Genomic DNA, 57038 nt, shown 5'->3' on the forward strand with positions numbered 1-57038 from the left:
GCATACCGGCAGAGCCACTAAAGCATAAGGCAAATATTGAGTATCCTGCGAAGTTGCCGAGTTAAGCAGTACATCGGCATTAGCGGATGAAATCAATCCCGATACGGAAAGGAAGAAAGAAATAACCATACCGCCAATGAGTATCGTACTAAAGCGATCCACGGCTTTTGTGGAAAACCATACAAAAACGGCAAGCACAAAGGTAAAAATTAATGATCCGGAAGATCTGCCGATTTCTACCGCACTTTGTTCGGAACTCAATAACTGATTAAGGAAACCCTCTGTAATCCCACCGCCGGAAGTAATGTAAGCATAGGTTAAAATATACAGCACAAACGCCAGCGACAGGCCGTTTAAGATATTCCATCCCTTCCCGAGCAGATCTTTTACGATGGTGTCAAAACTTGAGCCCGTGGGATAATGCAAATTGGCTTCTAACAACATCAAGCCCGATGACATCATGCAAAACCAGGTATAGATTAGAATTAATAATGATCCTAAAAACCATACGCCGGCGGTTGAAATCGGGTTGGCTAACATTCCCGCACCGATTGTTCCGCCGGCAATAATCATTGCGCCGCCAAGCAAAGAAGGTTGTTTTTTGTTTTTCATAGATTTTTCCATAAAGGTTTTCCATGTTAAATAACTTTTTGAACTATTATAGTAGTACATTTAAGAAAGACAAGTATAAAACAAAGAAAATTATCGGCGGATAACAAGGATTCGATAGCGGTCTGCCAAGTACTAAAAAGTGCGGTCAAAAAAGCGATTTTTTCTAACTTATTAAAAATATTAAGTATTATCTAACAAACAAGGCGAACGGTTAATCACCATCAACGAAAGTTGCACGACCCAACCGATTGATAAGGCAAAAACTACAGTACCAATCCCCACCGTGCCGCCTAACAGAAAACCTAACAGGCAAACCGTTACTTCAATACTGGTACGCACAATGCCGATTCGCCAGTGAAAACGCTGGCAAAGCCCCACCATTAAGCCGTCTCTGGGACCGGCTCCTTGGTGGCAGGTTAAATAAAATGCGGTGCCGACACCAAAACAAAACACGCCGATAAAAACAAAAACCAAACGTCCGAGCAAGCTTGTAGGCGCGGGAACATAAGCGGTGGTAATGCCGAGAAATAAAGCGATCACGAGAATATTCAGCAAAGTGCCGAGACCCAGTTTTAATTTTAGCGGAAACCAGGCGAGCATAACCATGATACTGATCAACAGCGAAGCCCAGCCCACACCGAATCCGCCCTGCAAAGCCACGCCTTGCGAAAGAATGGTCCAGGGCGCCGACCCCAAATTGGATAACAGCAGCAATCCGTCCCCGATTCCCACAATCACAAAAGAGAGCAGCAAAACGCTAAGAGATCTGAATTCCAGAGACCAAAACGAGGTTGCCGTCCAGCGGGTTTGAGGAAGAATTTGATGTTTTTTTGACATATAAATAAGCGCTTATCCAATTCGATTGGGATTATCATAATTTAAGGAAATCGAAAATAAAATGAAATTAAACGCATAATATATACTAAAAGAGGATAAAAATTCTTAGAAAAAATGATTTAACTCGCATTTTTACGCTTTTCCACAAGATTTTTTAACTAAAAATCAGTATAGTAGCGGGGATTTTCTAATCTCTATAATTTTAATTCATTCTGAGGTTCTATATGAGCATGTTAACCAGCCTTCTGGGTATTTTTGTGTTATTAGCCATTGCTTATTCTCTTTCGAGCAATCGCAAAGCAATTAATTTCCGCACTGTAGGGGGAGCGTTATTAATTCAAATCTTAATCGGCGCATTTATTTTATACGTGCCGGCAGGTCGGGATATTTTACTTTCGATGGCAAACGGCGTAGCAAAAGTAATTTCTTACGGTAACGAAGGGATTAAATTCGTGTTCGGCGGTTTAGCCGGCGATAAAATCTTTGAGGTATTCGGCGGCGACGGTTTTATTTTCGCCGTGCGTGTGTTACCGAGTATCGTCTTCTTCTCCGCATTGATTTCCCTGCTTTACTATATCGGCGTTATGCAATGGGTGATTAAAATCATCGGCGGCGCATTGCAGAAATTGCTCGGTACATCAAAATCTGAATCTATGTCGGCGGCTGCTAACATTTTCGTGGGTCAAACCGAAGCGCCTTTAATCGTTAAACCTTATATCAGCCGCATGACCGAATCCGAATTATTCGCGGTAATGTGCGGCGGTTTAGCCTCTATCGCCGGTTCCGTTATGGCGGGTTATGCCGGTATGGGCGTGCCGTTGACTTATTTAATCGCCGCTTCATTTATGGCGGCGCCTGCGGGTTTATTGTTTGCGAAAATTCTAGTGCCGCAAACAGAAAAATTTGACGATGCCATCGAACATGTCGAACTTGAAAAACCGGCAAATATTTTAGATGCGGCGGCAGGCGGCGCCTCATCGGGTTTACAATTAGCCCTCAACGTAGGTGCGATGTTAATTGCTTTTGTGGCGTTAATTGCTTTAATCAACGGTATTTTAGGTGGTGTCGGCGCTTGGTTCGGCATGCCCGAATTATCATTAGGTGAAATTTTCGGTTGGATTTTCCGTCCGCTAGCCTGGTTAATCGGCGTACCTTGGGAAGAGGCCGGCGTTGCAGGTCAAATGATTGGTACAAAACTTGCCATTAACGAATTTGTCGGTTATTTGGAATTCACCAAATACTTAACGCCTGAAACCCCAATGGTATTAGGCGATAAAACAAAAGCCGTTATCACTTTCGCTTTATGCGGTTTTGCCAACTTCAGTTCGATCGCTATTTTAATCGGCGGCTTGGGCGCCATGGCGCCGAATCGTCGCGGCGATATCGCACGCCTTGGTATAAAAGCGGTTATTGCCGGTTCTCTTGCCAACTTAATGAGTGCAACCTTAGCGGGCTTATTTATCGAATTAAGCGGTGTTGCGTTAGGCTAATATTAAATTTGCGTTAAAAGTGCGGTATAATTTACCGGATTTTTAAATTGCCCGTAATTCTCAACACCACGAGTAAGTCGTGGTGTTGTTGTTTTAATCAAAAGAAAACGTTTGCTTAAAAAATAAACGCTGACCAAAAGAGGAAACTTCTATGACTCCACATATTAATGCGCCTGAAGGTGCTTTCGCTGATGTTGTTTTAATGCCGGGCGATCCACTGCGAGCAAAATATATCGCCGAAACTTTCTTGGAAAACGCAAAAGAAGTCACCAATGTACGTAATATGCTTGGTTACACCGGAACTTACAAAGGTCGCCCCGTTTCCGTAATGGGGCACGGTATGGGCATTCCGTCTTGTTCTATTTATACAAAAGAGTTAATTACCGAATACGGCGTGAAAAAAATTATCCGCGTAGGCTCATGCGGTGCAGTTCGTAATGACGTTAAAGTGCGCGACGTAATCATCGGTTTAGGCGCCTGTACGGATTCCAAAGTAAACCGCATTCGTTTTAAAGATAACGATTTTGCCGCAATTGCGGATTTCGATATGACTCAAGCGGCAGTGCAAGCGGCAAAAGCCAAGGGCATCAATTATCGCGTGGGCAATCTGTTCTCTGCGGATTTATTTTATACGCCGGATGTGGAAATGTTCGACGTCATGGAAAAATACGGCATTTTAGGGGTGGAAATGGAAGCCGCCGGCATTTACGGCGTTGCCGCCGAATTTGGTGCGAAAGCATTAAGCATCTGTACCGTATCCGACCATATACGCACCGGCGAACAAACTTCTTCGGAAGAACGCCAATTAACCTTCAACGATATGATCGAAATCGCTTTAGAAAGCGTATTGTTAGGCGATCAGGCTTAATTGTTCAAAAGTGCGGTAAAAATTTCCGGATTTTTTACCGCACTTTTTTCTTGTCCCCGCATTTTGCAGATATTTCATTCACTAAGCCCTATTAATCGGGTAAACTAAGCCCATTATTTTTTACTCATGGAGCGCACAATGAATTTTATTGGGAAAATCCTAGGTTTTATTATCGGTTACCGTTTCGGCGGACTGTTCGGTGGTATCGCCGGGCTTATTTTAGGCCATATCGCGGATAAAAAATTATATGAATTAGGTAGCGTAAATTCGTCATTTTTTAGCAAAAAAATTACCCGCCAGTCACTATTCATGCAAACTACCTTCGCCGTATTGGGGCACTTAAGCAAAGCCAAAGGGCGCGTTACCGAAGAAGATATTCAGCTAGCGAACAATCTAATGAGCCAAATGCAATTGGATGTCGCCAACCGCCAACTTGCGCAAAATGCTTTTAACCGCGGTAAAGAAGCGGATTTCCCGGTACGCGAAGTAATTCGTGAATTCCGTATAGGCTGCGGTCAGCGCGCCGATTTACTACGTATGTTTTTACATATTCAGGTACAGGCCGCGTTTGCCGATTCCAACTTGCATAATAATGAAAAAGAATTGCTTTTTGTGATTGCCGAAGAACTTGGTCTTTCCCGATTCCAATTTGATCAAATGTTAGCCATGGAAATGGCCGCCCGCCAATTTACCCAAGGCGGATTCTACCGTCAACAGCAATATCAGCAACAAAGTCACCAACAATATAATCAAGAAAATTATCAAAATTCCTACCGCACTTCGTCAGGCCCTACGGTAGAAGACGCCTACAAAGTGCTGGGCGTTAACGCCGGTGATAACCAACAAACGGTAAAACGCGCTTATCGTCGTTTAATGAACGAACATCACCCGGACAAACTTGTAGCGAAAGGACTACCGAAAGAAATGATGGAAATGGCAAAAGAAAAAGCGCAACAAATCCAGGCGGCTTACGATTTAATCTGCAAAGTGAAAGGTTGGAAATAATGGCATTTCCTCTGCGCCCTTTTCCGTTGTTGTTAGCCGTATTTATCAGCCTGCTCGCAATTTGGTCTGCGGTTGAGCCGGTCTCCCGCGCAGTGTGGTATGCGGAGGTAGTGCCGGTTTTCGCGGTATTTATGCTGTTGATTGTCACTTATCCTTGGTTTCAATTCAGCAATCCGGCTTATTTTTGTATGTCTCTTTGGTTGATTCTGCATTTAATCGGCGCCCATTACACTTTTGAACTGGTGCCTTTTAAATGGGGAAGCGATTTACTTGCCGGCTGGTTAGGCGAAGGGCGTAACCATTTTGACCGTGTCGCCCATTACATCATCGGTTTTTATAGCTTCCCTATGGCGGAATTTTTATTACGCCGTAAACTGACCGGCCCTATTGTCGCCGGATTTTTCAGCCTGTTTTTTATCATGTCGGTTGCCGCCGGTTATGAGTTGATTGAATGGCAATACGCGGTTATCGCAGGCGGTCAGGAAGGCATTGCCTTCTTGGGCTCGCAAGGCGATGTGTGGGATGCGCAAAAAGATATTCTTGCCGATACCCTGGGCGCATTAACCGCCCTGCTCTTGTTTTATTTTATTCGCCCGGATAAAAAGTATTCATAATGCGTGTTATTTTAGCTCCTATGCAAGGCGTGCTGGACGCTTTTGTGCGCCAATTGCTTACTGAAGTCAATGATTACGATCTCTGTATTTCCGAATTCGTGCGAGTAGTTGACCAGCTGCTACCGGAAAAAGTGTTTTATCGCCTTTGCCCCGAACTGAAAAATGCCGGCAAAACAACCGCCGGTACGCCTATACGAGTCCAACTTCTCGGTCAATTTCCCGAATGGCTGGCGGAAAATGCGGTGCGCGCCGTTGAATTAGGGTCTTTCGGCGTCGATCTTAACTGCGGTTGTCCGTCAAAAACGGTAAACGGCAGTCATGGCGGCGCCTCTTTATTAAAACAACCGGAATTAATTTATCAGGCGACCCGAGCCATTCGAACCGCCGTACCTAAACATTTGCCGGTCAGCGTAAAAGTGCGCCTGGGCAGGGATTCCGCCGACTTCGCCTTTGATATTGCCGATGCCGTTCAACAAGGCGGGGCGAATGAAATCACTATTCACGGACGAACAAAAGCCGACGGTTACAAAGCGGAACGAATCAACTGGGAAAAAATCGGTGAATTGCGCCGAAAACTCGCTATTCCGGTAATTGCCAACGGTGAAATCTGGAACTGGCAAGACGGACAAAATTGCCTTGCGGTAACGGGATGCGAAGATTTAATGATTGGGCGCGGTGCGTTAAATATTCCTAATTTAAGCCGGGTGGTCAAACGTAACGAAGAAAAATTGCCGTGGCATAAAGTGATACGGATTTTGCAAAAATACGCTCATTTAGAAAATATTCATGACACAGGTTTTTATCATGTGGCTCGCATTAAACAATGGCTGCAATATTTAAAAAAAGAATATCCGCAAGCTACTATGCTGTTTGACTATATTAAAACCTGTCATAATGCGGACGAATTACGAATAAAAATGGAACACTTACAATGAAATACCAATGGATCTTTTTTGATGCCGACGAAACCCTTTTTTCCTTCAATGCTTTTGCCGGGCTACAAAAGTTGTTCGCCGATAACGGGTTAAAATTTAACGAGCAGGATTTTACTCAATACGAGAAAGTCAATAAACCTCTTTGGGTAAAATATCAAAATGCGGAAATCAGTGCGGAACAGATTCAAACTATCCGGTTTGAGCCTTGGGAGCAAAAGTTAGGCAAAAGTGCGGTCGAAATTAATCAAGATTATATGCTTGCGCTCGCGGATCTGTGTAAGCCTCTGGACGGTGTAATAGAAACCATTCACACCCTGGAAAAACAGGCAAAACTGGCAATTATTACAAACGGCTTTACCGCCTTGCAACATCTTCGTCTGCAAAGAACCGGTTTAGCACAATATTTCCAGTTTATTACTATTTCACAAGAACTCGGCATAGCCAAACCGGACGCCCGAATCTTCGAGCATAGTTTACAACAGGCGGACATTGAAGATAAAAGCCAGGTGTTAATGGTAGGCGATAACTTACATTCGGATATTTTAGGCGGAAAGAACGCCGGCTTGGATACTTGTTGGTTAAGTTATGACAAAGCCAACGATAGTGATATTGCACCGACTTACAGCATTAAGAAATTTAATGAATTACTGGATGTGGTGGCGGCTTAATTAAAATTTCTCACTTTTTTAACCGCACTTTTAACAAAAATAACAAAAACGGCACTTTAAACTGAAGTGCCGTTTTGCTTATTATTTAGTCGGTTTGTTACATTGGGTAACGGCGCCGATTTTTGTGCAATAAGAGCCGTCACTGGCATAAGTATGTTTTCCGGTGTTGTAATATACCGTGCCTTTGTTACTGTATGTGGTATTACCTACCCGATTATAAATCGAACCGTCCTGCCCATGCACCGAATTACCTTGCTGGCTGAAAACCGCACTGTTATTATTGCCCATATTTCCTACTTGATTACCCATTTTATTTAACGTGGGGGAAACGGCTAATACTAAAACCGGCGCGGCAATAATTAATGCCAACAGCCAGATGACCATTTTATCCATCGCAAAACCTCCAATAAAAAAGTACGCCCGACACGTACTTTTTGACAATAAACACCGGCGAATGTTCAGCCGAATTTTGAAAGTCTAGCGATCCAATCCTAAAACTTTACGTCCGTTAATGCTGGCGATATTCACCATTTCATCCAAATTAGGGAAACGGCAACCTGCCGCAAGCAAGCTCAGTTCCTGCCACATATCGCCTTCGCACAACGGCACCATATAATCGCAGATATTATCCGTACCTAAGGCGACCGTAATACCTTCCGGAATCATTTCATCGGCAGGCGTTAAAGCATTATGGAACGGCATTAATTCTTCTTTACGGTTACTATCAATCCATGCCATCGGGCAGGCGATTATCATCATTTGAGCTTCACGCATTTTTTTGTAAAGTTCATAGCGATATTCTCTTGAATGTGCACCGATAGAAATACCGTGAATCGCCACCACGCGCCCCTGCATGCCGTGTTCAATGGTTTTATCACAGAGTTGCTCGGTTTCTTTTTCTTTCGGCGTGTTGAATTGGTCAACGTGAACATGGCACATAATACCCAACGATTTCGCTTTATCCAATAAAATATCCATTGCTTCCAGACCCCGACCATAGTCTAATTCGTCACGATAAGGAAGCCCGCCAATCATATCCACCATTTCCGAACCGATATCAAACCATTTGCGAGCCGTAGGTTCAATCACGCCTTTTAAAGTTTGATTCGCAAATTTAAGAATAATATCGTTTTTATACACGTCACGGGCTTTATGCGCCGCAATAATTGCCCGATCTTCGCAAATCGGATCGATATCTACAAAGGTACCGAATGCCGTTACGCCTTGAGAAATCATTAATTCGATAGACTGACAAAAACGAGCGTAATAATCTTCCACACTTGAAGTGCGTTTTACCTCGTCCACCAAATCCCATTTTTGCTGTAAATTACTATTATGATAAATATGAATTTTTTCCGGGGTCATGGTGAACGCGCGGTCGGCATGGGCATGTGCGTTAACCCAACCGCCTTTTTTGATAATCTCATCTCTTATGTAAGTTTTAAAACTGCGAACATGATTCTTCATGATTACTCCGTAATGCTATTTGAATTGATTGAAAATGGATAGGATTAAACAAAACAAATGAATTATTAATTGAAAAAAGAAGAGCAATCAATGGGCAAGAACGCACACCGACTGTTTTGAAAAGAATGTTATGAAAAATTCTCTGATTTTTGATTAATAACATTGTTATCTAGTCCTTAGTTGGTACTAGCTGGATAGTATAAATTGTTATATTACAAAAATATAATCGGTTTTGGCTATCGGTTTAAAACTTATATGTTGACCATAATTACTTCGCCATAAACGAACGGCTTTGAGTAAAGACTTCCAGGAATAAACCCAGCGGCGGACGTAATGAGGATTCTTTTTCATAATCCACATTATATTTCTGGTATTGTCCTTTACGATCAATATGATATTGGTTGCCATTAGGGCTAATGATGACATTCCAGCGGTAATTGCCGACCAATATCCAATCCGCCTTGCGCGAAATATTTATCAGGCTTTCTCCTTGGGCGTAATCGGTCATCGGATTTTCCACTTTAAAGACATTCTGCATTAGAGTCGGCACCAGATCCACATGGCTGGTTAATTTGCTTTGCTGTTCGTTCAGCAATGCATTCCAACGGATAATCATCGGCACTTGGATTTCATCCAAACCGAAATAATCGATATGTTCTTTATCGGATAATTGGAAAGCATGACCATGATCTGCGGTAATAATCACGATGGTTTTATCCAATAAACCGCGCTCCTGCAATTGCTCGAACACAATTTGCAGCTGAACATCCACATTGCCCAATTGGTTATCGTAAATTTCCGTTTCTTCCTCTTTGGATTTCGGATCCGCATTCTGCACTGCGGTTAGCACATCCAAGTCTAAATAACTAAACCAAGCCTGATCTAAATGCGCTTTATTTAACCAAATTAACCAATTTTTTACCGCACTTTGATTGCCCGCTTTAATTCTCGGCAAATTCACTTTTTGGAATAGCGCCTGTCTGAATAAACTGTCTTTAAAATTGTTGGCGGAAAACAAACCCATTTGATAATGTTCCGCCTGCAATTTCTTAAACAGCTCGGATTCCGTTTTATTGTGCAAAATACTGTCGGTATAACTTGCATTCAACCCGTAGAACAAGCCGGTTAAGCCTAAATTGCTATTGTTACCCGTACTGTAATGATTCATAAATTGAGCGGATTGTTTAGCGAACTCGGTTAAATTCGGCATTTTGCTTTCAATAACGGAATCGTAGCGCATACCTGAAATATTAATCAGCAATATATTCAGTTTCCGCTCGATCGGCATATAAGCCAATTTATGCTTAGGATAATCTATATTAAAGGCTTCGGGGCGACCTTCCTGTTCTAATGTCTGCGCGTATTCGGTTTTATCCAGTAGGCCGTTTTTTTCCAAAAAGGTTCGGGCGGTCATCGGGTAGGATAACGGGAAGTTTGATTTCTGCATGGTAATCGGGCGATAAATATAGGCGTCCGCCCAAGCATAAATTAAGTGGGTCGCCACAAACATGGTGACAAAGAAAATCCCCACTTTGCGCATCCATTTCTGCCGTTCCAGGCTGCGTAACTTATTCCAGGACCAGCGGGAATACAGCATTTGAACCAGCAAAATTAACGGCATTGGCGCAAAGAAAATCTGCCAATCGCGAGAAAGCTCGCCGTCTTCGGGGTTGACCAGCAAATTCCACACCACGGACGATAAATGCAGATTGAAACGAGAAAACACTTCCGTATCAATCAACAGTAATGTCAGACAAATTGTAGTAACGATAACCGATAAACCGCGGAAAGTACGTTCGTTTTTGATAATAAAACTGAGCGGGAAGATAATCAGCAAATAACCGGCGAACACAATGAAACTGAAATGTCCGAGAATACTGATAAAGAAATAAAGTTTTCCCCAAAGGGTGGACGGCCAATCGATAATAAAAGCATAACGGGAACCAAATAAAATCGCCCAAATAATATTAAAAAGAGCAAACCAATGCCCCCACGAGATTTTCTGTGAGGTTGCTTCACGATATTGTCTGCCGTTTTTAATAAATTGCATTCTTCACTAGCCCTATCGATTATAGTTAGTGGTGTTTTGTTTTAACGGAATTCAATAAGGCGTCGGAGAAGGCTTGAGCCAATACCGTGCGCTGATTCGCCCCGACACTGCTGGTTAATAAATTCGTCACCATATTGCCTAAAACAACTAATGAAAGATCTACCGGCGCCTTGTGTTTTTCCAGGACTTCAATTATATCTTTTAAGATTTCATCAACTTGTTTGTCTTGATATTTTGAATTAATAGCCATGTTCAACCAAATTTATTTCTAATTCTATTCATCACAAAGGATGAATAGTTTACCTGATAATTTTTTAGATCCTAGCATATTTTATGCTTTATCGTTAAAAAAGTGCGGTTATAATTAGGCAAGATTTTTATTAAATATTTTAAATTTACCTATTTGGATTAAAAAATGAGTATTACCGTCAATCAAATTGTTCTGCATCAAATTATCAAACCTGCGTCGGCGAACATTCCGACTAATAACAATAATGAAACGGAAAACGGAGAAACGGCGACACAAAACACACAATTAGAAACCGTTCTACGTCAGGAATTATTGCCTATTACCGCCGAAGCGGAACAATTTATGCTGGAACTCCATCAGGCTTATCAGAATAAAACCAAAGGTTACGGCGTATTTCAAGAACAATCCCGTTTTGCACAAAGTTTGAACCGGCTGTTAGAGCGGGAAACCGATTTTCTGCCCTTTAGTTATGAAGCGGCAAAATTATTGAGTTCAGAATTAGCCAAATATGCCTTTGCGGAAAGCGGAACCTTTGTGCTTTGCCGGTACAATTTTTTAGCTACCGATTACCTGTTTATTGCTTTATTGGATAGTAAAGCCAGCGTGCTGGTTGATGAAAAATTAGAAATTCACCGCACCCAATATCTTAATATTAACCAATTCGACATCGCCGCCCGTATTAATTTAACGGATTTGCGAGTCAACGCTAATTCAAACCGTTATTTAACCTTTATCAAGGGACGAGTCGGTCGTAAAATCGGCGATTTCTTTATGGATTTTCTTGGTGCGGACGAAGGACTCAACCCGCAAGTACAAAATCAATGCTTATTGCAAGCGGTCAGCGATTATTGCCAAAAGGGCGAATTAAGCGCCGAACAATCCCAAGCGGTAAAAAAACAAGTTTTCGACTATTGCAAAGGACAAATTAATGCCGGCGATGAGATAGAATTGACTGAACTTTCCGAAACAATTCCCACTCTAAACCAGCAGCCTTTTGCCGATTTCGCCGCAGAACAGGATTACGGTTTAGAAAACAATATTCCGCCGGTGCGTTCCGCACTAAAATCCCTGACCAAATTTTCAGGTTCGGGGAAAGGGGTAACAATCAGTTTTGATGCCGAATTATTAGACAAAAGAATTTATTGGGATGATATGCAGGATACCTTAACAATCCACGGTTTGCCGGCAAATTTAAAAGATCAATTACAACGGCTTTTGAAGAATCATAATTAATTTGGCAATTCCGCTAAGTTTAGGTATCATCAGCAGATGTTTCGCCCACAAGACACAAAAGAAAGGTAAATACCATGCAAATTAAACCGATTATTACCGCACTTTTATTAGCGCTGAGTGTAACTTCCTGTTCCACCGTTAGTAAAGTTGTGTATCGTGTAGATGTGCCGCAAGGCAATTATTTGGAATCAGCGGCGGTATCTCAATTACAAGTGGGTATGACCCGCGAACAAGTGCAATACATACTTGGCACGCCGGTTCTAAACGATCCGTTTAGCACAAACACTTGGTATTACGTTTATCTACAGCAAAGAAGTTACGAAACACCCGAACAACACACCTTAACCGTGAACTTTAACCAACAAGGTACGGTTGAAAGTTTTGATTTAGACAAACCTTTGCCGGATCAAGAAAAACAAGTGGTAAACAATGCCAACATCACCATGCCAGAGTCCCAAAGCACCAGCTGGTGGCAATTTTGGAAATAACCTTAAAAAGGATTCACCATGGCTAAAATTTTATTAGTTGACGACGATACGGAACTTACGGAATTGCTTTCGGAATTATTGTCGTTAGAAGGTTTTGAAGTTCAAATCGCATGCAACGGCGAAGAAGCGTTAGCAAAAATTGACGAAAGCTACGACATAGTTCTTCTTGATATCATGATGCCGGTTTTAAACGGTATCGAAACATTAAAACGTTTAAGACAGAATTTTACTACGCCCGTTCTTATGTTAACGGCTCGCGGTGATGAAATCGATCGCGTTCTAGGTTTAGAACTGGGCGCCGACGATTATTTACCAAAACCTTTTAATGATCGCGAATTAGTCGCCAGAATCAAAGCGATTTTACGCCGTTCCGTATTAAACAAATCGGCATCTAGCGAAGAAGAAACCCCTTTCGAAGAGCGTAAGGCGATTGAATTTGCCGGTCTGACTCTCTATCCCGGTCGCCAGCAAGTCATGTATCAGGGCCAGGATCTCGAATTAACGGGAACGGAATTCGCTTTATTGTGCGTATTAATCAAACATCCGGGCGAAGTGCTTTCTCGCGAATTATTGAGTCTTGAAGCACTAGGTAAAAACCTGACATCTTTTGACCGTTCAATTGATATGCATATGTCAAATTTACGTAAAAAACTACCGACCAGACCCGATGATTTTCCTTGGTTTAAAACCTTGCGCGGACGTGGTTATATTTTATTAACTGACTAGGGGTTCCACCCCAAGTCCCATCGGGTTATGTCATGATAATAGAGAAACTTAGCAATCATTTACAGTCCGTTACAACGCAAATTTTTGCTATTTTCTGGTTTACCTTTACTCTATTATTATTGCTTGCCTTTTTTATTCCAAGCCTGGATAACCGGGTTTATTCCGCCTTAACAAGCGAACAACTGGAAACATATCAAAAGCAGATTGTTACCTCGATTCGCACTAATCAAATTTCACGATTACTTGTTGCCCCCGCTAAATTTGCCATTGATTCCACGGCACCAATCCGCCCTATTTTAATGGATAGCAACAAACGCATTATCGGTGCGCTTCCCGATGAATTGCCGACGGTACAGCAATTTGTGCTGCAATCCGCCAATGTTTCCGCACCAATGGTGAGAAATTTTAATAATATCCAGCTTGCCGGGCCTTTTATCGTTCATCTCAACACACCGGAAAACGAACCCTTTTTACTGTATTTTGTAAAAACGGTTAACCCACAAAAAGAAGGCGTTAACTTTATCTTTGACCACCCGGCGCTGATTGTCTTTCTTATTATGTTGTTTTCATCGCCGATATTATGGTGGCTGGCCTGGCGGATTGCCCACCCTTTACGTCGTTTGCAACATTTTGCCGGCCTTGTATCTAAAGGTGATTTCACCCTGCACAAAGAATTGGAAGAAAGCGGTGTTTATGAACTACGCCAATTAAGTAAAAGTCTCAACCAAATGACCGAGTCGCTGGATAATTTACTGTCAACCCGGCAAGCCCTACTCTATTCTATTTCTCATGAATTAAGAACGCCCTTAACCCGCTTGCAGTTAGCCGTTGCATTAATTCGCCGCCGGCAAGGAGAAAGCAGAGAGTTAACCCGTATTGAAACGGAAGCAGAACGTTTGGATCAAATGATCAATGATCTATTACAGCTATCCCGCAATCAATTAAAATCCGAGCTTGAACGGGAACGCTTTCCGATTACCGAAATTTGGCAAGACGTACTTGAAGATACCAAATTTGAAGCGAAACAAAGAAATATCCACTTTAAAGCAACCTGCAAGATTCCCGATGTTGCAAAATATGCAATTAACGGTAACCGTTCCGCATTAGCCAGTGCCCTGGAAAATATATTGCGTAACGCGCTGAAATATACCAATACATCTATTGAAGCGACGTTTACACTTGAAAATAATTATCTTCGCATTGATATTGACGATGACGGTATCGGTGTGCCGGAAAGCGAATATAGCAAAATTTTTACCCCGTTCTATCGAGTGGATACCGCACGCACCCGTAGTACGGGCGGAACAGGTTTAGGCTTAGCCATTGTACTGAATATTATCAAACAGCATCACGGGGAAATCGGTGCGAATAAAAGCCGTCTTAAAGGCTTATGTATTACGATGAAATTACCTTTAGACAAATAAACATCCGAAATAAAATTGGCGAGCGACAGTTTATAGTCAAACATATAAAAAGGCGGGCTAACTTAAGTAGCCCGCCTTTTTATCATCCGAGTACTGATATAAAAGTGCGGTCGGTTTTTATAAAGTTTTCTGCATTAACCGAACCAGAATAGATAACCTATGGTACCGATAACAAAGATACACAGAATATTCAGCACAACACCGGCACGAATCATATCACTTTGTTTAACCTCACCTGTACCAAACACAATGGCATTCGGCGGTGTGGCTACCGGCAACATGAACGCACAGGATGCACCTAAACCGATTAATAACGCTAAGCCCATCTCCGGCATCCCTAATGCTTGCGCAATAGAGATAAAAATCGGCACCAATAAGGCGGCACTTGCGGTGTTAGAGGTAAATTCCGTTAAGAAAACAATAAAGGCGGTAACAATCAAACCGATTACGTAAAAATGTCCGCCCTGGATAAGAAATACGATACCGTCAGCCATAACTTTACTCGCGCCGGAATCTTTTAATACCGCACTTAAAGTCAAGCCGCCGCCAAACAACAGCAACACGCCCCATTCGGTATTATCCTGAATCTGTTTCCATGAAGCGACGCCGGAAATACAAATCAAAGCCGCTGCTAATAATGCAACCACGCTATCAAAGCTGGCAATATCTTTCGGCAAACCTAACAAACCTGAAAGCATCGGATTTACGGAGGAACTGAACACCCATAAAACGGCGGTTAAAATAAAGATAAGCAAAGTAATAATTCTAGGGGTTGTCATCTCTATTTTTTCAAAATCCTGAGTAAAACGTATATTCAGTCTTGGTTTGAAAATAACATACATACAACCGATCATCAAAGGCATTAATATGATCATAACCGGCATACCGTACCATAACCAATCGGAGAAAGTCAGGTGCAACTGAGAGGCGACAATTGCATTAGGCGGACTGCCTACCAATGTCCCCATACCGCCGATACTCGCGCTATAAGCAATACCTAACAGAACAAAAGTATAGGTATTATGCTCTCGCTCACGATCCAATTGGCTTAAAATTCCCATTGCTAACGGTAACATCATTGCAGCCGTCGCCGTATTGCTAATCCACATTGACAAAAATGCGGTCACACTAAACAAATACAGCACAGCAATGAATAAATTCCCTTTTGCCAAAGCCATAATACGATTAGCAATTAAACGATCCAATTTTTGGATGTGTAATGCCGTTGCCAAAGCAAAACCGCCGAAAAACAGGAAAATAGTCGGATCCGCGAATGCAACTAAGGCATTTTTAGTGGTGACTAAGCCTAAACCAATGGCGAGTAACGGCACTAATACGGCGGTTACGGTAACGTTTAAAGCTTCGGTCAGCCATAACACACCCACAAATACAAGTAACGCCAAACCTTTATTCACATTTTGCTCAAAAGGAAGAAAGGCTAATAACAATGCAAAAATAATCACATCCGCCATAAAAATCAGCGAATTTCTAGAGAAGATGGACGGTGGAGAAACGGAAGTTTGCGTATTCATAAAGTTTACCCTCAAGTCAATGTACGGCTTTACTAAGTTAGCAATTGGTTAATTATACGCAATATAAATGTTATAAATTTGTGATTTACTTCAAAGAATATTTGCATCTTACACAGCAGAAACTGTAAATCAACGCTTTTTGTGAACATTTTTCACCGGATTTCGTTCAAATTTTATCATCATAAACAGGTTTTCCTATGATGTTTTGTAAAAATTGGAATCACTATCGCAAAAAGTGCGGTTAAAATTTCGCAAGTTTTGGAAAATTGATAGATTAATGAGAAATAAATCAGTAGAATGTCGCCCTTTATTAAGATCTGTCAACGAAAAACGGATCCCCTAAGTCACAAGGTGTAACAACGAGACAATAGAGGCAATATGACTGAAAAAATTAATTTAATGAACCTAACCCGCCAACAAATGCGCGAGTTTTTTAAAGAATTAGGCGAAAAACCTTTCCGAGCGGATCAACTCGTAAAATGGATCTATCACTTTGGCGAAGATAACTTCGACAATATGACCAATATTAATAAGAAATTACGCGAGAAATTAAAAGCGGTAGCGGAAATCAAAGCGCCGGAAATTGCCGTTGAACAACGTTCTGCAGACGGCACTATCAAATGGGCGATGCAGGTGGGCGACCAGCAAATCGAAACAGTTTATATCCCTGAAGCCGATCGCGCCACTCTTTGCGTTTCATCGCAAGTAGGCTGCGCTTTAGCCTGTACGTTCTGTTCGACCGCGCAACAAGGTTTTAACCGTAACCTAACGGTGTCTGAAATCATCGGGCAGGTATGGCGGGCATCAAAAGTGATAGGCGAATTCGGCGTGACCGGTATTCGCCCCATTACCAATGTAGTTATGATGGGGATGGGCGAACCTTTACTAAATGTAGCGAATGTAGTACCGGCAATGGAACTGATGTTAGATGATTTCGCTTATGGTTTGTCAAAACGCCGCGTTACATTATCGACTTCCGGTGTAGTTCCCGCATTGGATAACTTAAGCGGCATGATCGATGTAGCGTTGGCAATTTCTTTGCACGCGCCGAATGACGAGTTGCGCGATGAAATTGTGCCGATTAATAAAAAATATAATATTAAAATGTTAATTGATTCGGTAAACCGTTATTTAAGCGTGTCTAACGCCAATCACGGCAAAGTAACCATCGAATATGTTATGTTGGATCATGTAAACGACAGCATTGAACACGCTCATCAATTGGCTGAAGTACTAAAAAATACACCTTGTAAAATTAACCTGATTCCATGGAATCCATTCCCGCAAGCACCTTATGGCAAGAGTTCAAATACGCGGGTGGACAAATTCCAAAAAACCTTGATGGAATACGGTTTTACCGTTATCGTGCGTAAAACCCGCGGCGATGATATTGATGCCGCCTGCGGCCAGCTGGCGGGAGATGTTATTGATCGCACAAAACGTACGGCTGCAAAGCGCCAGTTCGGACAAAACATTGACGTTCAATTACAATAAATTCCAACTCTTGTAAACGTGCCATATAAATAAGGAAGAATGATGACTTTCAAATTTCAACAAAAATTGACCGCACTTTTTTCCTTATTTATTTCACTGTTACTTTCAGCCTGTAGCTCGTCTCCCCAGGTAAATGCGGAAAATTTAGCTAAACAACAGGCGGCTAAAGCCCGTATTGAATTAGGCTTAGCCTATTTACATCAACAAAATATCAATCAGGCTAAACAAAATTTCGATAAAGCGCTGGAACACGCGCCTCAATATTATTTAACCCATTCGGCACTAGCTTATTTTCATCAACAACTGGGTAACGTCAAACAAGCGCGCATCCATTATCAAAAAGCCATTGATTTAGATAATAATCAGGGTGACGTACATAACAATTACGGCACTTTTCTCTGTTCGCAAGGACAATTTGAACAAGCTTACGACGAATTCGAACAGGCGCTTCAATCACCCAATTATTATCGTCAAACCGATAGCTACGAAAACTTGGCGCTTTGTGCATTATCAGCTAAAAATAATGAGCGTTTTCAACGTTATTTAGCAAAATTAGAAAAATTGGATCCCAAGCGCGCCGCCAAATTAGAAAATATATCGAACTAAACCTTTTCGTTTAATATTTCGTCAGGATTCATCATGTCTCCGTACCGGGGCATTTTATTCGGGAATTCTATGTAATAAAGGTTGCAAAACTAAGGATACAACTTTAAACTTTACCAACTTCCGTCTTGCTTTAAAAAATAAACTATTTATCTATGGACAATCAAACAATATCAGACCAATCCCCCCTTTCTCTTGGTGAACAACTACGCCGGGCTCGCGAAAAATTAAACATCTCCATTGATGAGGTAGCCGCTAAACTCAATTTGCGTAGTGCAATTATTCAGGCTATTGAAAATGATGAATTTGTACAAAAATCGATTCCCTCGACCTTTATGAAAGGTTATGTGCGTAACTATGCAAAATTTCTAAAATTACCGGATGGTCTGTTGACTTCGTCCATGCCGAACTTTGCCGAAGAACCTAAAAACGATTTAAATAAGAATTCCCGTACTAAACATTCGGTTAACCCTCATGCGGCTCATAGTCGTTGGGTCGGCTATTTAACAACCTTAGTGGTTTTATTCGTTGCGGGAATGACTGCGCTTTGGTGGTGGGAAAACTATCAACAATCAAATAACGAACGTGATAATTTAGTTCAGAATTATGTCGCAACGGAAGACAGAACCGCTGAACGGAGCGACAACGTCGTTGAAATCCCGGCAATTCAAACCATACCGGAAGCATCAACGCCGGTACCAGAAGCGAATACCAATGAAAGTGTGGAAATCGCCCCTGTAGTGGCCAACACGCCGGTAGTAACTAATGAAACTCAACCGGTTCAGCAAACGGCGGAGCAAACCAATACGGCGCAAGCCATGTTGCAACAACACAGCACCGAGCCGGAACAGGCTCAGCCGACCGATAACGAAACTACGGAGCCGGCAACCGTAACTGCAGGAGACTTGCAGATTGAAGTCACCGGCGTAAATTGTTGGATCAGCGTAAAAGATGCTAAACGCAAAGTCTTAGCACAAAAAGAATATAAACAGGGCGAAATTTTAACCTTTAACGAAGGTTCGCCTTATTCAGTTATTATCGGAGCGCCGGGTAACGTTAAAATCACTTATAAAGGTGAAGCTTATCCGTTAAAAGTGGACGGTCGTGTCGCTAAATTTAAATTACAATAACGAACTTTAACAATGTCAGCATTTAAACCAACTATCAAACGTCGCGAATCGACTAAAATATATGTAGGAAATGTGCCTGTAGGCGGAGATGCGCCTATCGCCGTACAATCAATGACTAATACTCGTACAACCGACGTAGAGGCGACGGTTGCGCAAATTAAAGCGCTGGAACGTGTCGGTGCGGATATTATCCGCGTTTCGGTACCGACTATGGAAGCCGCCGAAGCTTTTAAATTAATTAAGCGACAATCTTCAGTGCCGTTAGTTGCCGATATTCACTTTGATTACCGTATCGCCCTGAAAGTAGCGGAATACGGTGTGGACTGTTTGCGTATAAATCCAGGCAATATCGGCCGTGAAGACCGCATTCGTGCGGTTGTTGACTGCGCCAAAGATAAGAATATCCCGATTCGAATCGGCATTAATGCGGGTTCTTTAGAAAAGGATATTCAGGAAAAATATGGCGAGCCGACACCGGAAGCCTTATTGGAATCGGCATTACGTCACGTAGAAATTTTAGACAGATTAAATTTTGATCAATTTAAGGTCAGTGTAAAAGCATCGGATGTTTTCTTAGCGGTAGAAGCCTATCGTTTACTGGCAAAAGCAATTAAACAACCATTGCACTTAGGTATTACCGAAGCCGGCGGTGCGCGGGCCGGTGCGGTAAAAAGTGCGGTGGGTTTGGGTATGCTTTTAGCGGAGGGGATCGGCGATACCTTGCGTGTCTCCCTGGCGGCTGATCCGGTGGAAGAAATCAAAGTAGGTTTTGATATTCTAAAATCTCTGCGTATTCGTTCCCGAGGAATTAATTTTATTGCCTGCCCTACCTGTTCCCGTCAGGAATTTGACGTAATCGGTACGGTTAACGCCCTTGAACAACGCCTTGAAGATATTATCACACCAATGGATGTGTCCATTATCGGCTGTGTGGTAAACGGCCCGGGCGAAGCTTTGGTTTCGGATCTCGGCGTGACCGGCGGTAACAAGAAAAGCGGCTTTTATCTTAACGGCGAACGTCAAAAAGAGCGTTTCGACAATGAATATATTGTAGATCAGTTAGAAGCAAAAATCCGTGCGAAAATCGCCGCTCAGGATCCGAAAAATCGTATTTTATAATTCATCGTCCGGTACTTTTAAACCGTACCGTTTTTTTAAACTATAGGAAAATTATTGTGGCAAAAACAATCCAAGCAATCCGAGGTATGAATGATTGCCTGCCCACAGAAACGCCGGTATGGCAATGGGTAGAATCAAAAGTTCGTTCGACTTTAGCGAGCTATGGCTATTCTGAAATTCGTATGCCAATCGTAGAAAACACACCGTTATTTGCGCGTGCAATCGGTGAGGTGACTGATGTGGTATCAAAAGAAATGTTTACGTTTAATGACCGCGATAACGAAAGTTTAACATTGCGCCCGGAAGGTACTGCAGGCTGCGTACGCGCGGGTATTGAACACGGTTTACTTTATAATCAGGAACAGCGCCTATGGTATATGGGACCGATGTTCCGTTACGAACGTCCGCAAAAAGGACGCTATCGCCAATTCCATCAAGCCGGGGTAGAAGTTTTTGGTATTGCCAACGCGGAAATCGATGCGGAACTTATCATCTTAACCGCTCGTCTTTGGAAAGAACTTGGCATTGAGCAACATGTCACTTTGCAACTTAATTCTATCGGTTCATTAGAAGCCCGTGCCAACTATCGCAGCGCATTAGTTGAATTTTTACAACAATATGTGGGTCTAATGAACGAAGAAGAAAAAGAGCGCTTGCTCAAAAACCCATTACGGATTTTAGATACGAAAAACGAAGCGCTGCAGCAAGCATTAAATAATGCGCCTAAATTATTAGATTATTTAGACGATGACAGCCGTGAGCATTTCGCCCGACTTTGCGCAATTTTAGATAATATAGGCATCTCATACGAAATAAATCCCAAATTAGTTCGCGGATTGGATTATTACAACAAAACGGTGTTTGAATGGGTGACCACCGCTCTTGGCGCACAAGGCACAGTATGCGGCGGCGGTCGTTACGACGGATTGGTTGAACAACTCGGCGGGCACGCTACCTGCGGTGTAGGTTTTGCTATGGGATTGGAGCGTCTTATTCTGTTAGTGCAGGAAGTTAATAAAGCGATTCCCCTACCTCAAAGTGCGGTGGATATTTATCTGATTTTTGCCGGAGAAAATACCGCATCCGCCGCATTCCGGTTAGCAGAAAAAGTGCGTTCCGAACTACCGCACTTACGCACGATGATGCATTGCAGTGGCGGCAATTTTAAGAAACAGTTTAAGCGCGCAGATAAAAGCGGCGCAAAAATTGCTCTTGTGATCGGCGAATCGGAAGTGCAAAACCAGCAAGTGGTTGTCAAAGACTTATTAGGTGGCGCAGAGCAACAAACCGTTGCTTTAGAAGCTGTTATTGATCATTTAAAAACATCTTTTAAGGAATAATATATGGCTTATACCAGTTTAGAAGAACAAGAAATTAATGAAATTAAAAATTTCTGGAAAGAAAACGGCAAAACTATTATTGTTTCGGTAATTATCGCAATCGCAGGCGTATTCGGCTGGCGTTATTGGCAAAGCTATCAATTAAGCCAGCATCACCAATTATCGGATCAGTATCAGCAGGTTATTTACGAATTCCGTCAAGATCCTGCGGCTCAAAAAGATAATCTGGCTGAATTTATTGCACAAAACGGCAAAAGCGGTTATGCGGCTTTAGCTTTATTTGAGCAGGCGAAAACTGCGGTCGAAAAACAGGATTTTTCGCAGGCGGAAACCGCATTAAAACAAGCATTAAACAGTGCGCCTGATGAAATTTTTGCTTCTATTGCGGCATTACGCTTGGCTAACGTGCAATTTCAACAAAAAGATTTTGACGGCGCGCTGGTAAGCTTAAATCTTGTGAAGGATACCAGCTGGGATAGCCGTAAACAAATTCTAAACGGCGATATTTTACTGGCTAAAGGTGATAAAGCCGGTGCTAAAGCCGCTTATCAACAAGCACAGAAAAATGCTTCCGCATTGGAGCAACAATGGCTGCAAGTGCGGTTAAATAATTTATAATTTTACGCTGATTTTCAGCGCAGTCAAAATTTAATAAAAAGGGTTAAGTCTTCCGCGAAGTTCTTAACCCTTTTTTATATAATGCTTAATAGACTTGCCGCATAACATATTGACATACAATAGAAATAAAAGGCTAAAGCACAGCCTTAACCTTTTTCTATTCTCGCGTTAACCGGTACAGAACAATAGATTATTAATAATAAAATATTCCGGAATGTTTAATCCGCTAATTTTTTCTCCAGGGCTTTTAACCGCTTATTCATCTTATCAATATCTAAGGTTAATGCCGCAGTTTTACGCCACTCCTTATTAGTTTGCGCAGGAATACCCGAAGAGTAAATACCTGGTTCGGTAATCGGACGCAGAATCATACTCATACCGGTAACAATTGCCTGATCGCAAATTTCCATATGGCCGTTAATCACGCTCGCACCACCAATCTGACAATAGCGACCGACCGTTAAACTGCCAGCCATAATAACACCGCCGGCGACAGCCGTTCCCGTACCTATATGTACGTTATGCGCAATTTGGCAAAGATTATCAATAATTACATTATCTTCAATCACCGTAGAATCCAGCGCGCCCCGGTCGATACAAGTACAAGCGCCGATTTCCACATGATTGCCGATAATAACGCTACCGGTTTGCGGAATCTTAATCCATTGCCCGCGTTCATTAGCATAGCCGAATCCGTCGCCGCCAATTACTGCACCCGACTGAATCAAACAATCCGAACCGATTTGTACTTCGTGATAAATACTCACATTCGCCCACAACTGGGTATTAGCGCCAATCTTAGTATTTTTACCAATAAAACAACCCGCGCCAATCACGACGTTATCGCCCAATTCAACGCCATCTTCAATAACGGCATTTGCTCCGATAGAAACATTCGTACCTAATTTTGCCGAACTGGCAATAACGGCGGTCGATGCAATATCTGAAGCGGCTTTTGGCGTCGTATCCATATATTGGGCTAATAAAGCATAGGCAACATAAGGACTTTTCGTGATTAAAAGATTGCTATTAGCACTGCAGAATTCGATATCGGCTTCAGAAACCACCAAAATCCCGGCTTGAGATTGTGCTAAAAAAGGGCGAAATTTCGCATTGGAAATGAAAGTTAATTGGTTAGCTTGCGCTTTATCAAGAGGGGCAATACTGTCAACAACAACATCGGTGTTACCCCTTGAGGTAGCACCGATATGTTCAGCTAATTCTTTAAGCGAATAAACACTCATTATTTAGTTGCTTCCGCCGGTTTTGTTTCAGCTTTACCACCGATTGCTTTTAACACATCTTCGGTAATATCTTTACCGTCTGCGGCAAATACAACTGAATTTGCATCTAATACGTAAGTATAACCTTTATCTTTTGCGATATTATTAGTCGCAACTTGAATGCCTTCTAATAATTTCGCACGTTCTTCATTTTGACGTTTATCGTTTTCTACTTGGAATTTACGAACTTCTTCATCGTGATCTTTCATTAATTTATTAATTTCATCTTCACGTTTTTTCAATTCTGAAGGACGGTTCTTAGGATTTTGCGCATCTTTTTGCAAAGAAGCGATTTTAGCATCAATTGATTTCTTATTTGCCGCTAATTTATCGGCTTGCGTTTTAAATTCGCTATCTAATTTCTTCGCTACCGCTTCACGATCCGGGTGATGTTGAAATAAATATCCGGCATTAATAAATGCGATATTTTCAGCAGCCATTGCCATAGATGAAGTTAGTGCTAATGCTAGAGAAAGTGCGGTTGCTTTTACGACTTTTTTCATTACGTTATATTTCCTTGTATTAAGATTAAAACTTTCGTATCAAATCTCATTTAGATTTAATACGAACATGGTTATTCGACTTACTAATTTAAGATAAGTTCCATCTCAAATTAAAATGTGCCGCCAATGCTGAATTGGAATTGTTCCACATCGTCACGATCATATTTTTTGATCGGTTTCGCATAAGAGAATACCAACGGCCCAATCGGTGACTGCCACTGGAAACCTACACCGGCAGAAACGCGAATTCGGGACGGATCACTATAATCCGGTAATGTCGGGAATCTTGCCTTATCTTCGGCTTTCCAATGTGTATTCCATAAACTACCGGCATCGACAAAGAATGAAGTGCGAACGGAATTTTGATTTTTTTCGGCAACGAACGGAGTAGGCACAATTAACTCTGCACTCGCCGTCGCCATTGCATTACCGCCCACCACATCGCTGTCAAGTTGCGTATAATTACCATTAGAATCAATATAAATCGCATTCGGACCTACACCGCCGTAAGAGAAACCGCGTAAACTACCAATGCCGCCGATATTATAGTTTTGGTAGAACGGTAATTTTTTACCGCCCATACCATCGGCAAATGCCACCGTCGCTTTACCCGAAAGTACCCAGGTTTGCGAACGTTCCAACGGATAATAACCCACTACATCAGCATTTAATTTATAATATTTGTTATCTGATCCAGGAATGGTCACGGTTCCGCCGAGTGTCGCTTTTACCCCTTTGGTCGGGAAGTATCCTCTATTTAAGTTATTAAATGTCCAACCTGTTGAGAAAGTAAAATCATGAGCCTTGAAACGCCAGTCGCCTGTTTCATCATAACCCATTGATTTCATATATTTTTCACGGTTATATTCCGGCGTAATATTTTTTAATTTATTATAGGCGTAACCTAATCCCATATAGTAAGAGTTATTTTCATTTACCGGAAAACTTAATGTCGTGTTCACACCATAAGTCGTACGCGCATATGAAGCTTCGGTATCACTGTCAGAGTTATCATATTTTTCATAGAAAATATTACCGCCAAGACTCACGCCGTCTTTTGTAAAATAAGGTTCCGTATAACCTAAACTCACGCTTGTACCATAGTCATTACGGGAACCGGATAAACTGACGGACGAACCCATACCTAAGAAGTTATCCTGTTTCACACTGGCTTGATAGCTAAACCCGCTTTCCGTACCGTAACCGATACCGAAATTGATACTACCCGTATTGCGTTCTTTGATTTTATAAATAACGTCTAATTCGTCATCGCTGCCGGGAACCTCTTCCGTACGATGTTCTACCGACTCATAAAAACCCGTACGATCCAACCGCACTTTACCCAGTTCAACCAATTGAGAAGATAACCAAGATCCTTCTTGCTGACGCATTTCCTGACGTAATGTGCTGTCTGCAGTCACCGTATTGCCTTCAAAACGAATCTGACGAACGGAATAACGACGACCGGCTTCAACAATAAAGGTTACCGCAATCGTTTTATTTTCTTCATCAAAATCAGGATGTACGTTTACCGTAGCATTAGCATAACCGCGTTCGCCCAATTTTGCTTTAATTTGTTCTTCAACACTTTGCAATTCGCCGCGACGATACATTTCGCCCACGTGAATGGTTTTTAAAATCGGTTGTAATTCATCCTGCATACCAGCTACATCACCGACAATACGGGCGTCTTTAATGGTATATAAATCGCCTTCATTAACACCGACTTTAACTCTTGCTTCGGTTTTTTCATCATTTAATTGAACATCGGTATCCGTTACGCGGAATTTGGCATAGCCATGATTATGGTAATAATCAGAGATTGTTTCTAAATCTTTACCGAATTGATTGTTCTCAAATTTATTACCGAAAAATTTCCACCAGGCATCAGGTTGAAGTTCCATTTGTTCCTGTAAAGTATCGCTGTCAAAAGCCTGATTACCTTCAAATGAAATTCCTTTTAATAGCGCTACATCGTTTTCTTTAATTTGCAATTTAACTTCAGCGGTATTATTCGGCAAATTATTCACGATTGTTTCAACTTTCGCGTTATAGCGCCCGGTACTTTCATAGTGTTCCTGAATACCTTGACGGAACGCTTCCAATTTTTCACGATTTAAAACTTCACCCGCTTTAAACCCGTTTGCATCCAGGTTTTGTTTTAACGCATCGGTCGGAATCGAGCTGTTGCCGTCGATGGTCACATCGGCAATCACAGGTTGTTGCTCAACGGAAATAACTAAAGTATTCCCGTCTCGGGCGGCTTTCACATTATCATAACCGCGGGCAAACAAAGTTTTTACCACATTGGCAATGTCGCCGTCTGTTGCTCGTTGACCGACGCGTACGGGTAAGCCGGCAAGCACTTTACCTTCCGAACCTGCCTGCACGCCGTCAACTCGAATATCCTGCACAACGAACGGCGCAGCTATAGCGCTGGTGGAACCCAGTAGTAAACTAGCAATTAAGAGTTTTTTCATCGTTACTATTATCCTAAATAAGATTAGTTTTTTAATTACAAACGTAAGAAATCATTGAATAAAGCGAAAGCCGTTAACATGAGTAACAGGATCGCACCAATTCGATAACCTATGTTTTGAATTCTTTCGGAAACCGGTTTCCGCATAATTCCTTCGGCCGCTAAAAAAATCAGATGACCACCGTCTAAAACAGGTAAAGGAAATAAATTCATTATTCCAAGGTTGACACTAATAAGAGCCATAAAGCTTAAATAATAAACCAAACCTATGCTGGAAGACATACCCGCCCCCTTAGCAATGGAAATTGGTCCGCTTAAATTATTTAAAGATAAATCGCCTGAAAATAATTTACCGATAACTTTAATCGTCAACCAGGAAAGTTGCGCCGTTTTTTCAACGCCCTTCTGCAAGGCTTCAAGCATATCATATTTTAATTCGCTACGATACTTATCATTAAGCGGTTCAAAGGTTGGCGAAATACCTACAAGCCAGCGTTTATCGGTAAATTCCGGCGTTAATATCACATCAAACAATACGCCTTCCCGTTCAATTTGTAACGGAATTGATTTACCTTGTTGAACCAGTTTGACAAAAGCCTGCCAATTTATTTCCTCACCATCGGATTGACGAATCATATCGCCGATTTGCAATCCGGCTTTCTGTGCAGGCGAGTGTTCCATAATTTTGGAAATCTTCATTTCGACTTTACCGGACACCGGCTCAATACCCAGGGAACCAAAAGCACTTTCTTTTTCCGGATCATATTTCCACCGGCTGAGATCCAGGGTTTTACGGAATTCCATGTTTTCACCGAATGGCGTTAAGGTCAATTGAACCTGCCGGTTGCCTAATTTAGAAGCCAAAACCATATTAACGGTTTCCCAATCGGGCGTTGCAGTGCCGTCAACCGCAACAATCTGACTATCAACAGGTAATTGAGCCTGCGCGGCAATAGATTGCGGCTGAACGGCGCTGATTACAGGTTTTACACTAGGAATACCAATCGTATAAATCGCCCAATAAGCCACAATTGCAAATAGAAAATTGGCTAAAGGACCCGCTATCACAACAAAAGCGCGTTGTAATACGGATTTATTATTAAAAGCCTGAGATTTTAACGCTTCCGGCACTTCCTCATTACGTTCATCAAGCATTTTCACGTACCCCCCGAGAGGCAACATAGATACGACAAACTCAGTACCATGCTTGTCAACTTTACGCCATAACACCTTGCCGAAGCCGATAGAAAAACGATGAACTTTTATACCGCACTTTCTTGCAGCCCAAAAGTGCCCGTATTCATGTACCGAAACCAGTACGCTAATAGCGATGATAAACGAAAGTAACGACCACAAAAATGACATTATGAAACGATATCCTTACAGCACAAAGAAATAAAAATAAGCAAAAAACGGTACGGCTGCGGTAAGACTGTCAATACGATCCAATATACCGCCGTGGCCGGGAATTAGTTGACTGCTGTCTTTGATTCCGCTCTCTCGTTTAAACATACTTTCCGTTAAATCGCCCAGCACGGAAATTGCCACCGTGGCAACCGATAACAGAGTTAAAGAGAAAGTCGAACCGCGATTAAATAAAGACTCGCCGGCAATAGTTTGAAAAATAAAAGCCAGCACGCAAGCGGTAATTAAACCGCCGATTACGCCTTGCCAGGTTTTTCCGGGCGATACTTTAGGTGCTAATTTATGTTTTCCGAATTTTCGACCGGCAAAATAAGCGCCGCTATCCGCCGCCCAGACCAAAATAAATACGTAAAGCAATAATACCACGCCGTGATGAGCATCTATGATATAACCGTCTAAACGTAATTTAAGTACACCGATAAAAAACGGTAACAGCGTGAAGAATGCAAAAATAATTTGCAAAATTAAAGACTTACTCCAGATTGAAGCGGATTTAGGATAATTTATTACTAAAAAGAATGCGGCAATCCACCAAATAACGGCGGCAAGTAACAACGGCTCGGCTAAACCGTCAAACACTCTGCCGGCATTAAGATAACTATGATGACTATAAATCCAAAGGAACAAAAACGTGCCTGCAATAGCACTGATAACATATCGCCAAACTTCGGTTTTAATTTTGGCAAACTGTGTCCATTCCCACACACCAAGCGTGACCACCGCGCCCAAACAAAGAGCAAAGTAAAAAGGAGAAAATAAAAATAAAGCGGCAAATACCACGGCAATTAACGCAATTGCCGATAAAATACGTTCTTTAAGCAAAGGTTTATCCTCTAATTATTTTAGCTAGTCCCGAAGCGGCGTTCGCGTTGTTGATAGACATAAATAGCGCGATTAAATTCCTGTTCGTTAAAATCGGGCCATAATACATGGGAAAAATACAATTCGGCATAGGCAATTTGCCACAATAAGAAATTACTAATGCGTTGTTCTCCGCTGGTACGAATCAACAAATCCACGGGAGGTTGCTCTTTTGTGACCAGATTCCGTTGAAAAAGTTCTTCCGTAATCTCCGATATTGTCAAACTTCCGTCTTTAACTTGCTGAGCAATCTGTCTGGTTGCCTGAACAATGTCCCAACACCCGCCATAATTGGCAGCTATATTCAGCGTTAAACTGTCATTATTTGCCGTTAAAGTTTCCGCTCTGGCGATTTTTTCCTGCAATTTAGGACTAAAGCCGGAAATATCACCAAGAACTTTGAGTTTAATATTATTTTTATGCAGCTTTTTCACTTCGAGATCCAAAGCTTGCATGAATAAAGTCATTAAAGCATTGACTTCCTGTTCCGGACGATTCCAGTTTTCACTGCTAAAAGCATATAAGGTGAGCGCCTGAACCCCGATTTGACAGGCGTAAGAAACCGAACGACGCACTGCTCGTACCCCACTTTTATGTCCGAAAATTCGCATTTTCCCTTGCTGTTTAGCCCAACGTCCATTGCCGTCCATAATGATCGCAATATGCTTAGGAATATTATTAAGATCTAGTTCTTTCATTATTTTATTAAATTTTTAACCGCACTTTTCGCGGTGAATATATCATAAGTTAGGCCTATGTGTTAGAGCCTGTACGGATTTCTTTATGCTTTCAAAGAAACGATCACCTCTTTGGCCGCCAAACGGGACTGCTTATCAACCGCCAATACATCATCAATACAATTAATCTGCTGCGGTTGAATTAATTCCACCACCTTGGCATTCACTCGCGCAATATCGGTGAATTTTATCATCCGATTTAAAAATGCTTCGACCGCAATTTCATTTGCCGCATTCATTGCCGTGGTTGCATACTGACCTGCGGCAAAAGCCTCTATCGCTAATTTTAAACAAGGATAGCGCTCATAATCGGGTTTTAAGAAAGTTAATCCGCTTAGCTGATAAAAATCTAACGGCGTAACGCCCGAAACAATTCGCCCCGGATAAGCCATGGTTTCCGCAATCGGCGTTCGCATATCGGGATTACCCATCTGTGCGATAACGGAACCGTCAATATAACGCACCATCGAATGAATAATAGATTGCGGATGAATAATCACTTCCATTTCTTCCGCGCCGGCATTAAACAACCAACGAGCTTCAATATATTCCAGCCCTTTATTCATCATGGTAGCGGAATCAACGGAAATTTTCTTGCCCATTGACCAGTTAGGATGCGCTACCGCCTGTTCGGGCGTAATATTGTCGAATTCCGTCAAATCCGTATAACGGAACGGACCGCCGGATCCGGTTAATACAATCTTATTGATCCCCAATTCTTTTAACGGACAAAAACCGATTTGTTGCTGCGCCTCGGGAGGAAGCGATTGGAAAATCGCATTATGTTCGCTATCTACCGGCAATAAGCGTGCTTTGGTGCGTTTAACTTCATCAATAAAGATCCGCCCGCAAGTAACCAGGGTTTCTTTATTAGCAAGCAATACCGTTTTACTCGCCTGCACAGCCGATAATGTCGGGAGCAACCCCGCCGCACCGACAATCGCCGCCATTACCTGATCCGCTTCAGGGTGCGCCGCCAATTCGCAAATAGCTTTTTGCCCCGCCAAAACTTTCGTTTTTTTGCCCGCACTTTTTAATTTTTCCGCTAACTGTTTGGCTGCGTTCTCATCATCAAGCGCGGCGAATTCCGGCTGAAATTTCACGCACTGCTCAACCATTAAATCCACGTTGCGACCGCCTACCAACGCGAAAGCGTGATATTTTTCAGGATTATGTTCGATAACGGAAAGCGTGCTTTTGCCGATTGAACCGGTCGAGCCTAAGATAACTAAGTTTTGTTTTTTCATAGCGTTAATAAGGAAGCCTGCCGGCATCCGCAATTTAGGTAATTATTTTTTGTACAGATAAAATTAAGGACGCCTACTGTGACGTCCTACAAGATGTTGATTTGATTAGAAATCCATTAATTCTTTTTCTTTTTCCGCCAACACTTCATCTACTTTTTTGATATAACTGTCGGTGATTTTCTGAATTTCTTCTTCCGCTTTACGTTGATCGTTTTCACTGATTTCTTTGTCTTTTAATAAGGCCTTGATTTTATCATTTGCATCACGACGCACATTACGGATTGCCACTTTACCTTGCTCGCCTTCGCCTTTAACGATTTTGATTAAATCACGACGGCGTTCTTCCGTTAACGGCGGAAGCGGCACACGAATAGTGGTGCCTGCAGATGACGGGTTTAAACCTAAATCTGAAGTTAAAATCGCTTTTTCTACCGCTTGAATTAAAGAACGGTCAAATACGGTAACGGCTAAGGTACGCGCGTCTTCCGCCACTACGTTTGCTAATTGGCGAAGCGGTGTCGCGGAACCATAGTAATCAACCTGAATAGCGTCAAGCAAACTCGGTTGAGCGCGACCCGTACGAATTTTTGCAATATGACCTTTTAATGCTTCAAGGCTTTTTTCCATACGGTCTTGGGTATCTTTTTTAATTTCGTTGATCATTGTTTTTCCTTGTTAATAAAATTCAAAGCCGGGGGATCGCATACGCCCGCCGATATTTTTGCTAATTATGAAATAATTGTGCCTTCGGTTTCGCCGGTAACCACTTCGCGCAATGCGCCCGGTTTACCCATATTAAATACGCGAATCGGCATACCGTGATCGCGGGCAAGGGTAAATGCAGCCAAATCCATTACTTGTAATTCTTTATCAATTACTTCCGCATAAGTTAATTTATTGAATAACTTCGCATCAGGATTTTTTGCCGGATCACAATTATATACGCCGTCTACTTTTGTTGCTTTCAGCACTACATCCGCTTCAATTTCAATACCGCGTAAACAAGCCGCCGAATCGGTAGTGAAGAACGGGCTGCCGGTACCGGCGGAAAAAATAACCACACGTTTTTCACGCAACATTTTGATCGCTTCAGACCAGTTATAAGTATCGCAAATGCCGTTTAATTGGAACGCCGACATTAATTTTGCGTTCACATCCGCGCGGTGAAGCGCATCGCGCATCGCTAAACCGTTCATAACTGTTGCAAGCATCCCCATATGGTCTCCTACAACCCGATTCATACCGGCTTTTGCCAATTTCGCACCGCGGAACAGATTACCGCCGCCGATAACGACGCCGACTTCAACGTCCATAGCAATCAATTCTTTGATTTCTAATGCCATACGATCTAGGATTGACGGATCAATACCAAAGCCTTCATCACCCTGTAATGCTTCGCCGCTTAATTTAAGCAAAATACGTTTATAAATCGGTTTATTCATTTTTACCCTCACAAGAACTGGACATAAAATTCCGCTTATTATAAAGCAACAAGGCTAAACTGGAAATAGCAATAGAAGCGCAACTTAAAATTTTGTAGAATACGATCCTTATTTATCATCGTCATAGGGAAAGATGATGTTATCGCCATCTGAAATTCTAAAAAAAACGACCGCACTTTTTGCGGCGACAATTTGCTTATATTTTGCCTGCAAACTTATTTTAATGGGTACGGGATTTTACCCCCAACCTAAATTAACGGATATTCTGTTGTTTGCGATTTTAATTGTTATTTTTAACTCATCAAAAAACTTATTCTATTTTTTGCTGTTGCCCTTTATTATAGCTCATGCACTGTACGCACCGGTAGGTATCACATTCGGTGCGCCGTCCTACCAATATATCGCTTCTGTTTTTGCTACGGATTTGATGGAAAGCCGGGAGTTTTTATCGCAACTGAGTATTAAAAACTATTTGATGCCTGTGGGCATTATCGGCTTAACTTTAGCTTTTCGCTGGATCACACAGAAATATGATTTAAAGCTCCATAAAAATAAAATGTTTTTGGCATCAATAACCGCTTTTATGTTGTTAGCCAATTCCCCGTTTAAATTTATTGATGAAATTTCCACATCCGGCACACAAGTAATTAGCGAATTACAGCGTTTAAACAACATGACCATCGAAAGCGAATGGGGTGATTCTCAATTAATTAATTCAAACTATGACGATTATGTCTTAATCGTCGGTGAAAGCGCGCGCAAAGATTATCACCATGCTTACGGTTATCCCGTCAAAAATACGCCGTTTATGAGCAAAGCGAACGGTGTATTAATCGATGGAATGACTGCCGGCGGAACGAATACCATCGCTTCTTTAAAATTAATGTTCACTCAACCGAATACACAAACTAAGGAAGGTAATTATTCGTTAAATTTTGTAGATTTAATCAAATCCGCCGGAATTAAGACTTATTGGATTTCCAACCAAGGTTATTTAGGCGAGTTCGATACGCCGATTTCCGCTATTGCTAATAAAAGTGATGAGAAAATCTTTTTAAAATCGGGAGATTCTTTAAACAGTAATACGAGCGATTTCGAATTATTACCGAAATTTACTCAGGTTCTTGAACGACCAAGTACCGGTAAACGGTTTATTGTGGTTCATTTGTACGGCTCTCACCCGATTACCTGTGACCGATTAAACGATTATCCGAAATTGTTTGATGACGATAAAATAGCTAAAAAATATTTTAATGTGAATTGTTATATTTCATCTATAAAGAAAACCGATGAGGTAATTAAAAGAATTTATGACGCTTTAGCAGAAAATAAAGCAAAAACCGACCGCACTTTTTCAATGATTTATTTCTCGGATCACGGTCTTGCCCATCAAATTACAGAAGATAATATTGTTATTCATAACAGCAGCGGGAAAAGTAAACGCCATTATGATATTCCGTTATTTAAAATTTCCAGCGACGACACGAAACGCCATGAATACAGGGTGTTTAAATCCGGCTTAAATTTTACCGCGGGGCTGGCTTATTGGGTCGGAATATCTAATGCCAAATTAGCCGTTCGGGAGGATTTATTCAGCAACGAACCGGATAAAGACGATTACGGATTAAAAGCGGAAATTGATAAAATTGACGTTCCGGAAGATAAGGCGGTTGTTATACCCGGCACACATTAGACACGGACAGGGTGTACGTTAAATTATTTTAAAATAAATATATTGCGGGACAATTATCCCCGATTCGACAGCTATAAAAAAAGCAGGCATCAGCCTGCTTTTGTGGAATCAGTTTAAAATTAAACTTTTTGCATTGCGGCAACTTCGGCAGCGAAGTCAGCTTCAACTTTTTCAATACCTTCGCCAACTTCTAAACGAATGAAGTTAGCCACTGAAGTATTTACTGATTTTAAGTAACTACCTACAGTTTGTGAAGGATCCATAACGAAAGCCTGACCGGTCAACGAAACTTCACCGGTGAATTTCTTCATACGGCCTTCAACCATTTTCTCTGCGATTTCTTTTGGTTTTCCGGAGTTGATTGCGATGTCGATTTGGATTTGACGTTCGTGTTCAACTACATCTGCAGAAACGTCTTCCGGATTAACGAATTCAGGTTTTGATGCGGCAACGTGCATTGCTACTTTTTTAAGTTCGTCGGCAGAACCTTCACCCGCAACTAATACGCCGATTTTTGCGCCGTGTAAGTATTGTGCGATTACTTTGCCTTCGATTTCGGCAACACGACGGATAGTCATGTTTTCACCGATTTTAGCCACTAATGCCGCACGTTGTTCTTCGAATTGAGCTTGTAACGCTTCGATAGTTACGCCTTTGTTTGCTACCGCATAATCCGCAACAGCGTTCGCTAAGCTTAAGAAACCTGCGTCTTTAGCAACGAAGTCCGTTTCGCAGTTCATTTCAACTAATACGCCGTGACCTTCTGCAATACGAGCAAGGATAACGCCTTCAGCCGCTACGCGACCTGCTTTTTTAGCCGCTTTAGCCTGACCTGATTTACGCATGTTGTCGATTGCTAATTCGATATCACCGTTTGCTTCAACTAACGCTTTTTTACATTCCATCATGCCTGCGCCAGTGCGTTCACGAAGTTCTTTAACTAATGATGCTGTGATTTCAGCCATTTTGTAGTCCTCTAGAAATTTGATTGAGAACGATGCTTAAAACTCAGAGAAAAAGCACCGCACTTTTAAGAAGTTGTTTGTAGGAGCGAATCGCATTCATCCTAATTATCCCCAACTCTCATTAGGGAAGGGCGTATGCGATACGCCCCTACATAGAATTAAAACGAAACAGGGAACTTAAAAGCCCCCTGTTTCTTATAGGGCTTGCCTATAAACCGGAATTACTCTGCCGCTACTTCTTCAGCGAATTTTTCTTCGGTTGCAGTTTGTTGGCTACGACCTTCTTTAACAGCCGCTGCCGCTGCCGTTACATATAACTGAATTGCACGAGTCGCATCGTCGTTACCAGGAATAACGAAATCAATGCCGTCCGGGTTAGAGTTAGTATCAACTACCGCGAATACAGGAATACCTAAGTTATTTGCTTCTTTGATCGCGATATGTTCATAGTCTGCACCGATTACGAAAATAGCGTCAGGAAGGCCGGCCATATCTTTAATACCGCCAAGGCTTAACTCAAGTTTTTCCATTTCACGTGTACGAACTAAAGCTTCTTTTTTAGTTAATTTATCGAATGTACCGTCTTGAGATTGAGTTTCTAAATCTTTTAAACGTTTGATTGATTGACGAACTGTTTTCCAGTTAGTCAACATACCGCCTAACCAACGGTGATTTACATAATATTGTTGACAGTCTAATGCTGCTGCTTGAACTGCTTCAGTCGCTGCGCGTTTTGTACCAACGAATAAAATTTTACCGTTGTTACTTGCGATACGTGTTAATTCGGCTAACGCACTATTAAACATAGGAACTGTTTTTTCTAAGTTAATGATGTGAACACCGTTGCGAGGACCATAAATGAATGGTTTCATTTTAGGGTTCCAGTAACGAGTTTGGTGACCGAAATGAACGCCGGCTTGTAGCATATCGCGCATTGAAACTTGTGCCATAATATTTTCCTTTTTAATTGGGGTTTTGCCTCCACATATCAAGCAAATCGACCGTTTGGCACCCCGATTTACCCGAACGATATGTGTGTGATTTAAGTTAATGAGTTTGTCATTCCGAAAAGACGGAAGAACGGCGCACTTTATACCACAAAGTGCGGTTAAAAACTAGCAAATTTTCATGAAAGATGAAAAAAGAAATATGAAAAAAGCCTATTTAAAATAGGCTTTAAACATAAAAATCAGAGCTTTAATCTCATTCGGAAATTATCCGCCTTCCTGATTTGGCTTATCTCGTACCGAATACCACGATGGTTTTACCATGAGCGGCAATCAGATTTTGATCTTCCAGCATTTTTAAAATACGGCCTACGGTTTCACGGGAACAACCCACCATTTGCCCGATTTCCTGACGGGTAATCTTGATTTGCATCCCGTCCGGGTGAGTCATGGCATCCGGCATTTTTGCCAGATTCAACAGGGTTTGCGCAATACGCCCGGTTACATCCAAGAATGCCAGATTACTCACTTGTTTTGAGGTGTTTTGCAGGCGTCTGGAAAGTTGTGCCGACAAATACATCAGAATCTCGGGATTAACCTGTAATAATTGACGGAATTTTTTGTAAGACACCTCGGCAATTTCACAGGCGTTTTTGGCTTTTACCCAGGCAGAACGAACCTGACCTTCTTCAAATAAACCGACTTCGCCGAAAAATTCACCCTGGCTTAAATAAGAAAGGATCATTTCTTTTCCCTCTTCATCTTTAACCATTACCGCAGCGGAACCCTTTACAATATAATAAAGCGTATCGGCGCGCTCACCCGCATGAATTAAAGTCGTTTTAGCCGGATATTTATGAATATGGCAATGAGAAAGAAACCAATCAAGCGTCGGATCCATCGGCGACGCGGGTTGAACCGGTTGGGTCTGTGGTAACACATTTGTTTGATGCGCATTCACTTGTTCTAGCATAAAAACCTCTTTCAGCTATTTAACTCTTGGATAAAAGTCCATTTTTAAAGTTTAGGTTGTCGTTTTAATATCAATAGTCTCATGCAATTCTGACCAAAAAATAACAGCCTTGCCACTATGAATCTGTTTCAGCAAATTATCTCTTTTTTCTGCGAGGGAAAGTTCTTCCATGCCGTAATCCGTGCCTTCACGCAAAATAAAGCTTTCCACAATATTGATTAGCGTGTCCGGTTCCAACTCTTGCCATGGAATAATCATGAGGTTTCTCTATTCAAATAAAGGCTCGATAAAACGCCATTGCTGTTCAAAGCCCTGATTCGGCATATGACGAAAGTTAGTACGTACCAAACGCATAAACTGACCTTCGCAAAAAGTCACTAAATAAGTCGCGATGGTGCGCTCGTCAATGGGAAAAGTCTTGCCTTCCCGTAATTTACGCATTTGTAAAATATTAACGAACTGCAATTCCAGACGGTCGAAAAACAAAGCGACCCGCGCTTGTAATTTCGCCTCTTCAAACATTAACGCATGCCCCGTTAACACTCGGGTTAATCCGGGATTTTTTCGCGCAAAATCAAAAATCATCTGCAAAATATCATGCACGCGGTTTAACGTGTTAGTTTCCATCTTAATGGAATAACTAATGCGGCTGAATAAACTGCTTTCAATATTTTCAATTAAGGCTTCAAACATTTTTGTTTTACTCGGGAAATATCGGTATAAAGCCGCTTCAGAAACTCCCACTTCCTTCGCTAAACGCGCAGTAGTCATTCGCTCCATCCCCTTTTCGGAATGCAGCAAATGGGTTAAGACGGTAAGCACCTGCTGACGGCGCTCCTTGATACTGCGCTTTTCAATTTTAGCCGATTGTTTTTCCGGTTCCGGCTCGATACTGTCGAGAGTTAATTGTTCTGCCATAATCTATTGCTTGCCCGAATGACCGAAACCGCCTTCACCACGCTCAGTTTGCGTAAAATCCGTCACAATATTAAATTCCGCCTGTACCACCGGAACAAAAACCAGTTGAGCGATTCTGTCTCCCACTTCAATACGAAACGGCTGTTCGCCCCGGTTCCACATTGAAACCATCAGCGGCCCCTGATAATCCGAATCAATTAAACCAACCAGGTTGCCTAACACAATACCGTGTTTATGACCTAATCCCGAACGAGGCAGAATAACCGCCGCTAAATTCGGATCCGCGATATAAATTGACAACCCGGTCGGAATCAATTTTGTTTCACCCGGTTGCAAATCAAACCCTTCTTCAATTAAAGCGCGCAAATCCAATCCGGCGGATCCCGAGGTAGCATAAGCGGGCAAAGGAAATTCGTTGCCAATACGGCTATCTAAAATTTTGACGTCAATTTTTTTCATTTATTATCCATGCTCGACATAATCAGTATGTCTTATTATTTACTTACGATATAACTCTATAATTTCTTGTACCAAAGATTTCGCTAAGGCTTTTTTAGTATCCGTCGGCAACACTTTTTCACCGTTTTGCCAGAATAAATGGAGCGTATTTTGCTCCGCACCGAACACGCTACCGCCCACTACATCGTTTGCACAAATTAAATCCAGATTTTTGCGTTGCAACTTATCTTTCGCATATTGTTCTACATTTTGCGTTTCGGCCGCAAAACCGACCACAAAAGGGCGATTCTCCGTTAAATGCGCCACATCGGCAATAATATCGGGATTTTTTATTAAATTTAAAGTGAGTTCGTCATTATCGTCGGTTTTCTTGATTTTTTGCTCGGAAACCTCGGCGACACGATAATCCGCCACCGCCGCACAGCCGATAAATATATGATTTTCCACCGCACTTTTCATGGACTGTTGCCACATTTGTCGGGCGGAAACCACATTTATCCGGTTAACCTTATCCGGCGCGGCTAAATTAACCGGACCGGAAATTAACGTTACTTCCGCACCTCTGTCTGCAAAGGCTTGAGCGATAGCAAATCCCATTTTTCCCGAACTATGATTGCTGATATAACGAACGGGATCAATCGCCTCGCGAGTAGGACCTGCGGTAATGGCAACCTTTATACCTAATAAATCCTGACGAAGAAATAAAGCTTCACAAAGTGCGGCATAAATTTCCGCGGGTTCGGACATACGTCCCGCCCCCACATCACCACAGGCTTGAAAACCGCTGTTCGGCCCTATCAGTTTTACACCGCGTTCCGCCAAAGACTTCAGATTTTGCCGAGTAACGGCTTGACTGAACATTTGTTGATTCATTGCCGGCGCAAGGAAAATCGGTGCGGCGCTCGCCAAACAAACCGTAGAAAGCAAATCGTTTGCCATACCTACGGTAAAACGGGCGATAAAATCGGCACTCGCCGGAGCAATAATAATCGCATCCGCCCATTTTGCCAACTCAATATGGCCCATCGCCAATTCCGCCTGAGGATCCAACAAAGATTGCGCTACGGGATTACCGGAAATAGCCTGCAAAGTAAGCGGAGTAACAAATTCTGCCGCCGCGGCGGTTAACACTACACGCACTTCCGCATTACTTTTACGTAAAAGGCGAATAAATTCAATGGTTTTATAGGCGGCAATACCGCCTGTGATACCCACAACAATTCGCTTACCGTTAAGATTCCGCATTACTCCCCCGGCACCCAAAAACCATAGTTTAGGAAACATAAGATAAAGACAAACAAGTTCTGACATTCTACTTCAAAACTAAGTGAAGAAAAAATTTTATTTTTGCGATCCGTTTCAAAAAATTGATCTAGCTCAGTAGGCATTATGGAATTTTCTACGCAAAGTAAGCCTTCGATTAAAAATAAAGGAAAACGCCTTATGCTACAAATAGAAAAAGAAAACCTGATGCCCCGTGAAAAACTGTTAAAATTTGGCGCTAACACTTTGGATAATAAAGAATTATTAGCGATATTCTTACGCACGGGAATAAAAAACTGCCCGGTAATGCAGCTTTCGGAAGCCGTCTTAACGCATTTCGGCTCATTACGACAATTAATTAATGCCGACCGGCAACAATTTTGCGCCTTTAAGGGCATCGGCATCACTCAATTTATCCAATTACAGGCCTGTACGGAAATGACTAAGCGCTATTTACTTGAAGAGCTGCAACAAAATCAGGAATTCAACTCCACGGATACCGCCAGAATTTATCTGCAAACCGCCTTGGAACAGCGGGAACGAGAAATCTTTCTGGTACTTTTTCTGGATAATCAACATCGTTTAATCAAACAGGAAGAAATGTTTCTCGGTACTATAAATAGTGCGGTCATTCATCCTCGGGAAATTATTAAAACGGCATTATATTGTAATGCGGCGGCAATGATCCTTGCCCATAATCACCCTTCGGGAATCGCCGAACCGAGTCAATCGGATCGCCATATTACGGAAAGGATCCGTCAGGCGGCAAATTTAATGGATATTCGCCTGTTAGATCACTTTATCATCGGCAAAGGTTGCTACTTTTCTTTTAGCGAGGCGGGCTGGTTATAACGTTCAGGCTTGATCATTTTAAGCTTTTGTGTAAAATTTCGCAGAAAATTAAAGGAAATCTAAATTTTAATGCGCTTTATACTTGAGAATAGCAGATAAAGTAAGTATAATCAGCGACCTTTGATATAGTTAGCGGGTCGGATACTGCGACCTGACGAGGTGGCTTACAAAATCAAGCTGATTTTGAAGTAGTCCGAACCCTAAGCTCGAGCTTATATTTAATTATTGGAGATTATTATGTCTAGAGTCTGTCAAGTAACAGGCAAGCGTCCGGCAGTTGGTAACAACCGTTCACACGCATTAAACGCGACTCGTCGTCGTTTTCTACCAAACTTACATACTCACCGTTTCTGGGTTGAGTCTGAAAACCGTTTCGTAACTTTACGCTTAACTGCGAAAGGTATGCGTATTATCGATAAAAAAGGCATTGATGCAGTATTGGCTGACATCCGTGCTCGTGGCGAAAAAATCTAAGGAGCTAAAAAATGGCAGCTAAAGGCGCTCGTGAGAAAATCCGTTTAGTTTCTTCAGCAGAAACAGGTCACTTCTACACAACTGATAAAAACAAACGTAATATGCCTGAAAAAATGGAAATCAAAAAATTTGATCCGGTTGTGCGTAAACACGTTATCTATAAAGAAGCTAAAATCAAATAATTTAGCTTGTAAATTGAGAAACCCGAACTTTTGTTCGGGTTTTTTGTTATGTCGCCAGAACCCCGATAGGAATACAGTCATGCCTGAATTACCCGAAGTCGAAACCGCTAAAAATGGTATTACGCCTTATTTAGAAGGTTATCTCATTGAAAAGATTATTGTTCGTCAGCCTAAATTACGCTGGGAAGTCAGCCCGCAGCTGGCACAGATTTCTCAACAAAAAATTACCGCACTTTCCCGCCGGGCAAAATATCTGATTATTCATACGGAACAAGGCTATATCATAGGACATTTGGGGATGTCGGGCTCGGTGCGGATTGTATCCGCTCGGGATCCCGTCGATAAACATGACCACTTGGATATTGTAATGAATAACGGCAAAATTATGCGGTATAACGATCCTCGCCGTTTTGGCGCCTGGCTTTGGAGCGCCAATCTTGATGAATTTCATCTGTTTTTAAAATTAGGTCCTGAGCCGCTTTCCGATGAATTTAACGCGGAATATCTGTTCAAAAAATCACGCAAAAAACAAACGCCCGTTAAAAACTTTTTGATGGATAATTCGGTTGTTGTGGGTGTAGGCAATATCTACGCCAATGAAACTCTGTTTATGTGCGGTTTACATCCGGAGAAAATCACCGCCAAACTGACAAAAGCGCAATGTGCGTTACTGGTGGAAAAAATCAAACAAGAACTCAAACGGGCTATCGAACAGGGCGGAACCACCCTGAAAGACTTTTTACAACCCGACGGCAGACCCGGTTATTTCGCGCAGGAGCTACAAATTTACGGCAAGAAAGGTGCGCCCTGCCCAAACTGCGGTACAAAAATCGAAAGTTTGGTGGTCGCCCAACGAAACAGTTACTTCTGCCCGAAATGCCAGAAGAAATAATGATATTTCAGGGCGGGTTATTTCGCTCTCGCCTATTTAGGAAAAATCACGCCTAAACTAACCTCACTTTTCGCCCCGGTGACACTAGGCAAGTTGCTCGGCAAATTATGTATTCTGCGATAAGCAAGCCAGGCAAATGCCGCCGCCTCGACGTAATCGATATCCAAACCGAATTCCGAGGTGGTCGAAACCTGCCACTCAGCCAAAAGTGCCGTTAAACGTTGCATAATCAATGGGTTTCGCGCACCGCCGCCACAAACCAACAGCAAATTAGTGCGGTCGGATTTTTGCAATTTTTTCAATTCGTTGGCAATACTTAAAGCGGTAAATTCCACCAGTGTGCGTTGCACATCCTGTGGCGAAGGCATCGGTTGCGAAAGTGCGGTGAATTTTTCCAGTTTTTTATTAAGCCAGGCAAGATTAAACAATTCCCGCCCGGTACTTTTCGGCGGTGCCTGCTGAAAAAAGGGTTCCGCCAGCAAATCCGTTAAAAGTGCGGTGGAAATTTTACCGTTTTTTGCCCATAGAGCGTCTTTATCGTAGCGTTTGCCCTGATGAAGTTCAATCCAGGAATCCAGCAACGCATTGCCTACGCTCACATCATAACCGACGGTCGGACAATTTTCTTCCAGCACGGAAATATTGCTGATTCCGCCAATATTCAACACCACCGTCAATCGTTCCGCCGCAAAAAATAAATCCTGATGAAAAGCCGGTACTAAAGGCGCGCCCTGACCGCCCAGCGCCATATCTTTACGGCGGAAATCACCTACCGTGGTGATACCGGTTTTTGCCGCAACCAAATTCATATCGCCGATTTGCATTGTGAACGGAAATTCGCAATTCGGCGAATGCCACACCGTTTGTCCGTGGCAACCGACTGCGCAAATATCTTCGGATTTTAACCGCACTTTTTGCAAAAAACGATTGATACTTTCTGCATAAAGAAGCCCTAATTGGTGGTCAATTTCGCCTAAATTCCGCAAACTTGTCTCTCCGGATCGCAAAAGTGCGGTCAGTTTTTCACGAATTTTTTCCGGCATCGGAGTAAAATCCGTTGCCATCAATTTTGGGGGATTCAGAGTGAAATCCATCAAGGCTAAATCCACACCGTCAAGGCTGGTTCCCGACATTACGCCGATATAATATTGTTTCATCATTTTTCTTACATTAGGAGCCGCTTGTTAATAGGGCTGTGCTATTCACCGCGTTTTACGCCTAGCCTGCGGCTATTTTAGGCGACAACGCAACCGGTTATAAAAGATAAACAGGCCCTAAATTTGGTTAATTATATCGAATATTCACCTAAAAAACGGTAAAATCTCGCCTATTTTTGGGGATATTTATGAATTTACAAAAACTATTACTAACCCGGCGGTTTATTTCCACCATGGCGTATTTTGCCATGCAGTCGGTATTTTTTATTTATTTGTCGCAATCATTTGCTTCGGACTTGGCAGCTGTTTGTTCGGAACCAATGCAAGAGCCTGCTTATTAGCCCCCGGTGATTTCTATAGCGAAAAACCAATTGTAATGGCAAATATTTTGGTGAAGTTTGATAACGGCGAAAACCGCGGATTTATCTTCGGTTCTTCGCGTCTGGTTTTATCCTTTTTAACGATGTTGGTGATGAATTTAATCCCTCACTTGTTCTTAATTTAGAAAAATCGTGTAAAATAACCGCAGTTTTTACTGGAGAGATGATTATTATGAAAAAACTTAGTGTTGTAATCCTTGCCGCCGGCAAAGGAACCCGTATGTATTCCGATTTACCGAAAGTGCTGCATAAAATTGCCGGCAAACCGATGGTAAAACACGTTATTGATACGGCAAAACAATTAAGTGCGGATCAAATTCATTTAATTTACGGGCATGGCGCCGATTTATTAAAATCGCATCTTGCCGATGAGCCGGTAAACTGGGTTTTCCAGGCGGAACAGCTTGGTACCGGGCACGCCATGCAACAAGCGGCGCCATTTTTTGCAGACGATGAAAACATTCTCATGCTTTATGGTGACAGCCCGCTAATCAGCAAAGAAACCTTAGAAAAATTAATCGCCGCGAAACCTGAAAACGGTATTGCCTTATTAACGGTTAATCTGGACAACCCCACAGGCTACGGACGAATCATTCGTGAAAAAGGTTCTGTGGTGGCAATTGTGGAACAAAAAGACGCCGATGCGGAACAATTAAAAATTACCGAAGTAAATACCGGCGTAATGGTGTCTGACGGCGCCAGCTTCAAAAAATGGTTAGGCCGCTTAAACAATAACAATGCGCAAGGCGAATATTACATGACCGACGTTATAGGTCTGGCTAATCAGGACGGTTTCCAGGTAGCGGCAGTTTCCGCAACGGATAAAATGGAAGTGGAAGGCGCCAATAACCGCCTGCAATTAGCCGCACTTGAACGTTATTATCAACACAAACAGGCGGAGCGTTTATTACTTGAAGGCGTAATGTTAATTGATCCGGCGCGTTTTGACCTGCGCGGTACGCTGGAACACGGCAAAGACTGCGAAATTGATGTGAATGTGATTATCGAAGGTTCGGTAAAATTAGGCGACCGGGTAAAAATCGGTGCGGGTTGCGTAATTAAAAACTGTGAAATCGGTGACGACGTTGAAATCAAACCTTATTCCGTGTTTGAAGATTCAACCATTGGCGCCCGCGCCTCTATCGGACCTTTCTCACGTTTACGCCCGGGGGCGGAACTTGCCGAAGAAACCCATATCGGTAACTTTGTGGAAATCAAAAAAGCAACCGTAGGCAAAGGTTCGAAAGTCAATCATTTAACTTATGTGGGCGATGCGCAGGTCGGTACCGACTGTAACCTCGGCGCAGGTGTCATCACCTGTAACTACGACGGTGCAAACAAATTCAAAACGGTTATCGGCGATAACGTATTTGTCGGTTCCGACGTGCAATTAGTCGCGCCGGTGAACGTTGCAAACGGTGCGACAATCGGTGCGGGTACCACGGTGACAAAAGATATCGGCGAAAACGAATTAGTTATCAGCCGTGTTCCTCAGCGACACATTGCAGGCTGGCAACGACCAACCAAGAAAAAATAACTCCGACTAAAACTCCGCCAAAATCCACCGCACTTTTTCATCTAAAGTGCGGTATAATTTCCTCCAATTTTATCATCTTAGCCATTTGAGAATATTCATGCCACAACCACAATTTGAAGATTTTGATCTTTCTCCCGAACTGTTAAAAGCCTTAGCCCAAAAAGGTTATGCGCGCCCTACCGCCATTCAATCGGAAGCGATTCCGGCGGCAATGGACGAGCGCGACGTCTTGGGTTCGGCACCTACGGGAACGGGCAAAACCGCCGCTTTTTTATTACCGGCGATTCAACATTTGTTGGATTATCCACGCCGTAAACCCGGTGCGCCGAGGGTTTTAGTGTTAACCCCGACCCGCGAACTCGCTATGCAGGTGGCACAGCAAGCGGAGGAATTGGCTCAATTTACCAAGTTGAGTATTGCCACCATTACGGGCGGCGTCGCTTATCAAAACCATGGCGAAATATTCAATAAAAATCAGGATATCGTCGTGGCAACGCCCGGCCGCCTGTTGCAATATATCAAAGAGGAAAACTTTGATTGCCGTGCGGTGGAAATCCTTATTTTTGATGAAGCGGATCGTATGTTGCAAATGGGCTTTGGTCAGGATGCGGAAAAAATTTCCGCTGAAACCCGCTGGCGTAAACAAACCTTTTTGTTCTCGGCGACTTTAGAAGGCGAGTTACTGGTGGATTTTGCCGAACGCATTTTAACGGATCCGGTGAAAATCGATGCGGAACCAAGCCGTCGCGAACGCAAGAAAATCAACCAATGGTATTACCATGCGGACAGCTATGAACATAAAGTCAAACTGTTAGCCCGTTTTATTGCCGATGAGCAGGTCAGCAAAGGAATTGTTTTTGTGCGCCGCCGCGAAGACGTGCGGGAGCTTTCCGAAATTCTGCGCAAACGCGGTATTCGCAGTACTTATTTAGAAGGCGAAATGGCACAAACCCAACGAAATAATGCTATCGATAAATTGAAAAACGGCATTGTTACCCTGTTAGTCGCCACCGACGTTGCCGCCCGAGGCATTGATATTGAAGATATCAGCCATGTGATGAACTTCGACCTGCCCTACAATGCGGATACCTATTTACACCGTATCGGTCGTACCGCTCGCGCCGGCAAAAAAGGAACCGCGGTATCTTTTGTTGAAGGTCATGATTATAAATATCTCGGAAAAATCAAACGTTATACCGAAGAATTACTCAAACCCCGAATTATTGAAGGTTTAGAGCCTCGTACCAAAGCACCGAAAGACGGCGAAATCAAAACTGTATCTAAAAAACAAAAAGCGCGCATTCGCCAAAAACGGGAAGAAAAGAGAAAAACAACACAGAAAAAAGCCAAATTGCGCCGTCAGGATACTAAAAATATCGGCAAACGCCGCACACCTAAGGCGGTATCAGAAGCGCAGGCAAAAGAAATACGGTGATAAAAAATAAGGCGGTAACATACCGCCTTAGCTTTTATTGTGAAATTATACCCAATGTTTTTTCTTTTTTTAGGGGGCATGCGAATATCCCATATTATGTTCCTGCCCAACAAAGATAAGTGCGGTCGGTTTTTAGCGATTTTTTTCCATTAATGCGGTTAAAACCGGTGGAGGCACGAACTGACTTACATCACCGTGATGCAAATAAATTTCCCGTACAATCGTTGAAGATACATAAGACCATTTTTCCGTGGAAGGCAAAAACAGGCTTTCCACTCCGTCGGTTAAGGCGCGGTTTAAATGGGCTAATTGCAGTTCGTATTCAAAGTCCATTGTTGTGCGCATACCGCGAATAATCGCCGTAATATGGCGTTCCTTCACGACGTTCGCCAATAAATCGGAAAAGCCGATAACCTGCACGTTCGGCAAATGAGCGACGGATTCTTCCGCCAAACGCACTCTTTCGGCTAATTCAAACAACGGCTTTTTTGTGGGATTTGAGGCGACGGCCACTAAAACTTGGGGAAAAAGTACCGCACTTCGCTCAATAATATCCAAATGCCCGTAAGTAATGGGGTCAAAAGTACCGGGATAAATTACTGTTTTTGTCATTTTTTATTTTCCAAATAAGGGGTAAGCAATTGCAGCAGGCGTTGTAAAGCACCGCGGTTTTCAATCAACACTTCATAGCCCGCATTACCGTAACGCTCTCGCAGCGCCGGCGATAATAAGAATTTCTCCACCGCAGAAGAAAGTGCGGTCGAATTTTCTTTAATTTCCAATACGCCGTTAACATCGCGCAATTTGGTAAATACTTCCGGAAAATTAAACGTATGATAACCGCTGATAACAGGCAGTTTAAAGGCTAAAGGCTCTAACGGGTTATGTCCGCCATGTTTTACCAAGCTGCCGCCTACAAATGCAATATCCGAAATGCCGTACAATAACATCATTTCACCCATAGTATCGCCCAGTACTACTTGCGTATCCGAACCGGGCGCTACGTTTTCACTTCGACGACAATAGCTGAAACCGCCTTTCACGATTAAATCCTCGACGGCCTTAAAGCGTTCCGGATGGCGTGGAACCAGAATAAGCAATAAATCAGGGAATTTTTGTAATAAATTACGATGAGCCTGGAGAACGATACCTTCTTCGCCTTCATGGGTACTTGCCGCAATCCAAACCGGCCGTTCCCCCGCCCATTCCTGATGAAGCCGCTTGATTTGTTGCGATAAGGCGTCGGAAATCACCAAATCATATTTGATATTTCCCGTAAGCCGCAAATCACCCCGATAGCCCAAATCAAGGTAACGGTTGCCGCTGATGTCATCCTGCGGCGCAATTAAACTAATCTCGTTAAACATTCGGTTTAAAATATTTTTCACCCAGCCGTAACGTTTTGCCGAACGTGCGGATAAACGGGCGTTTGCGATAATAAAAGGAATATTTTTATTATGTAACTGACGGATAAGGTTCGGCCAGATTTCCGTTTCGATCACAATGCAGGCTTTCGGGCGCACAAAACGGATAAAACGATCCATTGCATCAGGTAAATCATAAGGCAAATAAAAATGACTCACGGAATCTCCGAAAGCCGCTTTTACGCGATCGGAACCGGTCGGCGTGACTGTAGTCATGGTAATAGGTAAATCCGGATAATCCTGCTGAATACGGCGTACTAACGGGGTTGCCGCAATCACTTCACCAACGGAAGCAGCATGCACAATAATGCCCTGAGGCTTCGGTGGCGTGAGATTTGCATAAATTCCATAACGCTCATTAAGGCGTTTACGGTAATTCGGAGATTTGATGCTACGCAATAAAATAAATAACAACACAAAAGGCTGCAAAATATACATCGCAAAAGAATAAACAAAACGTAGCATAATAATTTCAAAATCAAAGGTTGATGATGTCGCCTAGTATAAAGGTTCATTATCAAGAGACAAGAGGAATCTCGCAAAAAGTTATTTACCCTTTTTGAAAAAATCCCCAAAAAAGCACCCCACTTTTCCTTTTGCATAGTGGGATAATGCTTGAAATTACAGTATAATAGCCCACATTTTCCTTAACCTTTTTATAAAAATATAATTATGAGCGCAAAATTTAACGTTAAAACCTTCCAAGGTATGATTCTCGCCCTGCAGGATTACTGGGCGCAACAAGGCTGCACCATCGTGCAACCCTTCGATATGGAAGTGGGAGCCGGCACATCCCATCCGATGACCGCACTACGCGCATTAGGTCCGGAACCTATGGCATTCGCCTATGTTCAGCCTTCCCGCCGCCCGACGGACGGTCGCTACGGCGAAAACCCGAACCGTTTACAGCATTATTATCAATTCCAAGTGGTAATCAAACCATCGCCGGACAATATTCAAGAGCTATATTTAGGTTCGCTCAAAATGCTCGGCTTCGACCCGACTCAACATGATATCCGTTTTGTAGAAGATAACTGGGAAAATCCGACTTTAGGCGCATGGGGTTTAGGCTGGGAAGTATGGTTAAACGGTATGGAAGTCACCCAGTTTACCTATTTCCAACAAGTAGGCGGGCTGGAATGTAAACCAGTTACCGGCGAAGTAACCTACGGTTTAGAACGTTTAGCAATGTATATTCAAGGCGTGGACAGCGTGTACGACTTAGTTTGGTCTGACGGTCCGTTAGGCAAAACCACCTACGGCGATGTATTCCATCAAAACGAAGTGGAACAATCCACCTATAATTTCGAATACGCCGATGTGGATTTCCTGTTTGAATGTTTCAACAAATACGAACAAGAAGCGAAATTCCTGTTAAAACAGGAACCCCGCATGGAAAATGACAAAGAAATCTGGGTGGAAACCGCATTGCCGTTACCGGCCTACGAACGTATTTTAAAAGCCGCTCACAGCTTTAACTTACTCGACGCCCGCAAAGCGATTTCCGTCACCGAACGCCAACGCTACATTTTACGCATCCGCGCCTTAACCAAAGGTGTGGCGGAAGCCTATTATGCCAGCCGCGAAGCACTTGGGTTTCCGGGGTGTAAGTAAGCCTAAATCTCCCCCTTCCCCCTCTTTGCGAAAGAGGGGATGTTGTGAAAGAATGGAGAGCTTATGTTTAAGATGACTTTGTAGTGGTAGACTAATTCCGCAGTCCTCAATAAGTGGTAAAATAACATCACAAATGAGGAAATATTATGAGAAGAACATTTAGCGCAGAATATAAAGCTGAAGCAGTAAAATTAGTGACTGAACGAGGATATTCAGTTTCTCAAGCTTGCCGAGAGTTAGGTGTGGGTGAAACAGCACTTCGTCGCTGGATAAGTCAAGTTCAAGCGGAGCAACAAGGTTACGTTTTAGCTGGTTCAAAGCCAATTAGCCCAGAACAACAACGAATTCGAGAACTTGAAAATCGTATTAAAGAACTTGAAGAAGATAAGGCCATTTTAAAAAAGGCTACAGCGATTTTAATGTCACTCGAAAACAAAAATACCAAGTCATTACGACGTTAAAATCGCGAGGAATCAACCGGTTATGTGAACTATTTAGCGTGTCTGAAAGTGCTTACTACGCCCATTTGCGCCCTGCCAAAAAGCCAGCGAAACACACTGCTTTAGCCGTTGAAATCAAGGCAATTTTTGATGCAAGCCGAAGTTCAGCAGGCAAACGAACGATTCAATCGCATTTGAAAGAGAAAGGTATTTTTGTGGGGTTGTATTTAATTCGTAAGTTAATGAATAAGCAAGGATTATTTAGTAAGCAACCGCAAAAATGGCGCAATCCTAGTAAAGGAAACAGTCAAGTTTTTGAGAATATACTAAGTCGAGAATTTACGCCTGATAGCCAAACGACCGTGCTATGTGGTGACACGACCTATATAAAAATCAATGGGATATGGTGCTATTTAGCAGTGGTAATTAATTTATTAAATCGTCAAGTCGTCGGTTGGAAGCTAAGTCGCTATCATGATAGTGAGCTGGTTAAAGATGCACTGAATCATGCGATGCTGAATATTGAACGCACGGAGCGAATGTTGTTCCATTCAGACCAAGGTAGTATTTATGGCAGTGAAATCTTTACTGATTCAGTTAAGAAACATGGGCTTACACAAAGTATGAGCCGTCGTGGTAACTGTTGGGACAATGCGCCGGTGGAGCGTTGGTTTCGAAGTTTTAAATATGAATGGATGCTGAAAGGGGGTTATAGTGATTTTGAAAGTGCTGTAAATGATGTGAGAGAATATGTGATGTATTATAATCACATTCGCCCACATAGCTATAATCAAGGTCTATCTCCGATTTTAGCAAAAACAACTTATCGGAGACTGTTAAATTAGTTGACCACTACACTTGTTCCCCCCTCTTTTATAAAGGGGAGCTAGGGGAGATTTAAAAATGCAACCCTACTCAAAATCACTAAAAGAGCTTTCGCAAAAATTACGTTCTGATCAAACGGATGCAGAACGGAAATTATGGCAACGGATAAACCGAGATCAGCTTCTGGGATTTCGGTTTAATCGACAGAAGCCGTTGTTAAATTACATTGTGGATTTTTACTGTCCAAAGGCAAAGCTGATTATTGAGTTAGACGGAAGTCAGCATTATGAACCCGATTATCAAGGAAAAGACGCCTTGCGGGATGCTGAACTGAATTCGCTCGGATTTACGGTAATGCGCTTTAGTAATGACGAAGTGTATTATGAAATTGAAGCGGTGGTGGATCAGGTTTATTTGTTTTTGGAGAGTATAGATCACGATAGGGCTGATTGAGTATGAGCGTTAAATATGTTCTGCCAAATCTCCCCTAGCCCCTCTTTGCTAAAGAGGGAGATCGGATCTCCAAAAAGTTAAAGAATACGGTTCTTCATCAACAATTAAAAATTTAAAATGCAAATTAGTCCACGATACTCAATTCCACACAACCCCCCGTCCCCCTCTTTAGCAAAGAGGGGCTAGGGGAGATTTGGCAGAATTGAAAACGAAGTTATATATTAAATAGTTACAGATAATTTAAATAAGAGAAAATAAATGACAACACAAAACTTCCTCGCCGAGATCGGCACTGAAGAGCTGCCGCCGAAGGCGCTTAAAAAATTAGCTACGGCATTTGCCGAAAATGTTGAAAACGAGTTAAACCAAGCGGGTTTGACCTTTGAAAAAGTCCAATGGTTTGCGGCGCCCCGTCGTTTGGCGGTGAAGGTGTTAGAGTTGGCGACGGCGCAACCGAGTAAAGAAATCGAAAAACGTGGTCCGGCGGTAGCGGCGGCGTTTGATGCGGAAGGTAAACCGACCAAAGCGGCGGAAGGCTGGGCGCGCGGTTGCGGTATTAGCGTTGAGCAAGCGGAACGTCTGGCTACGGATAAAGGCGAATGGTTGGTTCACCGTGCGCGGATTGAAGGTCAGCCGACCAAAAACTTAATGCTTGATATCGTGGCTCGTTCGTTGGCAAATCTACCGATTCCCAAAATGATGCGTTGGGGCGATAAAACCGAGCAGTTCGTGCGTCCGGTTCATACTGTCAGCTTGTTGTTAGGCGGCGAGTTAATTGAAGGCGAGATTTTAGGCATTGCCAGCGGTCGCACTATTCGCGGCCACCGTTTCCTGGGTGAAGCGGAATTCCAAATCGCTCACGCCGATGAATATCCGCAAATCCTCAAAGACAAAGGTTCGGTCATTGCCGACTTTAACGAGCGTCGCGCCATTATTCTGGCGGATTCTCAGGCAAAAGCCAGCGCACTTGGCGGCGTGGCGGATATTGAAGACGACTTGTTAGACGAGGTGACTTCGCTGGTGGAATTCCCGAACGTGTTAACCGCCACCTTTGAAGAGCGTTTCCTGGCGGTGCCGGCGGAAGCCCTGGTGTATACCATGAAAGGCGACCAAAAATATTTCCCGATTTACGATAAAAACGGCAAATTGTTACCGCACTTTATTTTCGTCTCGAATATTAATCCTACGGATCCGACACCGATTATCGAAGGTAATGAGAAAGTGGTGCGTCCGCGTTTGTCGGATGCAGAGTTCTTCTTTAATACTGATAAAAAACAGCGTTTGGAAGATTTATTGCCGCGTTTAGAAACCGTATTGTTCCAACAACAATTAGGTACACTGTTAGATAAAACCAAACGAATTCAGGCGCTTGCAGGTGAAATCGCCACTCAAATCGGTGCAGACAAAGCCAAAGCGGAACGAGCGGGCTTGCTGTCAAAATGCGACCTAATGACCAACATGGTATTTGAGTTTACCGACACCCAAGGCGTAATGGGTATGCACTATGCCCGCCACGACGGCGAAGACGAAGAGGTGGCGGTAGCCTTGAACGAGCAATATATGCCGCGTTTTGCCGGCGATAACCTGCCGAACAGCTTGGTGGCAAGTTCCGTGGCATTGGCGGATAAATTCGACACGCTCACCGGGATTTTCGGTATCGGTCAGGCACCGAAAGGCAGTGCTGATCCCTTTGCTTTACGTCGCGCGGCATTAGGTGCGTTACGTATTATTGTGGAGAAAAATTTACCGCTTGATTTGGCTGAAATTGTGAAAAAATCCACCGCACTATTTGCTGAGCGTTTGACTAATCAAAACGTGGTGGACGATGTCGTGGACTTTATGCTCGGCCGTTTCCGCGCCTGGTATCAGGACGAAGGCATCGCGGTAGACGTAATTCAAGCGGTGCTGGCGCGTCGTCCGACTAAACCGGCGGATTTTGATGCGCGGGTGCGTGCGGTATCCCATTTCCGTACTCTTGATTCTGCGGAAGCCTTGGCGGCGGCTAATAAACGGGTAAGCAATATTCTTGCCAAGATCGAAGGCGAAATCTCCTCAAAAATCGACCGCACTTTATTGCTTGAGCCGGAAGAAAAAGCCTTAGCGGAGCAAGTGCTTTCATTGCAATCGGAACTGGCGCCGTTGTTTGCCAAAGGCGAATATCAACCCGCTCTTGACCGTTTGGCGGGCTTGCGTGAAGTTATCGACAACTTCTTCGATAAAGTCATGGTGAATGCGGAAGATGAAAAACTGCGTCAAAACCGTCAGGCAATTTTAAATACTCTGCGTAATCTGTTCTTACAGGTAGCGGATATTTCTCTATTGCAATAAGAAAATGCAAAAAGTAAAGGCTTGGGATTCCAAGCCTTTTACTTTTTCACTAAACGCTATTTAAACCAACTTTCTCCGTTTACTTCCCGATTACCGTAAAAATTCTGAAAGCCGGATGCTACACGATAAACATACCAGGCAAATATAAACCAAAAAATCACGGGCACAAAAATAAGGAATGAACCGATAAACGCCACAATAAAAGTCTTAATTAAATAATTACAATGGGTTTGCGCCAACACGGAAAGTTCTTCGCGTTTCATAAAGGCAAACACGGCGCCGATAATAGCTAACGGTTTAAACACTACGGCCAAAATAAATAATCCGTAGATGATGTACATGTAAGTACGATTTTTATCTTCGGTTAACTTCTCTAATTCATTTTTAAATTGTTGCTCATTCATAACAGCTCCTATTAAGAAATAGCTTCGTCTTCGTTGGAAGGCCAGGCATTTACCACCGCTTTAACTAAAGTTGCGAGCGGGATAGCAAAAAAAACACCCCAAAACCCCCATAATCCACCAAAAATCAACACGGCAATAATGATGGTTAACGGATGTAGATTCACCGCCTCGGAAAATAAATAAGGCACTAATAAATTACCGTCCAATAACTGGCTGACAATATAAGCGGTCATTAAATAACCGAATGTCGGCGTTGCGCCGAATTGGAAAATCGCTACTAATGCCACCGGAATGGTCACTAATACGGCGCCGATATAAGGAATCAGTACGGACAATCCCACCGCTACGGCAAGCAGTAACGGATAACGCAAGCCGAAGAAGAGGAAAATAATATAACTCACCACGGCGACAATTAAAATTTCAAATAACTTACCGCGAATATAATTGGCGATTTGTAATTGCATTTCCTGCCACACTTTGGATGCTAACGTTCTGTTTTTTGGTAAAAAACGGCTGAAACCGGCAATAAGTTCATCCTGATCCTTCACCATGAAAAACACCATTAAAGGTACTAAAAACGCATAAATCCCAATGGTGACTAAATTCATTAACGAAGATAGAGAAAATTTGACCGCACTTTCACCAAACGCCAGTGTTTTTTCACGAATTGTGATAAACAGGCTGTCAATCATTTGATAATCCACTAATTCGGGATAACTCTCCGGTAAAGACATCACCCATTGATGGGATAAATTCAACATATTCGGCAAATCACTGAATAAATTAACGGTTTGATTAATCAATGTCGGGATTAAACCGAAAATCATCAGAATGGTCACTGCAATAAAACCGCCAAGAATCAACAGAATGGAAAGAAAACGCGGTAATTTCAATTTATCGGAAAGAAACGAAATCGGCATTTCCAATAAATAAGCCAAAACCAGGGCAATCAATAAAGGCGCGATTAAATCGCTAAAAAAATAAATTGCGACAAAGCCAAAAAACAAAATAGCGGCAAGCCCCATTGCCTGTGGATCGCTGAAACGGCGTAGATACCAATTTTTTAGCATCTCAATCATGATCTGTCCTCATTAAAAAAGTTTTTTTGATTATAAGATAAAATGGGCTTGATTGATAAGAATTCTTTATTCGTTTTATCACCTATCGGGTTCGCTATATTTCTATTGTGTAACAATATAATTCCCGCTATGATTTTGTGCTGGTCGAACATATCAACTAAGGAAAAATCATGTCGGTTATTATTTATCATAATCCGCGCTGTTCAAAAAGCCGAGAAACATTAAAACTGCTTCAGGATCAAAATATTAATGCGGAAATCGTACTTTATCTGGAGAAACGTTTTTCCGTCAGCGAATTACAAAGTTTGATGAAAAAACTCAATATTCATAGCGCAAAAGAAATGATGAGAATAAAAGATGCGCTCTATCAGGAATTACAGCTGAATAATGAGCATATTTCCGAACAGGAATTGTTAGAGGCAATCGGCAATCACCCGGCGTTATTGGAACGCCCGATCGTAATTAACGGCGATAAAGCAAAAATAGGGCGACCGCCGGAAGCGGTGCTGAGCATTTTGTAATTTTAACATTTAACCTTATAATAAACATCGCTCTATTTGTTGAGCGATGTTTTTTATGACCCGGAGGAAATTATGGCAAAAAAAACAAACCCGGTACCTATTGCGGAAAACAGCCAAACCGCTTATCTGCATAATCGAGGTACAATTCAGGATAATGCGGTCAAAGCATTATTACGCACACCTTTATTCAGATCGCGTATTGAGAAAAAGTTGAAAGGTAAAGGAAGTTATCAACGTAAAGCAAAACATGCAGGCAGATATTTTGAAAAACCCGATGATAAGAGTTTTGGTTACAAAAGTTTTATCATCGGGTTTTTATTAGGGCCTGCCTATCTTTTATGAACAGACCTTAATTCAACACAGTATTCTCAATAAAAAATGCAAACAACGATAGAGGTTAATATGTCTGTAAAAACTGAACTTTTATTTTCAAACACATGGAATGTCCGTATTAGCGACCCCGGTGAAGAAGGCGCTCACAGCCATTTTTTTGAAACCATTTATATTACTTTAGAAGCATATATCGACGGCGATAACGTATCTTACGAATTTACCCGAAAGGTAGAAGATGAAGTGAAAATCAAGCGTAATTTCACTCAACTAGACGAATTGTTCAAATTTCTGGCGGATTATTTAGACGCGGTATCATTAGGCAATTTAGGCGTGAAAATCGGTCAATTGGGCTTGGTCAAATAACATTTTTACCTTAACGACATAAGCGGTTTTACAATTTATTATATTGTTCCATCTTCAATATATTAGGGGCTGTTTATCTTTTATAAATAGCCCCTAAGTCGCTCATTTATATTATACCGTTAAATAACGGCAAGTTTTTTCATTTGTTCGACCACGTCTTCCACCTGAATCTGGCTCATCAGATTTTTACCTGTTAATTTGGTTGCCCAAGGCAATTGGTCGGAAGGCTTGCCGTATTCCTTCCGCACATTTTTTTCATACACCGAAACTATATTTGCCAGATTATTATAAGGCCCTGTACGCAGCGGGTTATGATAAGCATATAAACCAATCACCGGCGTACCTTGAGTTGTTGCCATATGAGCCGGCCCCGAGTCCGGCGAAATGACAAGATCCGCCATACCGATTAATGCCACCAGTTGTTTAAGGTTCGTTTTACCCGACAAATTAACAGGTTGAAAATCACAAAGTGCGGTAATTTTTTGTAAAATTTCGACTTCCCGTTTTGCCGAAGAACCGCATAAAATCACATTCACATTATGCTGATGAGCAATATTCGCCACTTGCGCATAGCGTTCTATCAGCCAATCTTTTTCCGCTTTGCTTGAACAGGGGGAAATAATCAGATTTTTACGCGCCGGATCAAT

Annotated in this window: 60 protein-coding genes and 1 pseudogene (2 of these 61 cut by a window edge); 32 read left to right on the plus strand and 29 right to left on the minus strand. The window is 42.4% G+C overall.

Going from position 1 to position 57038, the window contains the following annotated elements:
- Together mtr and yczE are read right to left on the minus strand one after the other, a co-directional pair.
- Positions 1-612: the start of a tryptophan permease gene (gene mtr / locus A4G13_RS06810; protein WP_090656232.1), read on the minus strand. 645 nt of this gene lie to the left of the window's left edge; 612 of the gene's 1257 nt are visible here — the first part of the coding sequence; the start codon lies at positions 610-612; the stop codon falls past the left edge of the window.
- A gap of 180 nt (positions 613-792) precedes the next feature.
- The gene (yczE, locus tag A4G13_RS06815; RefSeq protein ID WP_011201056.1) at positions 793-1449 is read right to left on the minus strand and encodes a membrane protein YczE; all 657 of its coding nucleotides are present in this window, start codon (positions 1447-1449) and stop codon (positions 793-795) included.
- A 224-nt stretch (positions 1450-1673) separates the two neighbouring features.
- Here yczE and A4G13_RS06820 point away from each other — a divergent pair, with 224 nt between their 5' ends.
- From A4G13_RS06820 to yjjG, 6 genes are all read left to right on the plus strand, one after another.
- A complete protein-coding gene (locus tag A4G13_RS06820; protein WP_011201057.1) occupies positions 1674-2939 on the plus strand; it encodes a NupC/NupG family nucleoside CNT transporter in 1266 nt (421 codons plus the stop codon).
- A gap of 151 nt (positions 2940-3090) precedes the next feature.
- On the plus strand, positions 3091-3807 hold the full coding sequence (gene deoD, locus A4G13_RS06825) for a purine-nucleoside phosphorylase (RefSeq protein ID WP_011201059.1): 717 nt from the start codon (positions 3091-3093) through the stop codon (positions 3805-3807).
- 138 nt (positions 3808-3945) lie between these two features.
- Positions 3946-4812 (plus strand): co-chaperone DjlA, encoded by an 867-nt coding sequence (gene djlA, locus A4G13_RS06830; RefSeq protein WP_011201062.1) that lies wholly within the window; start codon positions 3946-3948, stop codon positions 4810-4812.
- The gene (locus A4G13_RS06835) at positions 4812-5426 is read left to right on the plus strand and encodes a DUF2238 domain-containing protein (RefSeq protein WP_041640002.1); all 615 of its coding nucleotides are present in this window, start codon (positions 4812-4814) and stop codon (positions 5424-5426) included. Before djlA ends, A4G13_RS06835 begins: the two co-directional genes overlap by 1 nt.
- Positions 5426-6361: a tRNA dihydrouridine(16) synthase DusC gene (gene dusC / locus A4G13_RS06840; protein ID WP_090656170.1), complete on the plus strand. Its 936-nt coding sequence runs from the start codon at positions 5426-5428 to the stop codon at positions 6359-6361. The genes A4G13_RS06835 and dusC overlap by 1 nt, the downstream gene beginning before the upstream one ends.
- Positions 6358-7029 (plus strand): pyrimidine 5'-nucleotidase, encoded by a 672-nt coding sequence (gene yjjG, locus A4G13_RS06845; RefSeq protein ID WP_090656171.1) that lies wholly within the window; start codon positions 6358-6360, stop codon positions 7027-7029. The genes dusC and yjjG overlap by 4 nt, the downstream gene beginning before the upstream one ends.
- An 81-nt stretch (positions 7030-7110) precedes the next feature.
- On the opposite strand, the gene A4G13_RS06850 is transcribed toward yjjG, so the two are convergent.
- The 4 genes from A4G13_RS06850 to A4G13_RS06865 form a co-directional block, all read right to left on the minus strand.
- A complete protein-coding gene (locus tag A4G13_RS06850) occupies positions 7111-7422 on the minus strand; it encodes a hypothetical protein (protein WP_243739727.1) in 312 nt (103 codons plus the stop codon).
- Positions 7423-7506: 84 nt separating this feature from the next.
- Positions 7507-8496: an amidohydrolase family protein gene (locus A4G13_RS06855; protein WP_090656177.1), complete on the minus strand. Its 990-nt coding sequence runs from the start codon at positions 8494-8496 to the stop codon at positions 7507-7509.
- A gap of 268 nt (positions 8497-8764) precedes the next feature.
- Positions 8765-10546 (minus strand): DUF3413 domain-containing protein, encoded by a 1782-nt coding sequence (locus A4G13_RS06860; protein ID WP_090656180.1) that lies wholly within the window; start codon positions 10544-10546, stop codon positions 8765-8767.
- Between the two features lie 25 nt (positions 10547-10571).
- Complete coding sequence (locus A4G13_RS06865) at positions 10572-10796, minus strand: YejL family protein (RefSeq protein ID WP_041640004.1); 225 nt, start codon at positions 10794-10796, stop codon at positions 10572-10574.
- Between the two features lie 165 nt (positions 10797-10961).
- Between A4G13_RS06865 and yejK the strand changes: the two genes are divergently transcribed.
- The 4 genes from yejK to cpxA all read left to right on the plus strand — a co-directional run bounded on the left by yejK (position 10962) and on the right by cpxA (position 14667).
- Positions 10962-12029: a nucleoid-associated protein YejK gene (gene yejK / locus A4G13_RS06870; protein ID WP_090656182.1), complete on the plus strand. Its 1068-nt coding sequence runs from the start codon at positions 10962-10964 to the stop codon at positions 12027-12029.
- A gap of 74 nt (positions 12030-12103) precedes the next feature.
- Positions 12104-12517, plus strand: coding sequence for an outer membrane protein assembly factor BamE (gene bamE / locus A4G13_RS06875; RefSeq protein ID WP_011201072.1), 414 nt, complete (start codon positions 12104-12106; stop codon positions 12515-12517).
- Positions 12518-12535: 18 nt separating this feature from the next.
- The gene (cpxR, locus tag A4G13_RS06880; RefSeq protein ID WP_011201073.1) at positions 12536-13243 is read left to right on the plus strand and encodes an envelope stress response regulator transcription factor CpxR; all 708 of its coding nucleotides are present in this window, start codon (positions 12536-12538) and stop codon (positions 13241-13243) included.
- 32 nt (positions 13244-13275) lie between these two features.
- Positions 13276-14667 (plus strand): envelope stress sensor histidine kinase CpxA, encoded by a 1392-nt coding sequence (gene cpxA, locus A4G13_RS06885; RefSeq protein ID WP_090656185.1) that lies wholly within the window; start codon positions 13276-13278, stop codon positions 14665-14667.
- Positions 14668-14801: 134 nt separating this feature from the next.
- Here the strand turns inward: cpxA and A4G13_RS06890 are convergent, their stop codons facing one another.
- Complete coding sequence (locus tag A4G13_RS06890; protein ID WP_041640006.1) at positions 14802-16199, minus strand: DASS family sodium-coupled anion symporter; 1398 nt, start codon at positions 16197-16199, stop codon at positions 14802-14804.
- Positions 16200-16577: 378 nt separating this feature from the next.
- On the opposite strand from A4G13_RS06890, the gene rlmN reads away from it, so the two are divergent.
- From rlmN to A4G13_RS06920, 6 genes are all read left to right on the plus strand, one after another.
- The gene (rlmN, locus tag A4G13_RS06895; protein WP_090656187.1) at positions 16578-17693 is read left to right on the plus strand and encodes a dual-specificity RNA methyltransferase RlmN; all 1116 of its coding nucleotides are present in this window, start codon (positions 16578-16580) and stop codon (positions 17691-17693) included.
- A gap of 42 nt (positions 17694-17735) precedes the next feature.
- A complete protein-coding gene (gene pilW / locus A4G13_RS06900) occupies positions 17736-18299 on the plus strand; it encodes a type IV pilus biogenesis/stability protein PilW (protein WP_165898050.1) in 564 nt (187 codons plus the stop codon).
- 152 nt (positions 18300-18451) lie between these two features.
- The gene (locus tag A4G13_RS06905; protein ID WP_011201078.1) at positions 18452-19426 is read left to right on the plus strand and encodes a RodZ domain-containing protein; all 975 of its coding nucleotides are present in this window, start codon (positions 18452-18454) and stop codon (positions 19424-19426) included.
- Between the two features lie 12 nt (positions 19427-19438).
- Positions 19439-20545 carry a flavodoxin-dependent (E)-4-hydroxy-3-methylbut-2-enyl-diphosphate synthase gene (ispG, locus tag A4G13_RS06910; protein ID WP_011201079.1) on the plus strand — a complete coding sequence of 369 codons (1107 nt, stop codon included), beginning with the start codon at positions 19439-19441 and terminating at the stop codon, positions 20543-20545.
- Between the two features lie 56 nt (positions 20546-20601).
- A complete protein-coding gene (gene hisS, locus A4G13_RS06915; RefSeq protein ID WP_090656193.1) occupies positions 20602-21885 on the plus strand; it encodes a histidine--tRNA ligase in 1284 nt (427 codons plus the stop codon).
- A gap of 3 nt (positions 21886-21888) precedes the next feature.
- Positions 21889-22503 carry a YfgM family protein gene (locus A4G13_RS06920; protein ID WP_090656195.1) on the plus strand — a complete coding sequence of 205 codons (615 nt, stop codon included), beginning with the start codon at positions 21889-21891 and terminating at the stop codon, positions 22501-22503.
- A gap of 218 nt (positions 22504-22721) precedes the next feature.
- Here the strand turns inward: A4G13_RS06920 and lpxD are convergent, their stop codons facing one another.
- The 9 genes from lpxD to pyrH all read right to left on the minus strand — a co-directional run bounded on the left by lpxD (position 22722) and on the right by pyrH (position 32480).
- The gene (gene lpxD / locus A4G13_RS06925; protein WP_090656198.1) at positions 22722-23747 is read right to left on the minus strand and encodes a UDP-3-O-(3-hydroxymyristoyl)glucosamine N-acyltransferase; all 1026 of its coding nucleotides are present in this window, start codon (positions 23745-23747) and stop codon (positions 22722-22724) included.
- Positions 23747-24289, minus strand: coding sequence for an OmpH/Skp family outer membrane protein (locus A4G13_RS06930; RefSeq protein ID WP_090656201.1), 543 nt, complete (start codon positions 24287-24289; stop codon positions 23747-23749). The genes lpxD and A4G13_RS06930 overlap by 1 nt, the downstream gene beginning before the upstream one ends.
- 110 nt (positions 24290-24399) lie before the next feature.
- Positions 24400-26769 carry an outer membrane protein assembly factor BamA gene (bamA, locus tag A4G13_RS06935; RefSeq protein ID WP_090656205.1) on the minus strand — a complete coding sequence of 790 codons (2370 nt, stop codon included), beginning with the start codon at positions 26767-26769 and terminating at the stop codon, positions 24400-24402.
- A 35-nt stretch (positions 26770-26804) separates the two neighbouring features.
- Complete coding sequence (gene rseP / locus A4G13_RS06940; protein ID WP_090656207.1) at positions 26805-28133, minus strand: sigma E protease regulator RseP; 1329 nt, start codon at positions 28131-28133, stop codon at positions 26805-26807.
- 15 nt (positions 28134-28148) lie between these two features.
- Entirely contained in the window at positions 28149-29015 is an 867-nt protein-coding gene (locus tag A4G13_RS06945; protein WP_090656211.1) for a phosphatidate cytidylyltransferase, read from the minus strand.
- 20 nt (positions 29016-29035) lie between these two features.
- Positions 29036-29752 (minus strand): polyprenyl diphosphate synthase, encoded by a 717-nt coding sequence (uppS, locus tag A4G13_RS06950; protein ID WP_011201087.1) that lies wholly within the window; start codon positions 29750-29752, stop codon positions 29036-29038.
- 83 nt (positions 29753-29835) lie between these two features.
- Positions 29836-31038 carry a 1-deoxy-D-xylulose-5-phosphate reductoisomerase gene (gene ispC / locus A4G13_RS06955; protein WP_090656214.1) on the minus strand — a complete coding sequence of 401 codons (1203 nt, stop codon included), beginning with the start codon at positions 31036-31038 and terminating at the stop codon, positions 29836-29838.
- Positions 31039-31143: 105 nt separating this feature from the next.
- Positions 31144-31701 carry a ribosome recycling factor gene (gene frr / locus A4G13_RS06960; protein WP_011201089.1) on the minus strand — a complete coding sequence of 186 codons (558 nt, stop codon included), beginning with the start codon at positions 31699-31701 and terminating at the stop codon, positions 31144-31146.
- A 65-nt stretch (positions 31702-31766) separates the two neighbouring features.
- Positions 31767-32480 carry a UMP kinase gene (gene pyrH, locus A4G13_RS06965; RefSeq protein WP_041640013.1) on the minus strand — a complete coding sequence of 238 codons (714 nt, stop codon included), beginning with the start codon at positions 32478-32480 and terminating at the stop codon, positions 31767-31769.
- 133 nt (positions 32481-32613) lie between these two features.
- On the opposite strand from pyrH, the gene A4G13_RS06970 reads away from it, so the two are divergent.
- Positions 32614-34173 (plus strand): phosphoethanolamine transferase, encoded by a 1560-nt coding sequence (locus A4G13_RS06970; RefSeq protein WP_011201091.1) that lies wholly within the window; start codon positions 32614-32616, stop codon positions 34171-34173.
- Positions 34174-34292: 119 nt separating this feature from the next.
- Here A4G13_RS06970 and tsf read toward each other — a convergent pair whose 3' ends face one another.
- From tsf to coaBC, 7 genes are all read right to left on the minus strand, one after another.
- A complete protein-coding gene (tsf, locus tag A4G13_RS06975) occupies positions 34293-35138 on the minus strand; it encodes a translation elongation factor Ts (protein ID WP_011201092.1) in 846 nt (281 codons plus the stop codon).
- 221 nt (positions 35139-35359) lie between these two features.
- Positions 35360-36088, minus strand: coding sequence for a 30S ribosomal protein S2 (gene rpsB / locus A4G13_RS06980; protein ID WP_090656215.1), 729 nt, complete (start codon positions 36086-36088; stop codon positions 35360-35362).
- 286 nt (positions 36089-36374) lie between these two features.
- Positions 36375-36986, minus strand: a complete 612-nt coding sequence (gene crp, locus A4G13_RS06985; protein ID WP_041640237.1) for a cAMP-activated global transcriptional regulator CRP — start codon at positions 36984-36986, stop codon at positions 36375-36377.
- Between the two features lie 123 nt (positions 36987-37109).
- Positions 37110-37316, minus strand: coding sequence for a YheU family protein (locus tag A4G13_RS06990; RefSeq protein ID WP_011201095.1), 207 nt, complete (start codon positions 37314-37316; stop codon positions 37110-37112).
- 9 nt (positions 37317-37325) lie between these two features.
- Positions 37326-37979, minus strand: a complete 654-nt coding sequence (gene slmA / locus A4G13_RS06995) for a nucleoid occlusion factor SlmA (RefSeq protein WP_041640016.1) — start codon at positions 37977-37979, stop codon at positions 37326-37328.
- Complete coding sequence (dut, locus tag A4G13_RS07000; RefSeq protein WP_011201097.1) at positions 37980-38435, minus strand: dUTP diphosphatase; 456 nt, start codon at positions 38433-38435, stop codon at positions 37980-37982.
- A gap of 39 nt (positions 38436-38474) precedes the next feature.
- Entirely contained in the window at positions 38475-39680 is a 1206-nt protein-coding gene (gene coaBC, locus A4G13_RS07005) for a bifunctional phosphopantothenoylcysteine decarboxylase/phosphopantothenate--cysteine ligase CoaBC (protein ID WP_041640018.1), read from the minus strand.
- A 198-nt stretch (positions 39681-39878) separates the two neighbouring features.
- On the opposite strand from coaBC, the gene radC reads away from it, so the two are divergent.
- The 4 genes from radC to mutM all read left to right on the plus strand — a co-directional run bounded on the left by radC (position 39879) and on the right by mutM (position 42098).
- Positions 39879-40550: a RadC family protein gene (gene radC / locus A4G13_RS07010; RefSeq protein WP_176752353.1), complete on the plus strand. Its 672-nt coding sequence runs from the start codon at positions 39879-39881 to the stop codon at positions 40548-40550.
- Positions 40551-40787: 237 nt separating this feature from the next.
- Positions 40788-41024: a 50S ribosomal protein L28 gene (rpmB, locus tag A4G13_RS07015; protein WP_011201102.1), complete on the plus strand. Its 237-nt coding sequence runs from the start codon at positions 40788-40790 to the stop codon at positions 41022-41024.
- An 11-nt stretch (positions 41025-41035) separates the two neighbouring features.
- Entirely contained in the window at positions 41036-41206 is a 171-nt protein-coding gene (gene rpmG, locus A4G13_RS07020; protein ID WP_005758425.1) for a 50S ribosomal protein L33, read from the plus strand.
- A 79-nt stretch (positions 41207-41285) separates the two neighbouring features.
- Complete coding sequence (gene mutM, locus A4G13_RS07025) at positions 41286-42098, plus strand: bifunctional DNA-formamidopyrimidine glycosylase/DNA-(apurinic or apyrimidinic site) lyase (RefSeq protein WP_090656218.1); 813 nt, start codon at positions 41286-41288, stop codon at positions 42096-42098.
- A 32-nt stretch (positions 42099-42130) separates the two neighbouring features.
- Here mutM and A4G13_RS07030 read toward each other — a convergent pair whose 3' ends face one another.
- The gene (locus tag A4G13_RS07030) at positions 42131-43258 is read right to left on the minus strand and encodes an anhydro-N-acetylmuramic acid kinase (RefSeq protein ID WP_011201105.1); all 1128 of its coding nucleotides are present in this window, start codon (positions 43256-43258) and stop codon (positions 42131-42133) included.
- A gap of 373 nt (positions 43259-43631) precedes the next feature.
- Between A4G13_RS07030 and A4G13_RS07035 the strand changes: the two are divergent.
- From A4G13_RS07035 to srmB, 3 genes and pseudogenes are all read left to right on the plus strand, one after another.
- Positions 43632-43760: pseudogene (locus A4G13_RS07035) on the plus strand (MFS transporter); the annotation flags it as partial.
- A 47-nt stretch (positions 43761-43807) separates the two neighbouring features.
- Positions 43808-45172, plus strand: a complete 1365-nt coding sequence (gene glmU / locus A4G13_RS07040; protein WP_041640238.1) for a bifunctional UDP-N-acetylglucosamine diphosphorylase/glucosamine-1-phosphate N-acetyltransferase GlmU — start codon at positions 43808-43810, stop codon at positions 45170-45172.
- A 97-nt stretch (positions 45173-45269) separates the two neighbouring features.
- Positions 45270-46607, plus strand: a complete 1338-nt coding sequence (gene srmB / locus A4G13_RS07045) for an ATP-dependent RNA helicase SrmB (protein WP_090656222.1) — start codon at positions 45270-45272, stop codon at positions 46605-46607.
- Between the two features lie 132 nt (positions 46608-46739).
- Here srmB and coaD read toward each other — a convergent pair whose 3' ends face one another.
- The gene (gene coaD, locus A4G13_RS07050; RefSeq protein ID WP_090656224.1) at positions 46740-47219 is read right to left on the minus strand and encodes a pantetheine-phosphate adenylyltransferase; all 480 of its coding nucleotides are present in this window, start codon (positions 47217-47219) and stop codon (positions 46740-46742) included.
- Positions 47216-48496 carry a lipid IV(A) 3-deoxy-D-manno-octulosonic acid transferase gene (waaA, locus tag A4G13_RS07055; protein WP_090656226.1) on the minus strand — a complete coding sequence of 427 codons (1281 nt, stop codon included), beginning with the start codon at positions 48494-48496 and terminating at the stop codon, positions 47216-47218. Before waaA ends, coaD begins: the two co-directional genes overlap by 4 nt.
- A gap of 207 nt (positions 48497-48703) precedes the next feature.
- On the opposite strand from waaA, the gene glyQ reads away from it, so the two are divergent.
- From glyQ to glyS, 5 genes are all read left to right on the plus strand, one after another.
- On the plus strand, positions 48704-49645 hold the full coding sequence (gene glyQ, locus A4G13_RS07060; RefSeq protein WP_090656229.1) for a glycine--tRNA ligase subunit alpha: 942 nt from the start codon (positions 48704-48706) through the stop codon (positions 49643-49645).
- Between the two features lie 146 nt (positions 49646-49791).
- On the plus strand, positions 49792-50106 hold the full coding sequence (locus A4G13_RS07065) for a transposase (RefSeq protein WP_165898014.1): 315 nt from the start codon (positions 49792-49794) through the stop codon (positions 50104-50106).
- A gap of 11 nt (positions 50107-50117) precedes the next feature.
- Positions 50118-50930, plus strand: coding sequence for an IS3 family transposase (locus tag A4G13_RS07070; RefSeq protein ID WP_243739761.1), 813 nt, complete (start codon positions 50118-50120; stop codon positions 50928-50930).
- Positions 50931-50988: 58 nt separating this feature from the next.
- Positions 50989-51363: an endonuclease domain-containing protein gene (locus A4G13_RS07075; RefSeq protein ID WP_090655632.1), complete on the plus strand. Its 375-nt coding sequence runs from the start codon at positions 50989-50991 to the stop codon at positions 51361-51363.
- A gap of 258 nt (positions 51364-51621) precedes the next feature.
- The gene (glyS, locus tag A4G13_RS07080; protein ID WP_090655629.1) at positions 51622-53691 is read left to right on the plus strand and encodes a glycine--tRNA ligase subunit beta; all 2070 of its coding nucleotides are present in this window, start codon (positions 51622-51624) and stop codon (positions 53689-53691) included.
- Positions 53692-53747: 56 nt separating this feature from the next.
- Here glyS and A4G13_RS07085 read toward each other — a convergent pair whose 3' ends face one another.
- Complete coding sequence (locus A4G13_RS07085) at positions 53748-54095, minus strand: DUF4870 family protein (protein ID WP_011201115.1); 348 nt, start codon at positions 54093-54095, stop codon at positions 53748-53750.
- Positions 54096-54106: 11 nt separating this feature from the next.
- Complete coding sequence (locus A4G13_RS07090) at positions 54107-55174, minus strand: AI-2E family transporter (RefSeq protein ID WP_011201116.1); 1068 nt, start codon at positions 55172-55174, stop codon at positions 54107-54109.
- A gap of 170 nt (positions 55175-55344) precedes the next feature.
- Here A4G13_RS07090 and arsC point away from each other — a divergent pair, with 170 nt between their 5' ends.
- The 3 genes from arsC (at position 55345) to A4G13_RS07105 (ending at position 56391) form a co-directional block, all read left to right on the plus strand.
- Entirely contained in the window at positions 55345-55695 is a 351-nt protein-coding gene (gene arsC, locus A4G13_RS07095; protein ID WP_090655627.1) for an arsenate reductase (glutaredoxin), read from the plus strand.
- A 72-nt stretch (positions 55696-55767) separates the two neighbouring features.
- Positions 55768-56037 carry an alternative ribosome-rescue factor A gene (locus A4G13_RS07100; RefSeq protein WP_090655624.1) on the plus strand — a complete coding sequence of 90 codons (270 nt, stop codon included), beginning with the start codon at positions 55768-55770 and terminating at the stop codon, positions 56035-56037.
- A gap of 60 nt (positions 56038-56097) precedes the next feature.
- Complete coding sequence (locus tag A4G13_RS07105; protein WP_041640027.1) at positions 56098-56391, plus strand: DUF5377 family protein; 294 nt, start codon at positions 56098-56100, stop codon at positions 56389-56391.
- 119 nt (positions 56392-56510) lie between these two features.
- Here the strand turns inward: A4G13_RS07105 and A4G13_RS07110 are convergent, their stop codons facing one another.
- Positions 56511-57038 carry the 3' portion of a glycosyltransferase family 9 protein gene (locus tag A4G13_RS07110; protein ID WP_090655621.1) on the minus strand. 516 nt of this gene lie beyond the right edge of the window, so only the last 528 of its 1044 coding nucleotides appear in the window; its start codon lies beyond the right edge, outside the window — the gene reads right to left on this strand; it ends in the stop codon at positions 56511-56513.

This window comes from Basfia succiniciproducens, assembly GCF_011455875.1.
Taxonomy (GTDB): domain Bacteria; phylum Pseudomonadota; class Gammaproteobacteria; order Enterobacterales; family Pasteurellaceae; genus Basfia; species Basfia succiniciproducens.

What these genes read in the sequence shown, in the direction of transcription:
- yczE (WP_011201056.1), bottom strand. Translation starts at nt 1,449, where the DNA reads ATGTCAAAAAAACATCAAATTCTTCCTCAAACCCGCTGGACGGCAACC.
- A4G13_RS06820 (WP_011201057.1), top strand. Translation starts at nt 1,674, where the DNA reads ATGAGCATGTTAACCAGCCTTCTGGGTATTTTTGTGTTATTAGCCATT.
- deoD (WP_011201059.1), top strand. Translation starts at nt 3,091, where the DNA reads ATGACTCCACATATTAATGCGCCTGAAGGTGCTTTCGCTGATGTTGTT.
- djlA (WP_011201062.1), top strand. Translation starts at nt 3,946, where the DNA reads ATGAATTTTATTGGGAAAATCCTAGGTTTTATTATCGGTTACCGTTTC.
- A4G13_RS06835 (WP_041640002.1), top strand. Translation starts at nt 4,812, where the DNA reads ATGGCATTTCCTCTGCGCCCTTTTCCGTTGTTGTTAGCCGTATTTATC.
- dusC (WP_090656170.1), top strand. Translation starts at nt 5,426, where the DNA reads ATGCGTGTTATTTTAGCTCCTATGCAAGGCGTGCTGGACGCTTTTGTG.
- yjjG (WP_090656171.1), top strand. Translation starts at nt 6,358, where the DNA reads ATGAAATACCAATGGATCTTTTTTGATGCCGACGAAACCCTTTTTTCC.
- A4G13_RS06850 (WP_243739727.1), bottom strand. Translation starts at nt 7,422, where the DNA reads ATGGATAAAATGGTCATCTGGCTGTTGGCATTAATTATTGCCGCGCCG.
- A4G13_RS06855 (WP_090656177.1), bottom strand. Translation starts at nt 8,496, where the DNA reads ATGAAGAATCATGTTCGCAGTTTTAAAACTTACATAAGAGATGAGATT.
- A4G13_RS06860 (WP_090656180.1), bottom strand. Translation starts at nt 10,546, where the DNA reads ATGCAATTTATTAAAAACGGCAGACAATATCGTGAAGCAACCTCACAG.
- A4G13_RS06865 (WP_041640004.1), bottom strand. Translation starts at nt 10,796, where the DNA reads ATGGCTATTAATTCAAAATATCAAGACAAACAAGTTGATGAAATCTTA.
- yejK (WP_090656182.1), top strand. Translation starts at nt 10,962, where the DNA reads ATGAGTATTACCGTCAATCAAATTGTTCTGCATCAAATTATCAAACCT.
- bamE (WP_011201072.1), top strand. Translation starts at nt 12,104, where the DNA reads ATGCAAATTAAACCGATTATTACCGCACTTTTATTAGCGCTGAGTGTA.
- cpxR (WP_011201073.1), top strand. Translation starts at nt 12,536, where the DNA reads ATGGCTAAAATTTTATTAGTTGACGACGATACGGAACTTACGGAATTG.
- cpxA (WP_090656185.1), top strand. Translation starts at nt 13,276, where the DNA reads ATGATAATAGAGAAACTTAGCAATCATTTACAGTCCGTTACAACGCAA.
- A4G13_RS06890 (WP_041640006.1), bottom strand. Translation starts at nt 16,199, where the DNA reads ATGAATACGCAAACTTCCGTTTCTCCACCGTCCATCTTCTCTAGAAAT.
- rlmN (WP_090656187.1), top strand. Translation starts at nt 16,578, where the DNA reads ATGACTGAAAAAATTAATTTAATGAACCTAACCCGCCAACAAATGCGC.
- pilW (WP_165898050.1), top strand. Translation starts at nt 17,736, where the DNA reads ATGACTTTCAAATTTCAACAAAAATTGACCGCACTTTTTTCCTTATTT.
- A4G13_RS06905 (WP_011201078.1), top strand. Translation starts at nt 18,452, where the DNA reads ATGGACAATCAAACAATATCAGACCAATCCCCCCTTTCTCTTGGTGAA.
- ispG (WP_011201079.1), top strand. Translation starts at nt 19,439, where the DNA reads ATGTCAGCATTTAAACCAACTATCAAACGTCGCGAATCGACTAAAATA.
- A4G13_RS06920 (WP_090656195.1), top strand. Translation starts at nt 21,889, where the DNA reads ATGGCTTATACCAGTTTAGAAGAACAAGAAATTAATGAAATTAAAAAT.
- lpxD (WP_090656198.1), bottom strand. Translation starts at nt 23,747, where the DNA reads ATGAGTGTTTATTCGCTTAAAGAATTAGCTGAACATATCGGTGCTACC.
- A4G13_RS06930 (WP_090656201.1), bottom strand. Translation starts at nt 24,289, where the DNA reads ATGAAAAAAGTCGTAAAAGCAACCGCACTTTCTCTAGCATTAGCACTA.
- bamA (WP_090656205.1), bottom strand. Translation starts at nt 26,769, where the DNA reads ATGAAAAAACTCTTAATTGCTAGTTTACTACTGGGTTCCACCAGCGCT.
- rseP (WP_090656207.1), bottom strand. Translation starts at nt 28,133, where the DNA reads ATGTCATTTTTGTGGTCGTTACTTTCGTTTATCATCGCTATTAGCGTA.
- uppS (WP_011201087.1), bottom strand. Translation starts at nt 29,752, where the DNA reads ATGAAAGAACTAGATCTTAATAATATTCCTAAGCATATTGCGATCATT.
- ispC (WP_090656214.1), bottom strand. Translation starts at nt 31,038, where the DNA reads ATGAAAAAACAAAACTTAGTTATCTTAGGCTCGACCGGTTCAATCGGC.
- frr (WP_011201089.1), bottom strand. Translation starts at nt 31,701, where the DNA reads ATGATCAACGAAATTAAAAAAGATACCCAAGACCGTATGGAAAAAAGC.
- pyrH (WP_041640013.1), bottom strand. Translation starts at nt 32,480, where the DNA reads ATGAATAAACCGATTTATAAACGTATTTTGCTTAAATTAAGCGGCGAA.
- A4G13_RS06970 (WP_011201091.1), top strand. Translation starts at nt 32,614, where the DNA reads ATGATGTTATCGCCATCTGAAATTCTAAAAAAAACGACCGCACTTTTT.
- tsf (WP_011201092.1), bottom strand. Translation starts at nt 35,138, where the DNA reads ATGGCTGAAATCACAGCATCATTAGTTAAAGAACTTCGTGAACGCACT.
- rpsB (WP_090656215.1), bottom strand. Translation starts at nt 36,088, where the DNA reads ATGGCACAAGTTTCAATGCGCGATATGCTACAAGCCGGCGTTCATTTC.
- crp (WP_041640237.1), bottom strand. Translation starts at nt 36,986, where the DNA reads ATGGATCCGACGCTTGATTGGTTTCTTTCTCATTGCCATATTCATAAA.
- A4G13_RS06990 (WP_011201095.1), bottom strand. Translation starts at nt 37,316, where the DNA reads ATGATTATTCCATGGCAAGAGTTGGAACCGGACACGCTAATCAATATT.
- dut (WP_011201097.1), bottom strand. Translation starts at nt 38,435, where the DNA reads ATGAAAAAAATTGACGTCAAAATTTTAGATAGCCGTATTGGCAACGAA.
- coaBC (WP_041640018.1), bottom strand. Translation starts at nt 39,680, where the DNA reads ATGCGGAATCTTAACGGTAAGCGAATTGTTGTGGGTATCACAGGCGGT.
- radC (WP_176752353.1), top strand. Translation starts at nt 39,879, where the DNA reads ATGCTACAAATAGAAAAAGAAAACCTGATGCCCCGTGAAAAACTGTTA.
- rpmB (WP_011201102.1), top strand. Translation starts at nt 40,788, where the DNA reads ATGTCTAGAGTCTGTCAAGTAACAGGCAAGCGTCCGGCAGTTGGTAAC.
- rpmG (WP_005758425.1), top strand. Translation starts at nt 41,036, where the DNA reads ATGGCAGCTAAAGGCGCTCGTGAGAAAATCCGTTTAGTTTCTTCAGCA.
- mutM (WP_090656218.1), top strand. Translation starts at nt 41,286, where the DNA reads ATGCCTGAATTACCCGAAGTCGAAACCGCTAAAAATGGTATTACGCCT.
- A4G13_RS07030 (WP_011201105.1), bottom strand. Translation starts at nt 43,258, where the DNA reads ATGATGAAACAATATTATATCGGCGTAATGTCGGGAACCAGCCTTGAC.
- glmU (WP_041640238.1), top strand. Translation starts at nt 43,808, where the DNA reads ATGAAAAAACTTAGTGTTGTAATCCTTGCCGCCGGCAAAGGAACCCGT.
- srmB (WP_090656222.1), top strand. Translation starts at nt 45,270, where the DNA reads ATGCCACAACCACAATTTGAAGATTTTGATCTTTCTCCCGAACTGTTA.
- coaD (WP_090656224.1), bottom strand. Translation starts at nt 47,219, where the DNA reads ATGACAAAAACAGTAATTTATCCCGGTACTTTTGACCCCATTACTTAC.
- waaA (WP_090656226.1), bottom strand. Translation starts at nt 48,496, where the DNA reads ATGCTACGTTTTGTTTATTCTTTTGCGATGTATATTTTGCAGCCTTTT.
- glyQ (WP_090656229.1), top strand. Translation starts at nt 48,704, where the DNA reads ATGAGCGCAAAATTTAACGTTAAAACCTTCCAAGGTATGATTCTCGCC.
- A4G13_RS07065 (WP_165898014.1), top strand. Translation starts at nt 49,792, where the DNA reads ATGAGAAGAACATTTAGCGCAGAATATAAAGCTGAAGCAGTAAAATTA.
- A4G13_RS07075 (WP_090655632.1), top strand. Translation starts at nt 50,989, where the DNA reads ATGCAACCCTACTCAAAATCACTAAAAGAGCTTTCGCAAAAATTACGT.
- glyS (WP_090655629.1), top strand. Translation starts at nt 51,622, where the DNA reads ATGACAACACAAAACTTCCTCGCCGAGATCGGCACTGAAGAGCTGCCG.
- A4G13_RS07085 (WP_011201115.1), bottom strand. Translation starts at nt 54,095, where the DNA reads ATGAATGAGCAACAATTTAAAAATGAATTAGAGAAGTTAACCGAAGAT.
- A4G13_RS07090 (WP_011201116.1), bottom strand. Translation starts at nt 55,174, where the DNA reads ATGATTGAGATGCTAAAAAATTGGTATCTACGCCGTTTCAGCGATCCA.
- arsC (WP_090655627.1), top strand. Translation starts at nt 55,345, where the DNA reads ATGTCGGTTATTATTTATCATAATCCGCGCTGTTCAAAAAGCCGAGAA.
- A4G13_RS07100 (WP_090655624.1), top strand. Translation starts at nt 55,768, where the DNA reads ATGGCAAAAAAAACAAACCCGGTACCTATTGCGGAAAACAGCCAAACC.
- A4G13_RS07105 (WP_041640027.1), top strand. Translation starts at nt 56,098, where the DNA reads ATGTCTGTAAAAACTGAACTTTTATTTTCAAACACATGGAATGTCCGT.